General features: G+C 48.4%; 68 protein-coding genes (2 of these 68 cut by a window edge). 16 read left to right on the top strand and 52 right to left on the bottom strand.

What is annotated here, in order from left to right; genetic code table 11:
• Positions 1 to 164, bottom strand: partial view of a TSUP family transporter gene (locus tag ACO6VG_RS09505; protein ID WP_422473638.1) — the start only. 541 nt of this gene lie to the left of the window's left edge; the window shows 164 of its 705 coding nt (coding positions 1-164); the start codon lies at positions 162 to 164; the stop codon falls past the left edge of the window.
• A gap of 228 nt (positions 165 to 392) precedes the next feature.
• Here ACO6VG_RS09505 and ACO6VG_RS09500 point away from each other — a divergent pair, with 228 nt between their 5' ends.
• Positions 393 to 1,706, top strand: coding sequence for an aspartate aminotransferase family protein (locus tag ACO6VG_RS09500; protein WP_422473636.1), 1,314 nt, complete (start codon positions 393 to 395; stop codon positions 1,704 to 1,706).
• A 72-nt stretch (positions 1,707 to 1,778) separates the two neighbouring features.
• Here ACO6VG_RS09500 and ACO6VG_RS09495 read toward each other — a convergent pair whose 3' ends face one another.
• Positions 1,779 to 3,299: a PLP-dependent aminotransferase family protein gene (locus ACO6VG_RS09495; protein ID WP_422136707.1), complete on the bottom strand. Its 1,521-nt coding sequence runs from the start codon at positions 3,297 to 3,299 to the stop codon at positions 1,779 to 1,781.
• Positions 3,300 to 3,464: 165 nt separating this feature from the next.
• On the opposite strand from ACO6VG_RS09495, the gene ACO6VG_RS09490 reads away from it, so the two are divergent.
• The 4 genes from ACO6VG_RS09490 to ACO6VG_RS09475 all read left to right on the top strand — a co-directional run bounded on the left by ACO6VG_RS09490 (position 3,465) and on the right by ACO6VG_RS09475 (position 6,619).
• Positions 3,465 to 4,328 carry a transporter substrate-binding domain-containing protein gene (locus ACO6VG_RS09490; RefSeq protein ID WP_422136706.1) on the top strand — a complete coding sequence of 288 codons (864 nt, stop codon included), beginning with the start codon at positions 3,465 to 3,467 and terminating at the stop codon, positions 4,326 to 4,328.
• 109 nt (positions 4,329 to 4,437) lie between these two features.
• Entirely contained in the window at positions 4,438 to 5,079 is a 642-nt protein-coding gene (locus tag ACO6VG_RS09485; RefSeq protein ID WP_422473634.1) for an amino acid ABC transporter permease, read from the top strand.
• 15 nt (positions 5,080 to 5,094) lie between these two features.
• Entirely contained in the window at positions 5,095 to 5,760 is a 666-nt protein-coding gene (locus tag ACO6VG_RS09480; protein ID WP_422136704.1) for an amino acid ABC transporter permease, read from the top strand.
• Positions 5,753 to 6,619: an amino acid ABC transporter ATP-binding protein gene (locus tag ACO6VG_RS09475; protein ID WP_422136703.1), complete on the top strand. Its 867-nt coding sequence runs from the start codon at positions 5,753 to 5,755 to the stop codon at positions 6,617 to 6,619. The genes ACO6VG_RS09480 and ACO6VG_RS09475 overlap by 8 nt, the downstream gene beginning before the upstream one ends.
• A gap of 109 nt (positions 6,620 to 6,728) precedes the next feature.
• On the opposite strand, the gene ACO6VG_RS09470 is transcribed toward ACO6VG_RS09475, so the two are convergent.
• Positions 6,729 to 7,448, bottom strand: coding sequence for a riboflavin synthase subunit alpha (locus tag ACO6VG_RS09470; protein ID WP_422136702.1), 720 nt, complete (start codon positions 7,446 to 7,448; stop codon positions 6,729 to 6,731).
• A gap of 277 nt (positions 7,449 to 7,725) precedes the next feature.
• On the opposite strand from ACO6VG_RS09470, the gene uvrA reads away from it, so the two are divergent.
• Together uvrA and ACO6VG_RS09460 are read left to right on the top strand one after the other, a co-directional pair.
• The gene (gene uvrA, locus ACO6VG_RS09465) at positions 7,726 to 10,560 is read left to right on the top strand and encodes an excinuclease ABC subunit UvrA (protein ID WP_422136701.1); all 2,835 of its coding nucleotides are present in this window, start codon (positions 7,726 to 7,728) and stop codon (positions 10,558 to 10,560) included.
• Positions 10,561 to 10,796: 236 nt separating this feature from the next.
• On the top strand, positions 10,797 to 11,240 hold the full coding sequence (locus tag ACO6VG_RS09460; RefSeq protein ID WP_422136700.1) for a bactofilin family protein: 444 nt from the start codon (positions 10,797 to 10,799) through the stop codon (positions 11,238 to 11,240).
• A 136-nt stretch (positions 11,241 to 11,376) separates the two neighbouring features.
• Here the strand turns inward: ACO6VG_RS09460 and ACO6VG_RS09455 are convergent, their stop codons facing one another.
• From ACO6VG_RS09455 to rpsL, 42 genes are all read right to left on the bottom strand, one after another.
• Entirely contained in the window at positions 11,377 to 12,480 is a 1,104-nt protein-coding gene (locus ACO6VG_RS09455) for an RNA-guided endonuclease TnpB family protein (protein ID WP_422476269.1), read from the bottom strand.
• 22 nt (positions 12,481 to 12,502) lie between these two features.
• Positions 12,503 to 13,078, bottom strand: a complete 576-nt coding sequence (locus ACO6VG_RS09450) for an IS607 family transposase (protein ID WP_422136697.1) — start codon at positions 13,076 to 13,078, stop codon at positions 12,503 to 12,505.
• A gap of 369 nt (positions 13,079 to 13,447) precedes the next feature.
• Complete coding sequence (locus ACO6VG_RS09445) at positions 13,448 to 14,746, bottom strand: amino acid permease (protein WP_422473632.1); 1,299 nt, start codon at positions 14,744 to 14,746, stop codon at positions 13,448 to 13,450.
• Between the two features lie 166 nt (positions 14,747 to 14,912).
• Entirely contained in the window at positions 14,913 to 15,299 is a 387-nt protein-coding gene (rplQ, locus tag ACO6VG_RS09440) for a 50S ribosomal protein L17 (RefSeq protein ID WP_317143661.1), read from the bottom strand.
• Between the two features lie 73 nt (positions 15,300 to 15,372).
• The gene (locus ACO6VG_RS09435) at positions 15,373 to 16,374 is read right to left on the bottom strand and encodes a DNA-directed RNA polymerase subunit alpha (RefSeq protein WP_422136694.1); all 1,002 of its coding nucleotides are present in this window, start codon (positions 16,372 to 16,374) and stop codon (positions 15,373 to 15,375) included.
• A gap of 31 nt (positions 16,375 to 16,405) precedes the next feature.
• Positions 16,406 to 17,026, bottom strand: coding sequence for a 30S ribosomal protein S4 (gene rpsD / locus ACO6VG_RS09430; RefSeq protein ID WP_257254923.1), 621 nt, complete (start codon positions 17,024 to 17,026; stop codon positions 16,406 to 16,408).
• A gap of 16 nt (positions 17,027 to 17,042) precedes the next feature.
• On the bottom strand, positions 17,043 to 17,432 hold the full coding sequence (gene rpsK / locus ACO6VG_RS09425) for a 30S ribosomal protein S11 (RefSeq protein ID WP_034841784.1): 390 nt from the start codon (positions 17,430 to 17,432) through the stop codon (positions 17,043 to 17,045).
• Positions 17,433 to 17,484: 52 nt separating this feature from the next.
• A complete protein-coding gene (rpsM, locus tag ACO6VG_RS09420) occupies positions 17,485 to 17,841 on the bottom strand; it encodes a 30S ribosomal protein S13 (RefSeq protein WP_422136693.1) in 357 nt (118 codons plus the stop codon).
• A 381-nt stretch (positions 17,842 to 18,222) separates the two neighbouring features.
• Complete coding sequence (gene rpmJ / locus ACO6VG_RS09415) at positions 18,223 to 18,336, bottom strand: 50S ribosomal protein L36 (RefSeq protein ID WP_079253874.1); 114 nt, start codon at positions 18,334 to 18,336, stop codon at positions 18,223 to 18,225.
• Between the two features lie 49 nt (positions 18,337 to 18,385).
• On the bottom strand, positions 18,386 to 19,711 hold the full coding sequence (gene secY / locus ACO6VG_RS09410) for a preprotein translocase subunit SecY (RefSeq protein ID WP_317143664.1): 1,326 nt from the start codon (positions 19,709 to 19,711) through the stop codon (positions 18,386 to 18,388).
• Positions 19,712 to 20,146, bottom strand: a complete 435-nt coding sequence (gene rplO, locus ACO6VG_RS09405) for a 50S ribosomal protein L15 (protein ID WP_317143665.1) — start codon at positions 20,144 to 20,146, stop codon at positions 19,712 to 19,714.
• A gap of 1 nt (position 20,147) precedes the next feature.
• Positions 20,148 to 20,330, bottom strand: coding sequence for a 50S ribosomal protein L30 (gene rpmD / locus ACO6VG_RS09400; RefSeq protein ID WP_252177315.1), 183 nt, complete (start codon positions 20,328 to 20,330; stop codon positions 20,148 to 20,150).
• 3 nt (positions 20,331 to 20,333) lie between these two features.
• Positions 20,334 to 20,846, bottom strand: coding sequence for a 30S ribosomal protein S5 (rpsE, locus tag ACO6VG_RS09395; protein WP_252177316.1), 513 nt, complete (start codon positions 20,844 to 20,846; stop codon positions 20,334 to 20,336).
• 11 nt (positions 20,847 to 20,857) lie between these two features.
• Positions 20,858 to 21,208: a 50S ribosomal protein L18 gene (gene rplR / locus ACO6VG_RS09390; protein WP_257253596.1), complete on the bottom strand. Its 351-nt coding sequence runs from the start codon at positions 21,206 to 21,208 to the stop codon at positions 20,858 to 20,860.
• Positions 21,209 to 21,220: 12 nt separating this feature from the next.
• Positions 21,221 to 21,754: a 50S ribosomal protein L6 gene (gene rplF, locus ACO6VG_RS09385; protein ID WP_422136692.1), complete on the bottom strand. Its 534-nt coding sequence runs from the start codon at positions 21,752 to 21,754 to the stop codon at positions 21,221 to 21,223.
• Positions 21,755 to 21,766: 12 nt separating this feature from the next.
• Positions 21,767 to 22,159 (bottom strand): 30S ribosomal protein S8, encoded by a 393-nt coding sequence (rpsH, locus tag ACO6VG_RS09380; RefSeq protein ID WP_422136691.1) that lies wholly within the window; start codon positions 22,157 to 22,159, stop codon positions 21,767 to 21,769.
• Between the two features lie 29 nt (positions 22,160 to 22,188).
• Entirely contained in the window at positions 22,189 to 22,494 is a 306-nt protein-coding gene (rpsN, locus tag ACO6VG_RS09375) for a 30S ribosomal protein S14 (RefSeq protein WP_422136690.1), read from the bottom strand.
• A 15-nt stretch (positions 22,495 to 22,509) separates the two neighbouring features.
• Positions 22,510 to 23,049, bottom strand: coding sequence for a 50S ribosomal protein L5 (gene rplE / locus ACO6VG_RS09370; RefSeq protein WP_257253585.1), 540 nt, complete (start codon positions 23,047 to 23,049; stop codon positions 22,510 to 22,512).
• A gap of 11 nt (positions 23,050 to 23,060) precedes the next feature.
• Entirely contained in the window at positions 23,061 to 23,378 is a 318-nt protein-coding gene (gene rplX / locus ACO6VG_RS09365) for a 50S ribosomal protein L24 (RefSeq protein WP_257253580.1), read from the bottom strand.
• Between the two features lie 11 nt (positions 23,379 to 23,389).
• Positions 23,390 to 23,758 (bottom strand): 50S ribosomal protein L14, encoded by a 369-nt coding sequence (rplN, locus tag ACO6VG_RS09360; protein ID WP_062268071.1) that lies wholly within the window; start codon positions 23,756 to 23,758, stop codon positions 23,390 to 23,392.
• 104 nt (positions 23,759 to 23,862) lie between these two features.
• On the bottom strand, positions 23,863 to 24,126 hold the full coding sequence (rpsQ, locus tag ACO6VG_RS09355) for a 30S ribosomal protein S17 (RefSeq protein WP_422136689.1): 264 nt from the start codon (positions 24,124 to 24,126) through the stop codon (positions 23,863 to 23,865).
• Positions 24,127 to 24,128: 2 nt separating this feature from the next.
• Positions 24,129 to 24,320, bottom strand: coding sequence for a 50S ribosomal protein L29 (gene rpmC / locus ACO6VG_RS09350; protein WP_252177324.1), 192 nt, complete (start codon positions 24,318 to 24,320; stop codon positions 24,129 to 24,131).
• The gene (gene rplP / locus ACO6VG_RS09345; RefSeq protein WP_034841748.1) at positions 24,320 to 24,733 is read right to left on the bottom strand and encodes a 50S ribosomal protein L16; all 414 of its coding nucleotides are present in this window, start codon (positions 24,731 to 24,733) and stop codon (positions 24,320 to 24,322) included. Before rplP ends, rpmC begins: the two co-directional genes overlap by 1 nt.
• An 11-nt stretch (positions 24,734 to 24,744) precedes the next feature.
• Positions 24,745 to 25,446, bottom strand: coding sequence for a 30S ribosomal protein S3 (gene rpsC, locus ACO6VG_RS09340; RefSeq protein WP_422136688.1), 702 nt, complete (start codon positions 25,444 to 25,446; stop codon positions 24,745 to 24,747).
• 11 nt (positions 25,447 to 25,457) lie between these two features.
• Positions 25,458 to 25,793, bottom strand: coding sequence for a 50S ribosomal protein L22 (rplV, locus tag ACO6VG_RS09335; RefSeq protein WP_317143670.1), 336 nt, complete (start codon positions 25,791 to 25,793; stop codon positions 25,458 to 25,460).
• Positions 25,794 to 25,804: 11 nt separating this feature from the next.
• Complete coding sequence (gene rpsS / locus ACO6VG_RS09330; RefSeq protein WP_252177327.1) at positions 25,805 to 26,083, bottom strand: 30S ribosomal protein S19; 279 nt, start codon at positions 26,081 to 26,083, stop codon at positions 25,805 to 25,807.
• A gap of 21 nt (positions 26,084 to 26,104) precedes the next feature.
• The gene (gene rplB, locus ACO6VG_RS09325) at positions 26,105 to 26,932 is read right to left on the bottom strand and encodes a 50S ribosomal protein L2 (protein WP_252177328.1); all 828 of its coding nucleotides are present in this window, start codon (positions 26,930 to 26,932) and stop codon (positions 26,105 to 26,107) included.
• Between the two features lie 11 nt (positions 26,933 to 26,943).
• Positions 26,944 to 27,240 (bottom strand): 50S ribosomal protein L23, encoded by a 297-nt coding sequence (gene rplW / locus ACO6VG_RS09320; protein WP_422136686.1) that lies wholly within the window; start codon positions 27,238 to 27,240, stop codon positions 26,944 to 26,946.
• Complete coding sequence (gene rplD / locus ACO6VG_RS09315; protein ID WP_252177330.1) at positions 27,237 to 27,839, bottom strand: 50S ribosomal protein L4; 603 nt, start codon at positions 27,837 to 27,839, stop codon at positions 27,237 to 27,239. The genes rplW and rplD overlap by 4 nt, the downstream gene beginning before the upstream one ends.
• A 12-nt stretch (positions 27,840 to 27,851) precedes the next feature.
• Complete coding sequence (rplC, locus tag ACO6VG_RS09310; protein ID WP_422136685.1) at positions 27,852 to 28,490, bottom strand: 50S ribosomal protein L3; 639 nt, start codon at positions 28,488 to 28,490, stop codon at positions 27,852 to 27,854.
• 101 nt (positions 28,491 to 28,591) lie between these two features.
• Positions 28,592 to 28,906, bottom strand: coding sequence for a 30S ribosomal protein S10 (gene rpsJ / locus ACO6VG_RS09305; RefSeq protein WP_034841731.1), 315 nt, complete (start codon positions 28,904 to 28,906; stop codon positions 28,592 to 28,594).
• A 553-nt stretch (positions 28,907 to 29,459) separates the two neighbouring features.
• A complete protein-coding gene (locus tag ACO6VG_RS09300; protein ID WP_422139774.1) occupies positions 29,460 to 29,996 on the bottom strand; it encodes a hypothetical protein in 537 nt (178 codons plus the stop codon).
• Positions 29,997 to 30,595: 599 nt separating this feature from the next.
• Complete coding sequence (locus ACO6VG_RS09295; protein ID WP_422136683.1) at positions 30,596 to 31,174, bottom strand: HD domain-containing protein; 579 nt, start codon at positions 31,172 to 31,174, stop codon at positions 30,596 to 30,598.
• Positions 31,175 to 31,196: 22 nt separating this feature from the next.
• Positions 31,197 to 32,255 (bottom strand): TauD/TfdA family dioxygenase, encoded by a 1,059-nt coding sequence (locus ACO6VG_RS09290; RefSeq protein WP_422139772.1) that lies wholly within the window; start codon positions 32,253 to 32,255, stop codon positions 31,197 to 31,199.
• A 57-nt stretch (positions 32,256 to 32,312) separates the two neighbouring features.
• Entirely contained in the window at positions 32,313 to 32,591 is a 279-nt protein-coding gene (locus ACO6VG_RS09285; protein WP_422473629.1) for a hypothetical protein, read from the bottom strand.
• Positions 32,592 to 32,599: 8 nt separating this feature from the next.
• Complete coding sequence (locus tag ACO6VG_RS09280) at positions 32,600 to 33,316, bottom strand: extracellular solute-binding protein (RefSeq protein WP_422473627.1); 717 nt, start codon at positions 33,314 to 33,316, stop codon at positions 32,600 to 32,602.
• A gap of 251 nt (positions 33,317 to 33,567) precedes the next feature.
• Entirely contained in the window at positions 33,568 to 33,858 is a 291-nt protein-coding gene (locus tag ACO6VG_RS09275; RefSeq protein WP_422136680.1) for a helix-turn-helix domain-containing protein, read from the bottom strand.
• A complete protein-coding gene (locus ACO6VG_RS09270; protein WP_422136679.1) occupies positions 33,839 to 34,186 on the bottom strand; it encodes a type II toxin-antitoxin system RelE/ParE family toxin in 348 nt (115 codons plus the stop codon). The genes ACO6VG_RS09275 and ACO6VG_RS09270 overlap by 20 nt, the downstream gene beginning before the upstream one ends.
• A gap of 240 nt (positions 34,187 to 34,426) precedes the next feature.
• Entirely contained in the window at positions 34,427 to 35,620 is a 1,194-nt protein-coding gene (gene tuf, locus ACO6VG_RS09265) for an elongation factor Tu (RefSeq protein ID WP_257254328.1), read from the bottom strand.
• Between the two features lie 100 nt (positions 35,621 to 35,720).
• On the bottom strand, positions 35,721 to 37,823 hold the full coding sequence (fusA, locus tag ACO6VG_RS09260; protein WP_422136678.1) for an elongation factor G: 2,103 nt from the start codon (positions 37,821 to 37,823) through the stop codon (positions 35,721 to 35,723).
• Positions 37,824 to 37,841: 18 nt separating this feature from the next.
• Positions 37,842 to 38,312, bottom strand: a complete 471-nt coding sequence (rpsG, locus tag ACO6VG_RS09255; protein WP_252177337.1) for a 30S ribosomal protein S7 — start codon at positions 38,310 to 38,312, stop codon at positions 37,842 to 37,844.
• Positions 38,313 to 38,448: 136 nt separating this feature from the next.
• Positions 38,449 to 38,823, bottom strand: a complete 375-nt coding sequence (gene rpsL / locus ACO6VG_RS09250; protein ID WP_034841716.1) for a 30S ribosomal protein S12 — start codon at positions 38,821 to 38,823, stop codon at positions 38,449 to 38,451.
• 308 nt (positions 38,824 to 39,131) lie between these two features.
• On the opposite strand from rpsL, the gene glpX reads away from it, so the two are divergent.
• Positions 39,132 to 40,142, top strand: coding sequence for a class II fructose-bisphosphatase (glpX, locus tag ACO6VG_RS09245; RefSeq protein ID WP_422473625.1), 1,011 nt, complete (start codon positions 39,132 to 39,134; stop codon positions 40,140 to 40,142).
• 148 nt (positions 40,143 to 40,290) lie between these two features.
• On the opposite strand, the gene ACO6VG_RS09240 is transcribed toward glpX, so the two are convergent.
• A complete protein-coding gene (locus tag ACO6VG_RS09240; protein WP_422139770.1) occupies positions 40,291 to 40,875 on the bottom strand; it encodes an RING finger domain-containing protein in 585 nt (194 codons plus the stop codon).
• Between the two features lie 183 nt (positions 40,876 to 41,058).
• Here ACO6VG_RS09240 and ACO6VG_RS09235 point away from each other — a divergent pair, with 183 nt between their 5' ends.
• Positions 41,059 to 41,244: a fructose-bisphosphatase class II gene (locus ACO6VG_RS09235; protein ID WP_422137064.1), complete on the top strand. Its 186-nt coding sequence runs from the start codon at positions 41,059 to 41,061 to the stop codon at positions 41,242 to 41,244.
• A gap of 146 nt (positions 41,245 to 41,390) precedes the next feature.
• Here the strand turns inward: ACO6VG_RS09235 and ACO6VG_RS09230 are convergent, their stop codons facing one another.
• Positions 41,391 to 41,969 carry an RING finger domain-containing protein gene (locus ACO6VG_RS09230; RefSeq protein WP_422473623.1) on the bottom strand — a complete coding sequence of 193 codons (579 nt, stop codon included), beginning with the start codon at positions 41,967 to 41,969 and terminating at the stop codon, positions 41,391 to 41,393.
• A gap of 144 nt (positions 41,970 to 42,113) precedes the next feature.
• Here ACO6VG_RS09230 and ACO6VG_RS09225 point away from each other — a divergent pair, with 144 nt between their 5' ends.
• A complete protein-coding gene (locus tag ACO6VG_RS09225; RefSeq protein ID WP_422410007.1) occupies positions 42,114 to 42,338 on the top strand; it encodes a fructose-bisphosphatase class II in 225 nt (74 codons plus the stop codon).
• Positions 42,339 to 42,483: 145 nt separating this feature from the next.
• Here ACO6VG_RS09225 and ACO6VG_RS09220 read toward each other — a convergent pair whose 3' ends face one another.
• A complete protein-coding gene (locus ACO6VG_RS09220) occupies positions 42,484 to 43,059 on the bottom strand; it encodes a hypothetical protein (RefSeq protein WP_422473621.1) in 576 nt (191 codons plus the stop codon).
• Positions 43,060 to 43,189: 130 nt separating this feature from the next.
• Between ACO6VG_RS09220 and ACO6VG_RS09215 the strand changes: the two genes are divergently transcribed.
• Positions 43,190 to 43,432 carry a fructose-bisphosphatase class II gene (locus ACO6VG_RS09215; RefSeq protein WP_422473619.1) on the top strand — a complete coding sequence of 81 codons (243 nt, stop codon included), beginning with the start codon at positions 43,190 to 43,192 and terminating at the stop codon, positions 43,430 to 43,432.
• Positions 43,433 to 43,560: 128 nt separating this feature from the next.
• On the opposite strand, the gene ACO6VG_RS09210 is transcribed toward ACO6VG_RS09215, so the two are convergent.
• Entirely contained in the window at positions 43,561 to 44,148 is a 588-nt protein-coding gene (locus ACO6VG_RS09210) for an RING finger domain-containing protein (protein WP_422136674.1), read from the bottom strand.
• 171 nt (positions 44,149 to 44,319) lie between these two features.
• Here ACO6VG_RS09210 and ACO6VG_RS09205 point away from each other — a divergent pair, with 171 nt between their 5' ends.
• Together ACO6VG_RS09205 and ACO6VG_RS09200 are read left to right on the top strand one after the other, a co-directional pair.
• Positions 44,320 to 44,733 (top strand): hypothetical protein, encoded by a 414-nt coding sequence (locus ACO6VG_RS09205; protein WP_422410003.1) that lies wholly within the window; start codon positions 44,320 to 44,322, stop codon positions 44,731 to 44,733.
• A 129-nt stretch (positions 44,734 to 44,862) separates the two neighbouring features.
• Positions 44,863 to 45,219, top strand: a complete 357-nt coding sequence (locus tag ACO6VG_RS09200; RefSeq protein ID WP_422139768.1) for a YgiW/YdeI family stress tolerance OB fold protein — start codon at positions 44,863 to 44,865, stop codon at positions 45,217 to 45,219.
• A 99-nt stretch (positions 45,220 to 45,318) separates the two neighbouring features.
• Here ACO6VG_RS09200 and ACO6VG_RS09195 read toward each other — a convergent pair whose 3' ends face one another.
• Positions 45,319 to 47,031 (bottom strand): choice-of-anchor I family protein, encoded by a 1,713-nt coding sequence (locus ACO6VG_RS09195; RefSeq protein ID WP_422136671.1) that lies wholly within the window; start codon positions 47,029 to 47,031, stop codon positions 45,319 to 45,321.
• Between the two features lie 312 nt (positions 47,032 to 47,343).
• Here ACO6VG_RS09195 and ACO6VG_RS09190 point away from each other — a divergent pair, with 312 nt between their 5' ends.
• Positions 47,344 to 47,658, top strand: coding sequence for a helix-turn-helix domain-containing protein (locus tag ACO6VG_RS09190; protein ID WP_422136670.1), 315 nt, complete (start codon positions 47,344 to 47,346; stop codon positions 47,656 to 47,658).
• Between the two features lie 109 nt (positions 47,659 to 47,767).
• Here the strand turns inward: ACO6VG_RS09190 and nhaA are convergent, their stop codons facing one another.
• Positions 47,768 to 49,171, bottom strand: coding sequence for a Na+/H+ antiporter NhaA (gene nhaA, locus ACO6VG_RS09185; protein WP_422136669.1), 1,404 nt, complete (start codon positions 49,169 to 49,171; stop codon positions 47,768 to 47,770).
• A 422-nt stretch (positions 49,172 to 49,593) separates the two neighbouring features.
• Between nhaA and ACO6VG_RS09180 the strand changes: the two genes are divergently transcribed.
• Both ACO6VG_RS09180 and ACO6VG_RS09175 read left to right on the top strand, forming a co-directional pair.
• Positions 49,594 to 50,121, top strand: a complete 528-nt coding sequence (locus ACO6VG_RS09180; RefSeq protein WP_422136668.1) for a hypothetical protein — start codon at positions 49,594 to 49,596, stop codon at positions 50,119 to 50,121.
• 116 nt (positions 50,122 to 50,237) lie between these two features.
• Positions 50,238 to 51,605 carry a Fic family protein gene (locus ACO6VG_RS09175; protein WP_422473617.1) on the top strand — a complete coding sequence of 456 codons (1,368 nt, stop codon included), beginning with the start codon at positions 50,238 to 50,240 and terminating at the stop codon, positions 51,603 to 51,605.
• Between the two features lie 228 nt (positions 51,606 to 51,833).
• On the opposite strand, the gene rpoC is transcribed toward ACO6VG_RS09175, so the two are convergent.
• Positions 51,834 to 55,670 carry the 3' portion of a DNA-directed RNA polymerase subunit beta' gene (gene rpoC / locus ACO6VG_RS09170; RefSeq protein ID WP_422136666.1) on the bottom strand. Its footprint extends 375 nt past the window's final position, so only the last 3,837 of its 4,212 coding nucleotides appear in the window; its start codon lies off the right edge, out of view; the stop codon is at positions 51,834 to 51,836.

Raw genomic sequence — 55,670 nt, 5'->3', positions numbered from 1 at the left:
AACAGACACAGACTACTGAGCAGATCGAGTGTCAGAGCAATAGCAATGGCATCAAAGGGGGAATAGACAAGACTCAGGCACAGGGCAGCAATAATGGCAAATCCAAAGCCACTGTAACCCCTTACCAACCCGGCAAACAAAACAAATACCGTTGCTAAGCCCATCATCAATTCCGTTAAACATTACACATTGCTTCTGAAGGCCATCAATGTAATCAGCCCACGACCTATCCTATAGAGCCAGTTTTTCAGATTGTCTGAGTCAGTAGCGCCAACAGCCGCCCTGACACAAGGCTTTTTTTAAACTGTCCCTACATCCTTTTTTATGTTTCTCGCCAAGATAACTGCAAATCACAAACAAAGACTCAATCCTTACCCCACTGGAGAATTAAAATGGATGTATTGGGATCAGATGTATCAAATCATCATGTCCTGGAATTGGATAAACATGTATTCCACTCTTGGTCGGTACAAGAGTCAGCAACACCGGTAGCCATTGCCGGTGCACAGGGATCTAGCCTTTGGGATTTCGAAGGAAAGCAGTATCTGGATTTTAGTAGCCAGTTGGTGAACACCAATATTGGGCATCAGCACCCAAAGGTGATTGATGCCATCAAGGCCCAGGCTGAATCTCTGGTGACCATAGCTCCGGCAACAGCAAACCTTGCCCGGGGTGAAGCAGCCAGGCGCATACTGGATAGAGCACCGGCTAAGTTCAATAAGGTGTTTTTTACCAACGCTGGTGCTGATGCCAATGAAAATGCGATTCGCATGGCAAGACAATTTACCGGTCGTGACAAGGTGCTTTCTGCCTACCGCTCATACCATGGCAATACCGGCTCAGCGATCGCTGCCACAGGTGATTTTCGTCGTGTACCCAATGAATACAGCCGCGGGCATGTACACTTTTTTAACCCTTATCTTTATCGCACCGAGTTCAATGCAAAGACGCAAGAACAGGAATGTGAGCGAGCTCTGCAGCACCTGAAACGAGTGATTGAATGCGAAGGACCAGATTCCATTGCCGCCATTCTTCTGGAGACAATCCCGGGCACAGCAGGCTTTCTTTTACCACCGGAAGGCTATCTACAAGGGGTTAGAGATCTGGCCACCGAACATGGTATACAACTGATCTTTGACGAAGTGATGGTGGGATTTGGTCGCACCGGCCGCTGGTTTGCTTTTGAGCACTTTAACGTTATTCCGGATCTGATCACCTTTGCCAAAGGGGTTAACTCAGGCTACGTTCCTGCTGGCGGCGTTGTTGTAAGCGAGCCAATATCCGAATATTTCAAGAGCCACTTCTTTATGGGCGGCCTCACCTATTCTGGCCACCCACTGGCCATGTCCGCCATTGTCGCAACTCTGGATGCAATGGAAGAGGAAGGCATTGTTCGCTATGCCGATGAGGTAGGAAACACGGTTTTGGGACCCGCATTAATCGACCTGATGGAAAAACACAACAGCATTGGCGACATTCGTGGCAAGGGCATGTTCTGGGCTCTGGAGCTGGTCGAAGACAGGACAACACGAGAGCCTTTAAGCAATGAGAAAATGGCCTCCATTAAAGCCAGATTAACCGACAAGGGCCTACTTTCTTTTATAGTGAACAACCGTATTCACGTAGCGCCGCCTCTTATCATTAAACCCAATGAGATTGCCCAGGGTGTGGCCATTATTAGCCAGGTACTCTCGGACTTTGATTAAAACCTGAACAAAAAACGCCAGGACAATGGTCTTGGCGTTGACACCTCCAAAAGGAAAAAATCTATATAAAGCCTAACCTTCCAGGGCGCTTGCCAGTTGTTCAACCCCGGGGGTAATGAGCGCCTTATCGATGGCATGAAAGCCAAGCCTGAAAAAACTATTGGTTTCAGGGTTAGCTTGTTCCTGCCCCATGAAATGCGAATATCCTGTTTCTATCAGAACCCCCCGTTGAGATGCTCTGGACGCCAGTCGCTGACTGCTTATTCGGTCGGGTGTTTCTAACCACAGCGCATTGCAATAGTTACCCTTGGCCAATCGCTTACAATCGGGAAGATAGCGCTGAACCGCTTCATTAATCTCGTGCCAGCGCTGGCGTGTATTGTCTTTGAAACGTCGCAGGAAGCTATCGTAATAACCCTGTGAGATAAAATGCGCCATTTCCATTTGCACCCGGCTTGGCGGGTGGCGATACATTAAACGACGCAGTGTTCGTAACTCATAGATCAACTCTTCCGGAGCAACGATATAACCAAGGCGTAGACCAGGTGCCAATGTCTTGGAAAAACTACTGACGTAGACAACACGGTTGTCTTTATCCAATGCCTTTAGTGCAGGCAAGGGGTTCCATTCGGAGTTGCTGTCTGAGTCGTAATCATCTTCTATAATGATGGCGTCACTCTTTTGCGCTAATTGCAAAAGGTCATGTCGGCGTTGCTTACTCATGGTCACACCCGTTGGAGCCTGATGACTCGGTGTAACGTAGAAATAATCACACTTGGATGACAGCTCGTTAAGCACCAGCCCGCTCTGGTCAACAGTATGCGGATGAAGCTGTGCCCGGGCCAAACTAAAAATATTGTTAGCTTCTTTATAGCCAGGGTTTTCCACCCCTACTCGAGTGTGTTTATCCATTAACATCCTGGATAGCAAATAGAGCGCGTTCTGTGAGCCAACGGTAATGAGAATCTCATCGCTCCTGGCGTGAATGCCTCGCTGTGGGAGTACCCGGGTTCGGATCTGCTCTACCAATAACTCTACATCCTTATCAACTTTGTCACACAGCCAGCTATGATCTTTCGGGTCTGCTATCACCTTACGAGTGGATTCTCGCCACTGCGCCAGAGGAAAATCTTGAATGCTTGGTTGCCCATAGATAAAGGGATATTGATAACAGCTCCAGTGGGAGGGTTTAACTATACGGGGGAAAGCATCTGTAGAAACCTTGAATCGACGGCTCCAGTTTGCGGCATTGGCAGGGTTGTCTGCCTCAAAATGGTTCAACTCCTGTTCCACCTCTTCAAGTCTGGTGGAATATTTTTCCGACAGGTAATAACCGCTTCTTGGCTTACTTATCAGGTAACCGTCATCTGACAGTGCTTCGTAGACCAGTGACACAGTATTGCGTGACACCTTCAATTGACTTGAAAGCTTACGGCAGGAAGGCAGCGCCTCATCGGCAGAGAACACACCTTCGAGTATTGCTTTAACAAGATACTCTCTTACCTGCTCCTGCAAACTTCTCTTCGAATCAAACTCAATGAAACAGCTGTAATTTATCCCCATGGAGTCAACCTTTTGGATATTTTTATTCATTGCATTCGATTCACCACAGCAAAAAGCAAGCCAATATACTTAATTAGTCGTATTTATCTTATATTCTAACCACTGTCCCAATCAGCACGGAAAATTGGCTCTAACCCAACTATCTATCTCATCTCTAAAGTGAAGGCGTTCACAAATCACAGCAAGTAACAAATTATGAGACATGGAATAAAACTTAGAAAATGGGTAGCCGTTGCCGCAGCAACGATGACTATAGGCATGTCCAGTATGGTTGTTGCCGATGAGTCGCCATCTTTTGCCAGCAAGGGAATAAAGGTTGCGACAGAGGATAACTACTCTCCGTTCAACTTTATCGATAAAGGCAAGCCAACCGGGATAAATAAAGATCTTCTGGATGAACTGCGCGACTACTCCGACTTTAAAGTAAAGCAGGAGATTCTGCCCTGGACAGGTCTTCTGGCATCCGTTTCCGCAGGTCAGTATGACCTTGCCCTTACCGGTGCAATCATTACTGACGCTCGCCTCAAAGCATTCGATTTCACCCCACCCATCGCCTCCGCACAGCACTATTTCGTCGCCCGGGCAAAAGACGACAGCGTAAACACGATTGCAGATCTGGATGGAAAAACAGTTGGCTTGCAGGCAGGCAGCGCACTACTGGAAAGGCTTCCCGAATTGAAAACCATGCTTGAAGCCCAGGATAAGAAACTAGGAAAAGTGGTTGAGTATCAATCATACCCTGAAGCCTACGCCGACCTGGCAAATGGTCGCATCGATTACGTGATCAACAGTATCGTCAATATAAATGAGTTGGTAAAAACCAAGCCCAAGGTATTCAAGAAAGGTGAAGCTGTATCCGGCCCCGGCTTTGTAAGCTGGCCTGTACCCAAAGACAACCCTGAACTGCTGGCCTATCTGACCGACTTCTTTGCACACTTAAAAGAGACAGGTCGTATGGCTGAGTTGCAGGAAAAATGGTTCGGTGAATCCTTTGATGAACTGCCAACCAACGCCATCGTTTCAGTTGAACAGTACCATAAATTGACTGCAGTCCGGTAAACCACTCCTCACAGTTCAGTAATGACCAGGGCTTAAAAACGACTACTCCTATCGCCCTGGTCTTACTTAAAAAATCAACGTTAATACTGCTGCAGACAGGTAGGTATTTATGGATCACTACGGATGGATGCAATTGCTTCAGGGGGCATGGACCACGGCATGGATATCAATGGTATCCATCGCCCTGGGGGTGGTTTTCGGGCTCGTGATAGCGCTTATTCGTATGGCGAAACTGCCAATTGTCGATCAGATATTAGGTGTCTATGTCAGCTGGGCAAGAGCCACACCACTGGTGACATTAGCCTTGTTCATCTTCCTCTCTTTTCCGTCTTTTGGCATCAATCTCGATAAACACTTCTCGGCCATCTTGTGTTTAACCCTGAATACCTCTGCCTTTAATGCCGAGATCTGGAGAAATGCATTCCTTAACTTCTCCAGTGGGCAGAAAGAGGCCGCTGAAGCTCTGGGTATGCGACGACTGACCTATTTTAGGCGCATCATGTTCCCTCAAATGGTGGTCATGAGCCTGCCCGCACTGGTCAACGAGATGTCTTTCTTAATCAAAGGCAGCCCGGCGATTGCCGTGATTGGCGTTGTTGATCTGACTCGTGTTACCAACCGAATCGCAGCCGTCACCTATGAACCTCTACTTCCTATTCTGTGTGCTGGCATTCTCTATATGTGCATCATAGGTGTGCTAATCAAATTACAACAAATGGCCGAGAAAAAGGCTAACTACCTGGCTGGCTGATAATAAGGAGTAATCATGGCTGAATGGGAAATAATCTGGCAGCAAAGAGACATCTTTATTTCAGGTTTTGGTAATACTTTTATACTGTTTTTGGCGGGATCAATCGCAAGTTTCATCCTGGGTGTGACCCTTCTCTACACCTTGGAAAATGGCTCAAAAGGTGTTAAAGGCAGCGTAATCCTGATCATCAATATGATGCGCACCCTGCCCTTCCTGATTTTGGCTTATCTGCTGTATTACGGGTTGCCAGAGGTCGGAATCCGCATGGATGCCTTTACTGCGGGGCTGATCTCTTTATGCCTTTATCATGGCACCTATTTCTGCGAGATCTTCAGAGGTATTCGCAAAGGACTGGATTCAGGCTTGACGGAAGCAGCCCAGGCTTGTGGCTTCTCCAGATTCAAGACCTTTACCCGCATTATCATGCCCAATGTGCTGTTTCGATCCGTGCCGCTCATTGCCAATCAGCTGATCATCTGCCTGAAAGACACCGCCTTTCTGTGCATTATTACCGTTGGTGAGATCACAGCGGCCGCTAACAGTATTCAATCAACCTACTTTATTCCGCTTAACGCATTTATTGTGGCTATTGCCCTGTACTGGATTATCAGTATCGCCATCGAACAGGTCAGCAAAATCACACTTAATAAAGTTCAGGATAGAGGGCTAAGCCATGCTTAATGAAAAGATTCTCACCAAGCCAGTTGAAACCCCGAAAACCGCTCAGGAAAGCGCACCTGTGGTAGAACTGCCTGTCCAGTACCCAAAAACCGAATCTAATGCCCGGGATATTGTAAGGGTGGTGAACCTGTCCAAACAGTTTGATGGCATCGAGGTGCTGAGAGACATTAACCTCACCATCAAAAAGGGCGACGTTGTCAGTATTCTGGGTTCTTCCGGTTCAGGTAAGTCGACCCTGCTTCGTTGTATGAACTGGCTTGAACAACCGGAACGAGGCAGCATCCATTTGGGTGATGAGCGCATAGGTATCAATCCTGTTACCAGGAAACCGCTCAAATACAAAGAGCTCGCCAGGATTCGCGAGCGTATCGGTATGGTGTTTCAAAGCTTCAATCTCTGGCCTCATCTTACTGTGCTCAAGAATGTCATGGAAGCCCTGTTACATGTTAAGAAAATGCCAAAAGCGGAGGCGGAAAAAATCGCCAGAGTGCAGTTAGAAAAAGTTGGTATGTCCCATAAACTCGACAGCTATCCAAATATGCTATCGGGCGGTCAAAAACAGAGGGTCGCTATCGCCCGTGCACTGGCTATGGAACCAGAGGTATTGCTGTTTGATGAACCCACCTCAGCCCTTGATCCTGAATTGGTTGATGAGGTTCTGACCGTGATGCAGGCGTTATCGAAAGAGGGTTACACCATGGTGGTGGTCACACACGAAATGGAGTTTGCCAGAAACGTTTCAAGCCAGGTGGTGTTCCTGGAGAAAGGTATTCTGATTGAAAAATGTCCGCCAGAGAAGTTCTTTACCAATCCGGATTCACCTCGGGTAAGACAGTTTTTGAAGCTCGATGGCGCCTGACTCAACTTCAGCACTGAGAACAGAAAGCCCTGGATTGCAGGGCTCTCTTGCTGCTGCAAATCACTGGCTCCTCTGTTTTCAGGCCCTTTCCGGGTAGAAGTGAGCTGAATCAGCGCCGGACGTGATCTGTTTGCGCAAGGCTCGTGGTCAGTGACTCTGTTAAGTTAATATTTTTTTCTTCCATTAATGCTTCCAGTAAAGGATAAAGAGCGCCCAGTTGCTTTTCGAGCGTGTCTTTAATGGTGTCGACGATCACCTGCGTACCACGCTCAATTTCAATGTTGACCCAATCATCTGCTTTTTTAGCATTGAATGTTGTGACTCTTCGGGTCTCAGGAATCAGCCAGACTTCAAAACAGTCTTTCTTCTTGTCGACATCGGATAAGGTTAGGCTGCATCCATTAATCGCTATATACCCTTTAGGGAAAATGTATTGCCCCCATTCATTGCTGTATGCAAACCGCATACGGCAGTTTCCCTCGATCTCTTCAACTTCAAGAATCTGAGCCCGAAAGTCGATGTGTCCAGAAAGAGGGTGTCCGCCAATTTCCGCCCCATCCATTGCTGCTCGCTCGACATTCACGGCCTGACCAGTGACATGATCTCCTAATGTCGTTACACGTAGGCTTTGCAAAATAACATCAAATCTGGCCAGAGTCGGACTGATAATTTCTGTTACCGTAAGACAAACGCCGTCCACCGCAACACTGGCCCCTACATTCAGCCCCTGGCAAAAGCCTTCCGGGAACTCAATGTCAAAGGTTCGGATGCCATCGTGGTCATCCACACGGCCAATTTTGGCCATGCCTTGAACAATGCCTGTAAACATTCAAATTGCTCCATTACTTTCGAATTAGTGTCAGGGTATACGTGTAAGGACTGTCAGCAGGATCTTCAACGATGTTTCTTCAGGCGAACAATATAATATCTGAAGCCAAAATATCACACGATTTTAGCTTAAAGTGCTCTGGTTTAAACTCGTAAGGATAGAAAAAGCCACCGTCCAGACAGGTGAAACCAGCTAGCCATTTACTTAACATGGGTTTGCGCAAGCAAAGCCTATATAATTGCTCCTTTGCCTGACAGATGGTACTGAGGGACTGGCTTTGGACACAATCACCGTAAGGGGTGCAAGAACCCATAACCTGAAGAACATCGATCTCGATATGCCCCGGGACAGCCTGATTGTCATTACCGGTCTTTCCGGATCAGGAAAGTCGTCCCTGGCCTTCGATACCCTTTATGCCGAGGGTCAGCGTCGCTATGTGGAATCTCTGTCTGCCTATGCACGACAGTTTCTCTCGATGATGGAAAAGCCGGATGTCGATCACATCGAGGGTTTGTCTCCTGCCATTTCCATTGAGCAGAAGTCCACCAGCCATAACCCTCGTTCGACAGTCGGCACCATTACTGAAATATACGACTATCTTCGTTTGCTTTTTGCCAGAACCGGTACACCCCGCTGCCCTGAGCATCACTTACCCCTGGAAGCCCAGACCGTCAGCCAGATGGTGGATCAGGTACTGGCATTGCCAAAAGGTACCAAACTGATGTTGCTGGCACCTGTGGTCAGGGATCGAAAAGGTGAACACCTCCATGTCTTCAGCGAACTGAGAGCCCAGGGTTTTATTCGAGCCCGCATTGATGGCATTGTCACCGACCTCGATAACCCACCTGAGCTGGACAAAAAGAAGAAGCACACTATCGAAGTGGTGGTTGATCGCTTCAAGGTAAGAGAAGATCTGCAGTTGCGTCTGGCAGAATCTTTCGAAACAGCTCTCGAACTGACCGACGGGCTGGCAGCAGTCAGCTTTATGGACGCGGAGGAGCAGGACATTGTGTATTCAGCCCGCTTTGCCTGCCCGTCTTGCGGCTACAGCATCAATGAACTGGAGCCCCGCATGTTCTCGTTCAATAACCCGGCGGGGGCCTGCACCACCTGTGATGGTCTGGGGGTCAAGCAGTTTTTTGATGAAGACCGTATTGTCCAGCACCCGGAATTAACCCTGGCGGAAGGCGCCATTCGTGGTTGGGATCGCCGCAGCGTCTATTACTTTCACCTCTTAAAGTCACTGGCTGCACACTTCGGCTTTGATATTGATACCGCTTTTGATGATCTTACTGCTGAGCAACAGACGATTATTCTTCATGGCTCCGGCGAAGAGCAGATTGATTTCAGTTACGTCAACGATCGGGGCGATGTTTATAAAAAGCGCCATCGTTTTGAAGGCATTATCCCCAACTTTGAACGCCGTTTCCGTGAGACAGAATCCCAGTCTGTGCGTGAAGAGCTTTCCAAGTATTTGAGTACCCAGCACTGCCCAAGCTGTAAAGGCACTCGTCTCCGTCAGGAATCAAGACACGTCTTTATCGAAGATGAAACACTGCCCGATCTGGTGAAACTACCGGTAGAACGTGCGCTTGCTTATTTCGAACAACTCAGCCTGCCCGGCCAGAAAGGTGAGATTGCAGAAAAAATTCTGAAAGAGATCTGTGATCGTCTGAGCTTCCTGGTGAACGTGGGTCTTAACTACCTGACACTAGATCGCAGTGCGGATACCCTCTCAGGAGGTGAAGCCCAGCGCATTCGACTGGCCAGTCAGATTGGTGCTGGCCTGGTTGGCGTTATGTATATTCTGGACGAGCCCAGTATTGGTTTGCACCAGCGAGATAACGAACGTCTACTGAATACACTGACCCGTCTCCGCGACCTGGGTAATACAGTGATTGTTGTAGAACATGACGAGGACGCCATTCGCACTGCCGACCACGTGATTGATATCGGTCCGGGTGCCGGAGTTCATGGCGGTGAAATTATTGCCCAGGGCACACCTGCCCAGATTATGGACAACGAAAAATCGGTCACAGGCCAATATTTGACTGGCACTAAAAAAATCGCGATACCTGAACAGCGTACACCAGCGGATAAAAAGAAACGACTTAAACTCACGGGCTGCACCGGCAACAACCTGAAAAATGTCACCCTGGAAATCCCGGTGGGGCTGATGACTTGTGTAACAGGCGTTTCCGGCTCAGGAAAGTCCACCCTCATCAACAGTACTCTTTATCCTATTGCTGCCCAGGTCTTGAATGCTGCCACTACTTTAACGGCATCAAAGCACAGGAAAATCAGCGGTCTGGACCACTTCGATAAATGCATCGACATTGACCAAAGCCCTATTGGTCGGACTCCAAGGTCCAACCCAGCTACCTACACAGGCATTTTTACCGCAATTCGTGAACTGTTTGCCGGAACCCAGGAAGCCCGTTCCCGTGGCTACAAGCCCGGACGTTTCAGCTTTAACGTTAAAGGGGGTCGCTGTGAAGCCTGTCAGGGCGACGGTGTCATAAAGGTAGAGATGCATTTCCTGCCTGACATTTATGTGCCCTGTGACGTCTGTAAGGGCAAACGATACAACCGTGAAACGCTGGACGTTAAATACAAAGGCAAGAATATTCATGAAGTTCTGGAAATGACCGTCGAGGAAGCTCTGGAATACTTTGAACCGATTCCTGCCGTTAAACGTAAACTGCAAACTCTGATGGATGTTGGTTTGTCGTATATTCATCTGGGACAAAATGCTACCACACTCTCCGGCGGTGAGGCACAGCGGGTGAAACTGGCCAAGGAACTTTCCAAAAGGGATACCGGCAAGACCCTGTACATTCTTGATGAGCCAACTACAGGCCTGCACTTTCACGATATTGAACAGTTACTGGCAGTGTTGCACAGGCTAAGAGATCGCGGGAATACCGTGGTAGTGATTGAGCACAATCTCGATGTCATCAAAACAGCAGACTGGATCGTCGATCTGGGACCCGAGGGAGGTGATGGTGGAGGTCAGATCATTGCCGAGGGCACGCCTGAAGTTGTGGCTGACAACGAATTTTCCCATACCGGTCGCTTCCTGAAGCTGATGCTAAAGTCACCTGATCAATAACAGAGAACCAATATCAGCCCTGACGGGCTAATGGAATTCACTCCCGCCGGATTCGACGGGAGCACTCTTTCGGATATCGATAGCGTTTACAGATTGAAGCTGAAGGCGCAATGAAGGATGATTCTCCCCTTAAAGTTTTGCCTTGAAAAAGGGTCTTCCGTTTTCAGTCAGCTGGACGCATACCACTTTTTCTTTCGTTTCGGGCATCTCGGGTTAAGCACTCTAAGGAGTTCACTATGTGGGGCAAGAACAGCTCAGAAAACAGTTTGGTCAGCAGCACCAGAAATGATGACACCATCACTCTGATAGCTGCAGGCACAGAAGTTGAAGGAGACATCCGTTTCCGTGGCATCGTTCATGTTGAAGGTAAGATCAAGGGCAATGTCAGCTCCAACGATGGCAAACTTCAACTGATTGCCGGCAGTCGTGTAGAGGGTAATATTACTGCCGCCCAAATAGTCATCAATGGTCGTGTAACTGGTGACGTTTATGCTACTGAAAAGCTTGAGCTATCAGCCGAGGCCCATGTGGAAGGCAACGTATATTACGATGTGATGGAAATCGCGGCCGGAGCTGCCATAAATGGCAAGATGGAACGTATGCACAAAAGTGGCGAACTGTTGCCCAACCCCTCTGAAGAAGAAAATGAAGTCAAGGTCAAGAAACTTGGATCTACCTGATCCTCCGAGAGGAAAGAAGACACTCTTTCCTCTTTATGAATAACCGGTGATCAACTCATCCGTTATTGCAATGAATACCACCTCTTGATTAAAACCGCAACGAGCGCAACGCTCGCTGTTATGGCTAAGGTTCAAGCTACCTTGTCAAACACTTAAGAAAGACATTTCTGGCACCGTTGATATCACGATCAACGGTGAAGCCCTCACCCTTAATAATTTTGGAAGAACCTAATTTTTCGTCAATGGTACCGTTCCATGATTGAGTCTTGGATGTATAGGCTTCGTTGCAATCAACTACATGCTTTCCATACTTTTTTGCGTACCACTTAAGCCGCTTTTTGAATTGGTAGTGATTGAGGTCAAGCATCTGGCGGCAGGTGTTACGGCGAATGGTGCGAACCTCCTTATCTTTGCGTGTGACCATACCTCTTGTCTCAAAGGTTGGCAAAAATACAACATCGTAGTTCGACACCAGCTCGAACGCCAGCCGGTTATGCAGATCAAGAACAATGTCATCCTTTTTGCATTTCAGCCGGTCAATTTCCCTGTTGAAATGAATAATCCGATCTCTTGCCCACTGGGGCATATCGGGGAACTCAACGCCCTTCTGAGTGTTCAGGATTTTTTGCTTTTGACTGATCAAGCTGTCCACTTGCTTCATCAGTGGGAACAGCTTTGTTTTTGCAACGTTATCACCCGCTATCAACGCCTCTTTTTCGCTGTAGCAAGTGGCAAAGGTGCGAACTCCGGGGTCAACTCCAACGCATCTAACCTTCCCTTGGATTTTGGGATTTAGCTCAATATGTTGTTGAACCTGAATGAACCAGCGACCTTTGTCGTAGGTTACGACACAAGATTTACCAATCGCTTCTGCTGGCACATCTTCTGTCAGGTGAATCTTGCCAAGAGCCTGTACGCAGGGATTTAATCCCTTTGGCAAACGGTCAATAGAGAATGAGTGCCTGCTACCTTTGCGGCTTTTGAAACTGATTTCTGCAAAGCCCTCTTTAGCTCCCTTGAGCTTCTTGTTGTGCTTGCAGACCGCTTTGAATGTAGCCGCTGCCGCCAGTGTTCCATTATCAGAAACAATCGAGTTATAAGCCCTGCCACTTTCTTTTTGCTCTTGCTTCACTTGAGCTTTAATGGCAGGTCGCATGTTGATGAATTTTCCGCTGGCATCTTTATAGTCATCGTTGCGGAAACGCTCAACAGCAAGGTTGTACGACCTGCGATAGAGTATCAGGGCATCGTGATAGGCTTGCTTATTCTCTGGGTAAAACCTGATCTTTTTTGACGCTACTATCTTTGCGTCCTTTGCGTCTTTTAGCAGATCGCTTCCCGTAGTGGCTATTGCAGAATGAGGTAATGAAACCGATAAGCTCTTGGGTGTCGAATGACTTACTGGCGTTATCCGGGTCATCCAAAACCTCGATGTGTCCTCCCGATAATTCAACAAGCCATTTGATGAGTCCAAACCCTGATCGGGCAAGGCGATCTTTTGTGGCAACCACAATATGGGTTGGATTTCCGCACACCGCTGATTCCAGAATGGTTTGCAGTCCTTTTCGCTTAAAGTTGAAAGCACTGGCAATGTCGCTGATAAATTCTGCATCAGGGTGCTCTTTGAGTAAGATACGCTTTTGCGTGTCAATGCTGGATTTTTGCTTTCCAGAACTCACTCTTGTATAGCATATCTTCCTCTGCTGGTTAATGAATATGCGGAAGTGACCACCACTGGTTTGCTTCACTTTTTCGTAGTGACCGCTTTCGATCTTGCGCCTCATAGTTTGACTGGTTACGCCTTCAATCTTGGCTAGCTTTGTAGTTGAACCCCACAAGATAAATTCACCTTTTGACGATTTATCTTGTGTCTGGCGTAATTGATTTTGCGATTGTTGCAATTTTATTTGACTGTTTATTTCGCAGCCTTTTAGGGACTGATAAAGCTTGCCGTGTCGAAGCTTAAATTCGCAGTACGAACCAATTTTTTATGGAAAAACACCTACCTGAAAAGAAAAGTATTGATCCAGATCAATTCTCTTGTAAGCGTTAATACGTATAGTACGAACCATAGGAGCAAGGGCAAACACACAATAAGAACGATTTCACAATAAGAAAAAATAATACAAGGGACCAAGTATAAAAATCATAACACTTGATATAGCCTGTTAGTATATAAAGCCAAGTTTGAGAGAACCTGGTTTTTTTTATTTTATTAGCTGTGAAACCAGAAATCCTGCCACAACAATCACACCAAAAATCACCACAAAAAAATCGTTCAAAGGCTTGCGATATCGTTTCAGAGCAGCAGACCTGTAGAGCCCTATGACCGGAATAAAGAACAGGATAATCGCCATTATGGGGGCTACTATGGCATCCATGATCATAAGAATACTCCAATCACCAACACCTGCAATCCAGCATCCCAGGGCCACCAGAAAAATACTCAAGCGTCTGGGTCTGGCAGAAGGGGTTGTTAACTCACCCGGCCTGAACCGTTCCAGCCCCACACCAATAAAGCCATTGATCACTTCAATAGTGCCGAGAAAAAAACCATAGTAAGAAGTTAAAATCGCCACAAAAGCGATAACAGGTGCCAGACTGGAAAATAAACGATTACCGGGTTGATTAGCCAGGATGGAAAGAATTGGTAGGTTTTGAGCTTTCGCAAGCTCAATCTGTTCTGGCGCCAGAGCCAATACACACGAAAGCACGAAGAACAATGTGATAAGCAGTAAAACCAGAGAGCTTCTGAAGTGAATCTGGTCGGTCTTGGCGATGCACTGATGAAGCTCAGGCATTTGACGCCGGTACGATCGGGCAAAGGATGGACAAACAGCCGCATGGTAGAAAGAAAATACCAGCACGGGTAACGTCAGAAGAAAGGTTTTAACGATATCCACCATGGGCACTTCCTGACGGAGAAAATCCATTCGCCATTGAGGTATCAAATACAGACTTACGCACAGAAGCACCACAGTCAGAGGAAAAACCAGACTGCTGATCAGCTTCAACATTTTCTGCTCTGAGCCACTAAACAGCGCGATCATGCCCGTGACAAGCAAAAAAACAAGCAAAGGTCTGTTTATTAGGCCTTCCCATTTGAGCTGATTTATCAGAAAACTCTCACTAACATTCGCAATGCCAATGGTATAAAGCAGCAGGACAGGAAACATCGACAAAAAACAGAGCAGCATCAACCACTGACCGACTTTATCACCAAAGTTCTCTCTAACAATACTGCTGATATCCCCATCAGGTTTCCGGGAAGACAAACAGAAACGGGTTAACCCTCTATGGGTGAGAAATATGATGGGACCACTGACCAGGGCCATGAAGAAAAGAGGCCATATACCACCACTACCGGCGACTATGGGGAGGTAAAGCAGCCCTGCACCTATGCCTGTACCTATGTGACTGAACATCCAACCTGTGTCCCTGGCGATCCATTCTGATTTGGCGTATTTTTCTATGGAACGTTTTGCTTCAATACCCTGATTTGACATAGACTCCCCCATTCGCAAAACTGCAATGCCTTTACAATTTAGACAATGAAAAGATGGCCTGGTTCCCCTGTGATTTTCTGCTGAATCGATTCAAAGTTGGCTTGTCATTAGGAGCCTCAAAAAAAACCGGACACAAGGTCCGGTTTTTTTTGAAAGAGTAAAAATCTTACTCTTCAGTAGCTTCCGCTTCAGCAGCTGGACGATCCAGCAGCTCGACGATAGCCATAGGTGCATTGTCACCCTTACGGAATCCGCACTTCAGGATGCGGATATAGCCGCCTGGACGCTCTTTGAAGCGAGGGCCCAGTTCGGAGAACAGCTTGCCAACAGTCTCTTTGTTACGGAGACGATCAAACGCCAGACGACGGTTGGCTACGCTGTCTTCCTTAGCCAGGGTGATCAGCGGTTCTGCAACACGGCGCAGCTCTTTAGCCTTAGGCAGTGTTGTTTTGATTACTTCGTGCTCTACCAGGGAAGCAGTCATGTTCTTGAACATCGCCTTGCGATGTGAACTGTTCCGGTTGAGCTTGCGGCCACTCTTACGATGACGCATGGCACAAACTTCCTCATTCTACCATTTGCCTTACACCCACTCTTTTGGAGTGAGTGAAAAAGCCAATGGCTGCTTAAGCAGAAATCTTGTCGTCGCCCTTCAGGCTGGCCGGTGGCCAGTTGTCGAGACGCATACCCAGGCTCAAACCACGAGAGGCCAGAACGTCCTTGATCTCGGTCAGGGACTTCTTACCCAGGTTCGGGGTCTTGAGCAGTTCAACCTCAGTGCGCTGAATCAGGTCACCGATGTAGTAGATGTTTTCTGCCTTCAGACAGTTAGCACTACGAACAGTCAGTTCGAGGTCATCCACAGGGCGCAGCAGGATAGGATCAACTTCATCCTCTTCCTTAACTGGCTCTGGCTCTGGCTCACCTTCCAGATCAACAAATACAGCCAGCTGCTGCTGCAGAATGGTTGCAGCACGACGGATGGCTTCATCCGGGTCCAGAGTACCGTCGGTTTCCAGATCAAGAACCAGCTTGTCCAGGTCGGTACGCTGCTCGACACGAGCACTTTCAACGACATAGGAGACGCGGTAAACAGGGCTATAGGTGGCATCCAGTTGCAGACGGCCAATAGCACGGGTCTCATCTTCATCCTGATGACGGCTGTCAGCAGACTCATAACCGCGGCCACGAGCTATCCTCAGCTGCATGTTCAGGTCGCCTTTCTCATTCAGATTGGCGATCACATGATCCGGGTTAACGATTTCAACATCGTGGTCCAACTGGATATCCGCAGCAGTCACAGGGCCAGCACCTTTCTTGGTCAGACTCAGTGTTGCTTCGTCACGGCCGGTCATGCGAATGGCAAGACCTTTGAGGTTCAGCAGGATGTCAATAACATCTTCCTGAACACCTTCAATCGCACTGTATTCATGCTGTACGCCGTCAATCTCAACTTCTGTCACGGCACAGCCGGGCATGGAAGAGAGAAGGATACGACGCAGAGCATTGCCCAAGGTATGTCCAAAACCACGCTCAAGCGGTTCCAGAGTTACCTTAGCGCGCGTCAGGCTAATTTCCTCGACATCAATGTGTCTAGGAGTAAGAAATTCAGTAACCGAATTCTGCATGGATGTTACACCCCACCTAACTGTCTATCCCTTACTTGGAGTACAGCTCGACGATCAAGTTTTCGTTGATGTCAGCTGACAGGTCACTCCGCTCGGGCAGCACCTTGAAGGTACCTTCCTTTTTGCTGGCATCAACCTCAACCCAGGTAGAAAACCCACGCTGAGCGGCCAGTTCAAGGGCTGCGTTGATACGCAGCTGGTTTTTAGCCTTTTCGCGGATGGCGACAACATCGCCAGGCTGAACCTGGTAGGAAGGAATGTTTACAGTCTTTCCATTCACCAGGATGGCTTTGTGGCTTACCAGCTGACGTGCTTCGGCACGGGTGGAACCGAATCCCATGCGGTAAACTACATTATCAAGGCGAGACTCAAGCAGTTGCAAGAGGTTTGCACCCGTTGCACCTTTCTTGCGATCAGCGGCCTTGTAGTAGTTACGGAACTGCTTCTCCAGTACGCCGTAGATACGACGAACTTTCTGCTTTTCACGAAGCTGTACACCGTAGTCAGAAAGACGGCCACGACGCTGACCGTGCTGACCTGGAGCAATTTCTGCTTTGCACTTTGACTCGAGTGCACGAACACCACTCTTCAGAAAGAGATCAGTGCCTTCACGACGAGACAGTTTGCACTTTGGACCAATATATCTAGCCATTTATACCGACTCCTGCTTATACACGACGCTTTTTAGGCGGACGACAACCGTTGTGGGGGATCGGAGTAACATCAGTGATGTTAGTGATCTTGTAACCACAAGCGTTCAGTGCGCGTACAGCGGATTCGCGGCCAGGACCAGGTCCTTTCACGCAGACATCCAGATTCTTCAGACCGTATTCAGCAGCAGCCTGACCTGCACGCTCAGCAGCAACCTGCGCTGCAAACGGCGTGCTCTTACGAGAACCACGAAAACCGGAACCGCCGGCTGTGGCCCAGGCCAGAGCGTTGCCCTGACGATCGGTAATGGTCACGATAGTGTTGTTAAAAGAAGCGTGGATGTGAGCAACACCGTCAACAACCTGCTTTTTAACCTTCTTACGTGAACGAGTACCTGGCTTTGCCATATCAGAATAAATCCTGTTTCATAAGAACGGTATAACCATTCTTAATTGATACTTACTTACGAATAGGCTTGCGAGGACCCTTACGGGTGCGAGCATTCGTCTTGGAACGCTGACCACGAACCGGCAGACTGCGACGGTGGCGGATACCACGGTAGCAACCCAGGTCCATGAGGCGTTTGATGTTCATACTGATTTCACGACGCAGATCACCTTCAACGTCCAGCTTGGCGATTTCACCACGCAAGGACTCAAGTTGCTCTTCGCTCAGATCAGCGATTTTGGCTTCTGGCTTAACGCCAGTGGTCTCACACAGCTTTTTAGCTGTGGTCTTGCCGATGCCGAATATGTAGGTCAACGAGATAACAGCATGTTTGTTATCCGGAATGTTGACGCCAGCAATACGGGCCATTCAATCGTCTCCGTTTGTTTTCTCCGTGAGTTCATCCTTGCCTGTACAGACAGGGACATTTTGAGTTCACGGTTATTTTCGCCTGTAGACTTATCAACCAACTTTGCAGCCAGTCATGCGATGTTTATCTACTTCGCCATCTATAGGCAGATAACACGGACCGGATCAGTACCTGAAGATACTGTCGGGAATGCTATAAAGCATGCCCTCCCAATCCATTGTTAGATGCTTACACAACTAACAGGTCGAAAAGCGGAAATTTTAATCCCACCAACGACAAAATACAACCGCTCATGATGCTCATGAACGGTTGTATTTATCTGTAGCCTTATGAGGTCAAGCCATAACGGCCCGGGACAACCCGAAAGACCTCATGCACAATCAACCTTGGCGTTGCTTGTGACGTGGCTCAACGCAGATGACACGAACAGTGCCCTTGCGCTTGATAATCTTGCAGTTGCGGCAGATTTTCTTAACCGATGCACGTACTTTCATTATTCACTCCACCATTTCAGAGCTAGTGGCATTCGATGCAGAACCGGTGTTAGCGGATCAGGCCACCACCACCGTAGCCCTTAAGATTGGATTTCTTCAGCAGTGACTCGTACTGATGTGACATCAGGTGTGACTGCACCTGAGCCATCGTATCCATGACGACCACCACTACGATCAGCAGACTGGTACCACCCAGATAGAAAGGCACGTTAGCCGAAACTACCAGGAACTGTGGCAGCAGACATACTGCTGTCATATAGATAGCGCCAAACATGGTCAAACGAGTCAGGACACCATCAATGTAACGGGCAGACTGCTCACCAGGACGAATACCCGGGATGAATGCCCCTGACTTCTTCAGGTTGTCTGCAACATCCTTCGGATTGAAGACCAGCGCAGTGTAGAAGAAGCAGAAAAAGATGATACCTGCAGAGAACAAGACTATGTTCAGCGGCTGACCCGGACCCAGTGCCAGTGCGATATCCTGGAGCCATTCCCAGCCCTCGCCCTGACCAAACCATTGTGCAATGGATGCAGGGAAGAGCAGAAGGCTGGAAGCAAAAATGGCTGGAATAACACCAGCCATATTTACTTTCAGGGGCAAATGGCTGCTCTGTGCCGCAAACACTTTACGACCTTGCTGACGCTTGGCGTAATTGACAGTTATACGGCGCTGACCGCGTTCGATGAATACTACGAATGCAATAATTGCAATGGCCAGCAGAGCAATTGCGAGCAATGCCAGAATATTGATGTCACCCTGACGGGCGGACTCGAATGACCGCCCGATCGCACTGGGAAGGCCAGCGACAATACCTGCAAAGATCAGGATAGAGATGCCGTTACCAATCCCGCGTTCAGTCACCTGCTCACCCAGCCACATCATAAAGACGGCACCGGTTACGAAGGTGACTACAGCTACTACATAAAAGCTGATATCAGGATTGAACGCCACGCCCTGGTTAGCAAGACCTACGGTCATGCCAGTACCCTGGACGAACGCCAGCAACACTGTCAGGTAGCGGGTATACTGACTGATCTTGCGTCGACCCGATTCACCTTCCTTCTTGAGCTGTTCCAACTGGGGGCTGACCACGGTCATCAACTGAATGATGATGGACGCCGAAATGTAGGGCATGATTCCCAGTGCCAGCACCGACATACGCTCCAATGCACCACCGGAGAACATGTTGAACAGGCCAAGAATGGTCCCTTCATTTTGTTGAAACATCCGAGCCAGGGCATCAGGGTTGATGCCAGGCACAGGAATATGAGCACCGATCCGATATACCAGGATCGCCAGAAATACGAATTTGAGGCGAGAAATTAACTCGCCCAAACCGCTTTGATTCCCAACAGGTAGTGTCTTAGCCATTTAGTCCTCGATCTTACCACCAGCAGCTTCGATCGCGGCGCGAGCGCCTTTGGTAGCTGCCAGACCTTTTAGTGTTACGGCCTTGTTCAGTTCGCCGGACAGTATCACTTTCGCTCGCAGGATGCTACCGTTGATGAGGTCTGCAGCCTTCAGAGCCGCCAGATCGATCACTTCGGATTCAACCTTGGCCAACTCATGCAGACGAATTTCAGCAGTGAAACGCGCCTTGCGGGAAGTAAAACCATACTTGGGCAGACGGCGTTGCAGTGGCTGCTGGCCGCCTTCAAAACCTGGTCTTACAGAACCACCGGAACGTGACTTCTGACCTTTGTGACCACGACCACCAGTCTTACCCAGACCGGAACCGATACCACGGCCAACGCGCTTGCGCTCTTTACGACTGCCTTCGGCAGGACTCAGAGTATTCAGACGCATGTTATTCTCCTTCGACCTTAACGAGGTAAGATACCTTGTTGATCATGCCGCGAACGGAAGGAGTATCTTCCACTTCAACCGTGTGGTTGATGCGACGCAGACCCAGGCCACGGACGCAAGCCTTGTGGCTTTCGAGGCGACCGTTAGTGCTCTTTACGAGCGTCACTTTGATCTTCTCAGCCATGACTTACCCCAGAATGTCTTCAACAGACTTGCCACGCTTGGCAGCAATGTCATCAGGAGAACGCATGTCGCGCAGACCCTTGAAGGTTGCGTTAACAACGTTCACAGGGTTGGTGGAACCGTAGCACTTGGCCAGTACGTTGTGTACGCCAGCCACTTCCAGAACAGCACGCATTGCACCACCGGCAATAACACCGGTACCTGCAGAAGCAGGCTGCATATAGACCTTGGAAGCACCGTGACGGGCTTTTACAGGGTACTGCAGGGTATCACCGTTCAGGTCTACCTGGATCATGTTGCGACGGGCAGCTTCCATAGCCTTCTGAATAGCGACAGGCACTTCACGCGCCTTGCCACGACCGAAGCCTACTTTACCTTTACCATCACCAACAACGGTCAGGGCTGTGAAACCGAAGATACGGCCACCTTTCACCACTTTGGCTACACGGTTAACCTGCACCAGTTTTTCGATCAGGCCTTCGTCATTGTTTTGCGGTTTACGCTCATCTTTCGCCATGATGCCTACCCTCAGAATTCCAGACCGGCTTCACGGGCTGCATCGGCGAGAGCCTTAACACGACCGTGATACTTAAAACCGGAGCGGTCGAAAGCGACCTTGGCAACACCAGCAGCTTTAGCTCGCTCAGCAATCAGAGCGCCCACTTTTTTAGCAGCTTCAACGTTACCGGTAGCTTCGCCACGCAGCTCCTTCTCAACGGTGGAGGCAGAGGCCAGCACCTTGTCACCCTCAGGGGCAACCACCTGCGCATAGATATGACGCGGTGTGCGATGAACGCTCAGACGGTTAGCGCCCAATTCACGCATCTTCATCCGTGCACGTCGGGCACGACGCAGGCGAGCAGAATTTTTATCAATCATGATCACCTTACCTTACTTTTTCTTGGCTTCTTTACGACGAACATGTTCGTCGGCGTAGCGGACACCCTTGCCTTTGTATGGCTCTGGGCGACGGAATTCGCGGATTTCCGCTGCAACCTGTCCAACCAGCTGCTTGTCGATACCCTTGATCAGGATCTCTGTCTGGCTTGGAGTTTCCGCAGTGACGCCTTCCGGCAAACTGTAGTCAACCGGATGAGAGAAGCCAAGGTTCAGATTCAGGCTCTTGCCCTTGGCCTGCGCACGATAACCTACACCCACCAGCTGCAGTTTCTTTTCGAAACCAGCGGTCACACCGGTCACCATGTTGTTAACCAGCGCACGGGTAGTACCAGCCAATGCACGAGAGTGCTTGGCACCGTCACGGGCTTCGAAAGTCAGGACGTTTTCTTCCTGCTTTACTTCAACGTTGGAGTGAATGCTCAGCTCCAGTTGACCTTTACCACCCTTGATGGAGATATGCTGACCATTCAACTTGATCTCAACACCGGCAGGGACTTCTACAGGGCTTTTTGCTACTCGAGACATCTGACCCCTCCCTTAGAATACGGTGCAAAGAATTTCGCCACCAACACCGGCTGCACGGGCAGCACGATCGGTCATTACACCTTTGTTGGTAGAAACAATGGCAATACCAAGACCGCCTTTCACTTTGGGCAGACCTTCTTTGCCTGCGTAAGAACGAAGACCCGGACGGCTTGCGCGCTTCAGGTTTTCAATAACAGGTTTGCCTTCATAGTATTTCAGGTCGATGATCAGAGTTTTCTGAACTTCGCCTTCTACACGTGCATCGGTTATATAACCTTCTTCCTTCAGTACTTTGGCTACAGCAGCCTTTACCTTGGAAGATGGCATTTCGACAGATGCATGTTCTGCCATTTGGGCATTACGGATACGAGTTAGCATATCTGCTAACGGGTCCTGCATACTCATTATCTATCTCTCCAGAAGATCAATCGCGCTTACCAGCTGGCCTTAACCAGACCTGGAACATCACCACGCATGGCCGCTTCACGCAGCTTGATGCGGCTCAGGCCGAATTTACGCAGGTAGCCGTGAGGGCGACCTGTTACACGACAGCGATTACGCAGACGAGATGAGCTGGCATCACGTGGCTGCTTCTGCAGTGCTACCTGAGCGTCCCACTTCTCATCTTCTGAGCTGTCAGGACTGATGATGATCGCTTTCAGCGCAGCGCGCTTCTCTGCATACTTGGCAACGGTGCGCTGACGCTTCAACTCCCGCTGCTTCATGGATACTTTTGCCATGGGCTCGTACCTTAATCAGTTACGGAACGGGAAGTTGAAGGCTTTCAGCAGTGCACGGCCTTCGTCGTCAGTCTTAGCTGTGGTAGTCAGGGTAATATCCAGACCACGCAGAGCGTCGACTTTATCGTAATCGATTTCCGGGAAAATGATCTGCTCTTTGACACCCATGCTGTAGTTGCCACGGCCGTCGAAAGACTTCGGGCTGATACCACGGAAGTCACGAACACGAGGCAGAGCAATGTCAACCAGACGCTCCAGGAATTCGTACATACGTTCGTCACGCAGGGTCACTTTAACACCGATTGGCCAGCCTTCACGAACCTTGAAGCCTGCAACGGATTTACGTGCCTTGGTAACGACTGCTTTCTGACCGGCGATTTTTTCCATGTCAGCAACAGCGTTCTCGATGACTTTCTTGTCACCGATCGCCTCACCCACACCCATGTTCAGGGTGATTTTAGTGATACGAGGAACTTCGTGAACGTTGCTCACGCCCAGCTCTTCTCTGAGCTTGGGCAGGATCTCTTCACGATATTTAGTCTTGAAGTTTGCCATTATGCCACCCCTTACGCGTCAACCGGTTGACCGGTAGACTTGAACACGCGCTGTTTCTTGCCATCTTCAGAGATAGCAATGCCAACACGGTCAGCCTTGTCGGTTTCTGTGTTCAGGATTGCAACGTTGGAAGCCTGAATTGGAGCTTCTTTTTCAACGATGCCACCAGGGGTGCCCAGTGTCGGGTTAGGCTTCTGATGCTTCTTGATCATGTTGATACCAGAAACAATCAGTTTGCCATCGGCACGAACGGTCTGCACTTTGCCGCGCTTACCTTTGTCCTTGCCAGCAATGACAATTACTTCGTCGTCACGACGGATCTTTTTCATTTCCTGCTCCCTTACAGTACTTCTGGTGCCAGGGAAATGATCTTCATAAACTGCTCACCACGCAGTTCACGAGTCACTGGCCCAAAGATACGGGTACCGATTGGCTGATTGCTTGCGTTCAGCAGAACGGCAGCATTGCCATCGAAGCGGATTACGGAACCGTCTGGACGACGAACGCCTTTTTTGGTACGCACAACAACGGCGTTCATCACCTGGCCTTTTTTGACCTTACCGCGTGGAATCGCTTCCTTAACGGTGACTTTGATGATGTCGCCAATGTGGGCGTAGCGGCGGTGGGATCCACCCAACACCTTGATACACTGTACTCGACGAGCGCCGGAGTTATCGGCTACTTCGAGTTGAGATTCTGTCTGGATCATGCTTATTCTCCAAGCCCAAACTGCAGACGGGTACCCGCCGGTCGTTGTACAACTGGCCGACCACAAGGCCAGCCACTTCCACTCAGACCCAGGGCACCGTGGCCTTATATTTGAGTAGCACGCTCATCAATGGAAACCAGTTCAAATGTCTTGGACTTAGACAAAGGACGTGTTTGCTTGATTGTGACAATGTCGCCCATACGGCAATCATTGTTTTCGTCGTGAGCGTGCAACTTGGTGGACCGCTTAACGATCTTACCGTAGAGCGGATGTTTAACACGGCGCTCAATAAGAACGGTGACGGTCTTGTCCATCTTGTCACTCACAACCTTACCGGTCAGAGTACGGACTTTCTTGTCTTCAGCCATTGTTAAATACCTGCCTTCTCATTCAACGCCGTCTTAATACGGGCGATGTCGCGTCGGGTCTGCTTCAGCAGATGAGTCTGACTCAGCTGACCCGTCGCTTTCTGCATGCGGTAGTTAAACTGGTCCCGCAGCAGTGTGACCAGCTCTTCGTTGAGCTGTTCAACCGTTTTTTCACGCAATTCAGCAGCTTTCATCACATCACGCTCCGCTTAACGAAGGCAGTTTCCACTGGCAGCTTGGCTGCAGCCAGGGCAAATGCCTCGCGAGCCAGCTCTTCGGACACACCTTCCATTTCGTACAGGACACGACCCGGCTGGATCTGTGCTACCCAGTACTCGACACTACCCTTACCTTTACCCATACGAACCTCGAGAGGTTTCTTGGAGATCGGCTTGTCAGGGAAGACGCGAATCCAGATTTTACCACCACGCTTGATATGACGGGTCATGGCACGACGTGCTGCTTCGATCTGACGAGCAGTTATGCGTCCACGGCCTGTTGCTTTCAATGCGTATTCACCGAAGCTAACAGTGGAGCCGCGGTGTGCCAGGCCGCGATTGCGACCCTTTTGCTGCTTACGAAATTTCGTACGCTTTGGCTGTAACATTACCGCGCTCCTTACTTCTTAGCCTGTCTCTTCTTAGGACGTTTGGCTGGCTCTTTAGGCTGCTTTTCAGCTTCAGCTGCCATTCCGCCAATCACTTCGCCTTTGAAGATCCATACTTTAACGCCCAGGATACCGTAGGTAGTCAGGGCTTCATAAGTTGCGTAATCGATGTCTGCACGCAGAGTGTGCAGAGGTACGCGACCCTCACGGTACCATTCGGTACGGGCAATCTCGGCGCCGCCGAGACGACCACTGATTTGCACCTTGATGCCCTTCGCGCCCAGACGCATAGCATTCTGTACAGAACGCTTCATGGCACGACGGAACATTACACGACGCTCCAGCTGACCAGCGATGGACTGTGCAACCAGCATTGCGTCCAGTTCGGGCTTGCGAACTTCTTCAATGTTGATGTGAACAGGTACGCCCATCATATTGGTAACAGCCTGGCGCAGCTTCTCAACGTCTTCGCCTTTTTTACCAATTACGATGCCTGGACGGGCAGTGTAGATGGTAACGCGAGCGCTCTGTGCTGGACGCTGGATGTCGATGCGGCTTACAGAAGCATTTTTCAGCTTCTTCTGCAGGAAATCACGAACTTCCAGATCCGTAATCAGCTTGTCAGCGTATTGCTGACCTTCAGCAAACCATACAGATCTGTGGGGCTTTACGATGCCCAGTCGGATCCCATTTGGATGTACTTTCTGACCCATGTGATCGCTCCTTAGACCTCTGCAACCTTAACCGTGATATGGCAAGACCGCTTAAGAATGCGATCAGCACGGCCCTTGGCACGTGGACGAATGCGCTTCATGGTCATACCTTCGTCAACGAAGATAGTAGACACTGTCAGCTCATCGATATCCATGCCTTCGTTGTGCTCTGCGTTAGCAATCGCAGATTCCAACACTTTCTTGACCAGCTCTGCAGCCTTTTTAGGGCTGAATGCCAGCAGGTCCAGGGCTTCACCAACAGCTTTGCCTCGGATCTGGTCAGCAACCAGGCGCGCTTTCTGGGCGGAAATGCGAGCGCCTTTGTGTATAGCAGCTACTTCTTTCATTTCTTACCCTCTTAGCGCTTCTTGGCCTTTTTGTCTGCAGCGTGACCGCGGTAGGTGCGGGTAGCAGCAAACTCGCCCAGCTTGAGGCCTACCATGTCTTCGCTAACGAAAACAGGCACATGCTGGCGACCGTTATGAACGGCGATAGTCAGACCCACCATGTTTGGCAGGATCATTGAGCGGCGTGACCAGGTCTTGATCGGACGCTTGTTGCCGCTTTCAACCGCATCTTCGACTTTCTTCAGCAGGTGAAGGTCGATAAATGGGCCTTTCTTCAAAGAACGTGGCACTGTCGTATCCTCTCTCTAGGCTTACTTCGCGCTGCGACGACGTACGATCATTTTATCCGTACGCTTGTTGGAACGAGTCTTACGACCCTTGGTCGGAACACCCCATGGTGTCACTGGGTGACGACCACCGGAGGTACGACCTTCACCACCACCGTGTGGGTGATCAACCGGGTTCATGGCAACACCACGAACGGTCGGACGCACGCCTCTCCAACGCTTGGCACCCGCCTTACCCAGAGAGCGCAGGTTGTGCTCGCTGTTAGAGGCTTCACCCAGAGTTGCACGACAGTCAGCCAGTACTTTACGCATTTCACCGGAACGCAGACGCAGGGTTACGTAAGCACCATCACGCGCTACGACCTGAGCGGAAGTACCGGCACTGCGCATCATCTGCGCACCTTTACCTGGCTTGAGCTCAACACAGTGAACTACAGAACCCTGCGGAATATTACGCAGAGGCAGTGTGTTGCCTGGCTTGATAGGAGCATCAACACCAGAGTAAAGCTCGTCACCGGCTTTCACACCTTTAGGTGCGATAATGTAACGACGCTCACCGTCCATGTACTTCAGCAGGGCGATATGAGCGGTACGATTTGGATCGTATTCCAGACGCTCAACGATAGCCGGGATGCCATCCTTGTTGCGACGAAAGTCTACGATACGGTAGTGCTGCTTGTGACCACCACCACGATGACGGGTAGTGATGCGACCAGCGTTGTTACGACCACCAGACTTGCTCTTCTTTTCCACCAGAGGCGCGTGTGGGCGACCCTTGTGAAGGTCAGGGTTTACAACCTTGACAACAAAGCGACGACCCGGAGAAGTCGGCTTGCACTTAATTACGGCCATCCTGTAACTCCTTATTCCGCGTCGGCAAAGTCAATCTCTTGACCCTGCGCCAGACTGACGTACGCTTTTTTCCAGTCTGAGCGCTTGCCCATACCGAAACGAGTACGTTTGGTCTTACCTTTAACAACCACTGTACGAACAGCATCAACGCTGACTTCGAACAGTTGCTCTACCGCTTTTTTGATTTCAAGCTTGGTTGCGTCCTTGGCTACCTTGAAGACGTACTGGCCATGCTCTTCAGCCACCACTGTCGCCTTCTCGGAAATGTGCGGACCAAGCAGAACTTTATAAATACGTTCCTGGTTCATCCCAGCATCTCCTCGAATTTCTTGATGGCTGCAACAGTCATCACGACTTTCTCATGAGCGATCAGGCTGACGGGGTCAACGCCTTGTACGTCACGTGTATCCACATGGGGAATGTTGCGAGTCGCCAGATACAGGTTCTGATCTACTTCATCAGAAACAATCAGACCCCTCTCGACATTCAGCTCCTTCAGCCTGGCTACCATCAGCTTGGTCTTTGGCGTTTCGGCACCAAGGCTTTCAACCACCACCAGACGTTCCTGACGAACCAGCTCAGACAAGATAGAACGCAGAGCACCACGATACATTTTCTTGTTCAGCTTTTGAGCGTGATCCTGTGGTTTAGCAGCAAAAGATTTACCGCCCCCGCGCCACAGTGGGCTACGGATTGTACCGGCGCGTGCACGGCCAGTACCTTTTTGACGCCAGGGTTTGCGTCCACCGCCGCTTACTTCGCTGCGGGTTTTCTGAGCACGGGTACCTTGACGAGCACCGGCCATGAAAGCAACGACAGTCTGGTGAACCAGGCTTTCGTTGAATTCAGTACCGAAGGTCACGTCAGAGACTTGAACCGTACCAGCACCTGTTACATTCAATTCCATCGTCTAATCCCCTCAGGCGCGCGCTTTAACTGCAGCTTTAACGATAACGTCAGCACCAGTAGCACCAGGTACTGCACCCTTTACCAGCAGCAGGTTACGTTCAGCATCAACGCGAACGATTTCCAGGGACTGAACAGTCACTTTCTCAGCACCCATATGCCCAGCCATCTTCTTACCCTTGAAGACACGACCCGGGGTCTGACACTGACCGATGGAACCAGGAGCACGGTGAGACAGAGAGTTACCGTGTGTAGCGTCCTGCATATGGAAGTTCCAACGCTTTACGCCACCCTGGAAGCCCTTACCTTTGGACTGACCAGTTACGTCTACTTTCTGACCCTGCTCGAACAGGTCAACTCCGATCAACTGACCCAGCTCGTAAGAAGCAGAATCGTCAACACGGAATTCCCAAAGACCATGGCCAGCCTCTACTTTTGCTTTCGCAAAGTGGCCAGCCTCTGGCTTGCGAACACGGCTGCTTTTTTTAGTACCCGTAGTCACCTGAACTGCGCTGTAACCATCAACATCCAGGCTTTTAACCTGAGTGATGCGGTTAGGATCAACCTCAATTACAGTGACTGGTACAGAAGCACCGTCTTCTGTGAAGATACGGGTCATACCGCACTTCTTACCGACTAATCCAATAGTCATTTCAACCTCTCTCGTGTACGGGGCTTTCACCCACTATGGCCGCTCATTCCAGAGCGTTACACAAAAGTTTTGTGCACACTGAATGGCTGCCCGTGCCGCTATTAACCGAGACTGATTTGCACTTCAACGCCAGCTGCCAGGTCTAGCTTCATCAGTGCGTCAACGGTCTTTTCGGTGGGCTCAATAATGTCGAGAAGACGTTTATGAGTACGAATCTCATACTGATCACGCGCATCTTTGTTTACGTGTGGAGAGATCAGAACCGTAAAACGTTCTTTTCGGGTTGGCAGAGGGATTGGACCACGCACCTGAGCACCAGTTCGCTTCGCAGTATCAACAATTTCCTGCGTGGACTGGTCAATCAGACGATGATCAAAAGCCTTCAAACGAATGCGAATCTGCTGAGCTTGACTCATCTTGTTGTAACCATCTATCAATAAAGAACTAAGTCCGGTGAACAATGCCACCCAGACAAAAGAGGACGCGGAATTCTACTAAGCACAAAACTTAAAGTCAACACAAGTGCCTGACGAAAAATAATTCGACACTTGTTTCAGCCACCTCACGCGTAGTTAAGACGGCATGATAACCTAATAGAACGAGTAATGAGATAAGGAAAACTGCTAAGGAGTGTTGAGCAAGTTGCCCACCTGGCCTTTACGATCACGCTAAAAATATGTACGACAGCACTAAAGTGCTAAGGCTATATCGGACGTTAGAACTTAACTTAGCTAGCTGCCCAATTGACTGACATCTACTATTCTGCCCTCTGGAAGTGCCAGGTTCATATTTTTATTGGTTACTTTTGATCCTGGGCACAACCCATCAGTGTTTCGAAATCAGGCTCAAACAAAACTGATTTAGTTAATTAAGTGTACCCGGCAAGAGAAAACTGGAAAAACGGCGGATAAAAAAATCACTGCGGGGATCGCAGTGATTTTTGGTTTATTGTTTAGGATCGCATCAGGCTTATGCCTTTGATGTTGAAGCTTCCCCCTCATAATAAGCCACAACCCTGTCAGCAAGCTTTGATCGTTCAAAGCCATTGCCATTCGTTACATCCAGGACCGCATTGTAAACCTTTGCCATCAAATAGGGGGTAAAAAAGGCTGTCACGCTTAATCCTATAAAAGATCCAACAGTGACACCAGCAACAGCACCGGCAAACAGACCTTGTGGCCCCGCTAACGCTCCAACCGCCGCACCAATGGAACCCGCTGTGAAAGCCCCAACGGACGTGGCAGTTGGCATAACGTGTAACACTGATGCAACGCCCAGCGCCAGCGCTGACAATGCGGCCAGAGCACGATTGGTTTTTCTGGCTTGCAATGGCTGACCCTCATATCCCTTATCCCCTACAGGCACATGAGAACCCTCATTAAAGGGTGCTACGATAGCTACTTTCTTACCAGAAAGACTTGCTTCATTTTTGTCTGTTAAAGTGGCTTGATATGGCGCTTGATACTGACCCGTTACATCAGAATAATCGATTTGACCTAAATGCATATTACACCTCCATTTGTATAGATTTATGAGTATTTATTCCTTAATAGTTCTTTCCTCAATGAACTTGTACTGAATGATATTGGTCTGTAGCAATCTACTCAATTACATAAATGTTAGGATTACTAACATCTTAAGGGTGCAATATGGAATTAGGCTGAAACAAAACCGCTTTAGTTAATAAAGAGTACCAAGCAAAAGAGAATCAGAAGAATGAGGCACAAAAAGCAACCGTTAAAGCCAAGGGCATTCACCCCAACTTGTCGAGACCGGATTTTAACGGACTCGACTCGAATTTCTCTTTCCAGGGTCACGGGATCAGCTCTCGAATATCTCGAGCTGATTGAAAAATGAAAAATGATGCGCTGAAGGACATCGATGAAGTACTGAGATGAATCACTACCTGTAAGAAGAAAACTGACAATTACGTCTAGAACACAGTATCATTACCCCCTTCCCTCTTCTGTCCAGCAAAAAAACCAGTTCTTTCTCCGCGCTGGGACACAGCGAAGGCTACACGTCAGATGCTTGGCCCTCCGTTGGCGGTATTCCTTTTTTCTTCACCTTGCAGCTCGGCTTTACGAATTTCGTCTTCGACTTTATTATATGCTCAATGAGTTATCGGGAGCAGGCATCTCAGTCATCACCAAACACTCTTCAGTCAGCTTCAGGTAGTAATCCAGATCAGGATGTTCCAGCTCGGCTTGCTTGCCCATATCATCATAAACCCGAACTCGCATAGCTTCTTTGTAATAAGGTTCCGCTTCAAAGGCAGTGACCTCCTGATCACTCATCAGACCACCTTGTACAGCAAGTGACTCCCGCGAAGCCTCGGTAAGCTTGTCGTAATAGGCAGGCTTGAGTGTGCACATGTATCGCTTTGCCTGAACATGAAGTCGAATACAGTCTGTGACCAGTGTTGGCAGATAACCTTTTAAACAACGCTCACCAATATCTTCATGAAAGCCATCAATGCCATGATCGGAAATATCTTCCGGGAGACCATGCAACAAATGACCAATATCATGAAGGAAAGCAGCAACGACTACTTCCTTTGAGCTGCCACTCTGTTCAGCGTAAAAGGCTGACTGCAACATATGATTGGCCATTGAGATATGCTCACCATAAGCAACATGACCATTCTCGATATATTGTGTGCGGATAAAATCAATAACTCTCATTTCAATAATCTTTTCTTCTGGATCAATTCATTCGCTTAAGTTCACTGCGCAGGGAATCAATATCCGCATAAGCACCCTGAAGATGTCGTTTACCCCGGGCTGGCATTTCACGACCATGCAGAACCCGCTGATTGTTGAACATCATCAATTCGCCCGGAGCCAGCTTACAGGTATATTTACAGGCTTCACTGTGAAGAAGATTCATAAAACACTGATAGGCTTCGTAGAAGTCTCTGGCTTTTTCAAATGGCAGGCGCACCGGCTGGACCGAACGGTTGTTAATACGAATACCGATGATTTCACCCTCGCAACCCAACTCAATCACCGGGCCACTGCTCGACAAACTGGTGCTATCACTACTGAAGTTGTAATGCAGGGTAATTGTCGAAAGCAGAGCGAAGTATTCAGGGTGCTGCTGTCTCAGCAACTGTGCCGCATAAAAACCATCCGCCAGAGCAGTGATGCCACCCTCCGGCGCAGCCTCAAGGCAATGCAGCAATTGCAGTGTTGGCACTGGATGACGGTAAGGATTATCCGTATGAAGGCTCAGCGGCCTGGGCGTAAAGGCGAGATTTTCCGGCTCTTCTTTGCTTATTACTTCAAAATAACGGCCATAGTTGGTTTCACGGACGTAGCCAAAATGATCGACAACCTTGAGCACCTGCCCTGCCTGAGCTGGCACATTGTAGAGAAATGACAGACCGTGGGTTTCAATGGCTTGCATCCACTGTCGTTTAATCTCAGGATCGTCTATGGCGTTGTAGTCAAAACGAATACTGTCAGCCTGCAAAGCCCCTCCCCACAAACTTGGTGTTTCAGGGACAAACGCCTCAGCGATAAGCAGACTTGCTGGATAGATTGACCGGTGACCATCCTGCCAGAGAATCTGCAAGCTTTTATCAACACCAATATCAACGACAGCTGCCGCTTCTGGCCTGATATTCATAGGCACGTCCATGACCTCAATCAGCCTTTGCCCCGACTCATGTCGGCATTGATCACAAGGACAGTTATCGCGAAGCCAGAAGTAATGAAATGGCTTATCGTGGAAAAACAGGTGATCGTTGAACAGCTCAAGCATGGCATCCCCTTAAAACCACAGCCTTACTTTTATTAAGTGTTTTGGCGATGGGTATTATTATTCTGACTTAAACTCAAACTTAGCGGACCATTCTTTAAGAACGGCATCGCGCTCATTGGCCATACGACCAAAATCAACGTCAGCCATGACAGCTTCAACATCGGGGTAATTTTTGACTTCGCCTTTCACATCCTTGTGAGCGACAACCGGGTAAACCGTGTTGTAAAGCTCATTGGCTTCTTCAGATACCGACCAGTCAGCCAGTGCTTTTGCTGCATCGGAGCTTGTATTGACCAGACCAACTGCCTCTAGATCCCAGCCAACACCCTGAGGCATCACAAGATCTATTGGTGCGCCCTGAGTTTCAATTTAGCGCCACGCAGAGCAAATGAAATACCAATCACCGTTTCTCCCTGGGCTGCTTCAACACAAGGCTTGGAACCAGAGTGAGTGTATTTGGCAATATTTTTATCCAGAGCCTCCATGTACGCCCAGCCCTTTTCTTCACCCATGGTTTGCAGCCAGGCAGCCACCTGAGTGTAACCCGTGCCGGAAGAGGCTGGATTAGGCATGATAATATGCCCTTTGTAAACCGGGTTCAGAAGGTCATCCCATTTTTCAGGTTTTGGCAGACCCAGTTTTTCTGCCTCTACGCTGTTGAAACAGATCGCATTAAAAAAAGCATCATGTCCGTACCAGGCTTTATCGCTTTCCGGATCCACCATGCCGGATTTAAGCTCGGAGACACCTTCCGGAGTATAGGCTTTAATAATGCCCTGATTTTTCAGAAGAGCCTGAGACGAAGCAGCCAGCCCCCATACCACATCAGCAGGAGTTCCTTTGCCTTCTGCCAGTATTCTGGCAGTGATTACTCCGGTAGAATCACGAACCCAGTTGATTGTGATATTCGGATGCTCTTTCTCAAAAGCCTCTTCGAATGTTGATAGCAGATCTGTTTCAAAGGCCGTGTAAACAGTCAACTCCTCAGGAGAATTAGCCAAAGAAGTGTTACTAACAACAGATACTGACGCCAGAGCCAGACCAGTCATCCATTTTTTCATAAGGTCATCTCCAACTAGAATCGACCTGAACCAACGACATTTTCTGGCATCACCTTACTCCGGATATGTTTCAATCAAATGAAACCTTTTTATCCATGCCTTAGTTATTACTCTCGAGGTTGGAAAAACGCAAGAAAGGAAGATCACAAGGAGTACCTGTGACTGAAAACGACAAAAAAACCAGATAAATGGACACCTGAAAACCAGTTGGCTGTCATCATTAAAACGACAGCATTAAACCAAGGGAAGTGTCACAAAGGAGAAAAAGTGATGTTGAGCTTGTGTCCGGTGGCTTGTGCATATTTTTTCAGCATACCCAGACTCGGGAGCGTTTTACTGTTGGCACTTTCGAGACGGCAGATACTGGTTTTCTGTGTACCTATCGCCCGGGCAATGTCTTCCTGAGTCATTCCAGCTTCCTGCCGCATTCGAATCAGTTCACGGCGGAGTGCAAAGAACTCTGCTTTTTCTTCCATCGCAGCTTGAACATCTTCGCGCTCAAGCGCCTTCTTGCGAAATGCTTTATAACTTAAGTTTGCCATGCTGCACCTCCTTCATCCGCTTATATCCAAGATCTAAGTCTCTTTTAGATGTTTTTTGAGTTTTTTTCTGAAACACATGCAAAATAACAACATGGTTTCCTTTCACACTGCAAAAAAGACCCCTGCCTATTCCTTCAGATCCATTAGCCCTAAGTTCATATAACCCACGCCCCATTGGTTTGGTATGAGGTTCACCAAGGTTTGGACCGTGAACTTCAACCTGATCAAGAAGATCAATGAAATCAGCCAGTATCCCGGCAGGCAGCTTATCCATGTCCTTGGCGACTCGATCACTGTAGAAATGGATGTGCCAAGTTAATTTTTTCATAAGGTGAGGTTAGCAATATTGTTAACCTTGTCAAGTTCAACCATTGGCAGGGACGGTCGGCAAATCGAGATAAACTAGAGGCCCGGTTGAGTTTTTTCTTCAGACAGGTGGGCCATGGTTTCGCAATTCGTTGAGATGGTTTTCACCCATCCACCAGGAAAGCCAGCGGCTTAAAGACAAAAAAACCCCGGACAAGTCCGGGGTTTTTATAGGGTGGTCTAGATTACCAGCGATTCAATATCACTCGATGATCTTGGCAACAACACCAGCACCTACAGTACGACCACCTTCACGGATAGCGAAGCGCAGACCGTCTTCCATCGCTACTGGAGCGATCAGGGTAGCTACGAAGTTAATGTTGTCACCAGGCATTACCATTTCAACGCCTTCTGGCAGTTCTACAGCACCGGTCACGTCAGTGGTACGGAAGTAAAACTGAGGACGGTAGCCCTTGAAGAATGGAGTGTGACGACCACCTTCGTCCTTGGACAGAATGTAAACTTCTGCTTCGAACTTGGTGTGAGGCGTTACAGTTCCTGGCTTGATCAGACACTGACCACGCTCAACTTCTTCACGCTTGGTACCACGCAGCAGCGCACCAATGTTCTCACCTGCACGACCTTCGTCCAGCAGCTTACGGAACATTTCAACACCGGTAACAGTAGTCTTGGTAGTCTCTTTGATACCAATGATTTCTACTTCTTCACCAACGGTGATGATACCACGCTCAACACGGCCAGTTACTACGGTACCACGACCAGCGATGGAGAATACGTCCTCGATAGGCATCAGGAACGGCTGATCGATAGCACGCTCTGGCTCAGGGATGTACTCGTCCAGGGTTTCAACCAGCTTCTTAACAGCGGAAGTACCCATTTCGTTGTCGTCTTTACCTTCCAGAGCCATCAGGGCAGAACCAGTGATGATTGGCGTGTCGTCACCCGGGAACTCGTAAGTGTCCAGCAGTTCACGAACTTCCATTTCAACCAGTTCCAGCAGCTCTTCGTCGTCTACCATGTCAGCTTTGTTCAGGAATACCACGATGTAAGGTACGCCAACCTGACGAGACAGCAGGATGTGCTCACGAGTCTGAGGCATGGGGCCGTCAGCAGCGGAACATACCAGGATAGCGCCGTCCATCTGAGCAGCACCGGTGATCATGTTCTTAACGTAGTCGGCGTGTCCTGGGCAGTCTACGTGAGCGTAGTGACGGCTAGGAGAGTCGTACTCTACGTGAGCAGTAGAGATGGTGATACCACGCTCACGCTCTTCAGGAGCGTTATCGATCTGAGAGAAGTCTTTAGCTTCGCCACCCCATACTTCTGCACATACGCGAGTCAGTGCAGCCGTCAGAGTAGTTTTACCGTGGTCAACGTGACCGATGGTGCCGACGTTTACGTGCGGCTTCGAACGTTCAAATTTTTCCTTAGCCATTTCTCTTGACCCTTAGATAAATATCAATGGTTCGGGGTAGTGATTCTCGTGCAGCATTCTAACAGCCCTTTATGCCTGTTAGAACACCGCAGATACACTATTAACCCTGATTTTTAATGACCGCTTCAGCAATGCTGGCGGGAGCTTCGGCATACTCGCTGAATTCCATCGAGTATGTAGCACGCCCCTGAGTTGCTGAACGCAGATCTGTGGCGTAGCCGAACATTTCACCCAGTGGCACCTGAGCGTTAATAACCTTACCGGAAGGTGTATCTTCCATACCCTGAACAATACCACGACGACGATTCAGGTCACCCATAACGTCACCCATGTAGTCTTCAGGTGTTACCACCTCAACCTTCATCATGGGCTCCATCAGAACAGGGTTAGCCTGTGGCGCGTATTTCTTCAGACATTGAGAAGCAGCGATTTTAAACGCCATTTCGTTGGAGTCAACATCGTGGTAAGAACCATCGTACAGACGAGCTTTCAGACCCAGCAGAGGGTAGCCGGCAATAACACCGTTCTGCATCTGCTCTTCCAGACCCTTCTGAACAGCCGGGATGTATTCTTTCGGAATAACACCACCAACAATCTCGTTGACGAACTGAAGACCTTCTTCACCTTCTTCAGCCGGAGAGAACTCAATCACAACGTGACCGTACTGACCACGACCACCAGACTGCTTGGCAAACTTGTGGTTAGCATCAACGGTAGCTTTCAGCTTCTCACGATAAGCAACCTGTGGCTTACCAATGTTCGCTTCAACCTTGAACTCGCGACGCATACGGTCAACGATGATGTCCAGATGCAGCTCACCCATACCGGAGATGATGGTCTGACCGCTCTCTTCGTCGGTATGAACACGGAAAGAAGGATCTTCCTGGGCCAGTTTACCCAGAGCGATACCCATCTTCTCCTGGTCGGCCTTGGTCTTTGGCTCAACCGCAACAGAGATTACAGGCTCCGGGAATTCCATACGCTCAAGAGTAATAACGCTGTTCATGGCGCACAGAGTGTCGCCAGTGGTCACGTCCTTCATACCGATCAGAGCAACGATATCACCCGCCAGACACTCTTTGAGTTCTTCACGGTTGTTAGAGTGCATCTGAACCATACGACCTACACGCTCACGCTTGCCCTTAACAGGGTTGTAAACGGTGTCGCCGGAATTCAGGGTACCGGAGTAACTACGGATGAAGGTCAGGGTACCCACGAATGGGTCGGTAGCAATTTTGAACGCCAGCGCAGCAAACGGAGCATTGTCGTCAGCTTCACGGGTTTCTACCGTGTCTTTACCGTCGTCCAGAATACCTTCAATGGCCTTAACTTCTTTCGGAGAAGGCATGTATTCGATAACAGCATCCAGAACGGCCTGTACGCCCTTGTTCTTGAATGCGGAGCCACCGAATACCGGAATAATTTCGTTAGCCAGGGTGCGAGCACGGATACCGGCCTTGATTTCTTCCTCAGAGAGTTCACCTTCTTCAAGGTACTTCTCCATCAGCTCTTCAGTGGACTCGGCAGCTGCTTCAACCATGTATTCGTGCATTTCTGCACAGACATCGGCCATCTCGGCAGGAATGTCTTCATAGTTGAAGGTCATACCCTGGTCAGCTTCGTTCCAGATGATCGCCTTCATCTTAACCAGATCGACAACACCTTTGAACTCGTCTTCAGAGCCAATCGTCATCTGCATCGGAACAGCATTTGCGTTCAGACGATCGCGCAGCTGATCGACTACCATCTGGTAATTAGCACCGGTACGGTCCATCTTGTTGACGAAGACCATACGAGGTACTTCATACTTGTCAGCCTGACGCCATACGGTCTCAGTCTGAGGCTGAACACCAGAGGAACCACACAGAACAACGACAGCTCCGTCCAGTACACGCAGGGAACGCTCAACCTCAATGGTGAAGTCAACGTGTCCGGGAGTATCGATAATGTTTACACGATGCTCATCAAACTGAGCATCCATACCACGCCAGAAACATGTAGTAGCAGCAGAAGTAATGGTAATACCACGCTCCTGCTCCTGCTCCATCCAGTCCATAGTAGCTGCACCGTCGTGCACCTCACCAATTTTGTGGCTCAGACCGGTGTAGAACAATACACGTTCAGTGGTCGTTGTCTTACCCGCGTCAACATGGGCACAAATACCAATATTGCGATAGCGGTCAATAGGGGTTTTACGGGCCACGACTCAATCCTCTGATACTTAGAAACGGTAGTGAGAGAACGCTTTGTTAGCTTCAGCCATGCGATGCACGTCTTCACGCTTCTTGACAGCGGCACCCTTGTTCTCGGCAGCATCCATCAGTTCGCCGGCCAGGCGAAGATCCATAGACTTCTCGCCACGCTTACGCGCAGCGTCAACCAGCCAGCGCATAGCCAGTGCTGTGCGACGGCTTGGACGAACTTCTACAGGTACCTGGTAGGTAGCACCACCGACGCGGCGGGACTTTACCTCTACCACAGGAGCGATGGACTCGAGCGCTTTTTCAAACTGCTCCAGAGGGTCCTTGCTGGTACGCTCCTGAACTTTGTCCAGTGCGCCATAGACGATTTTCTCGGCAACAGATTTTTTACCGGAAACCATCACATGGTTAATGAATTTTGCCAGAGTCTTGTTATGAAACTTTGGATCTGGCAGTACTTCGCGCTTGGCGACTACGCGTCTTCTTGGCATTGATAAGCCCTCTTTTCGGCCTTCAGGTAGCTCAGGAAAAAACTCCTGACCTTACTCTTATCAACCTACTGTTAAATTCTTGCTCTACTGAGCGTTCTCAAGTCTAGTCTCTGGACACTGGTTTCAAGCAACCAGTTCAAGACTTAGGCTTTTTGGTACCGTACTTGGAACGGCCCTGCTTACGGTCGTTAACACCCTGAGTATCCAGGCTACCGCGAACGGTGTGGTAACGAACACCGGGCAAGTCTTTTACACGACCGCCACGGATCAGAACAACACTGTGCTCCTGCAGGTTGTGACCTTCACCACCAATGTAGGAAGTCACTTCGAAGCCGTTGGTCAGACGCACACGACAAACTTTACGCAGCGCAGAGTTTGGCTTCTTGGGGGTAGTAGTGTAAACACGGGTGCATACACCGCGACGCTGTGGGCAGGCCTGCAGCGCAGGAACGTCGGTCTTTTTGACCTTACGCTTGCGAGGCTTGCGAACCAGCTGGTTAATTGTTGCCATTGGCGAACTCCAGTCGTTTCTAAGTAAGTAAGAATCAGCTGCGTCAGAGGAGTGCGCAGAAGATTCTTTGCTTCAACGGCAAAAGCCGGCGTAAAAACCGGCATCTACCAACCCCTTTCAAATACAGCTAGGGGCAATATAAAGCGGCGAAATTTTACGGAATGCTGGGAATTGCGTCAAGTCTGTGGATAACACAAATCGTGTAAAAGTGAAGCTCGCGGAGTAAAATCCCGATTATTGCGATTCACTCCGGATGTCAGAGTTGTGATAAAGTCCCGCCCATACCCTAGATCACCCTCAGGATTACCATGAAACGCGAACTGGCGATTGAATTCTCACGTGTGACCGAAGCGGCAGCCCTGGCTGGTTATAAGTGGCTTGGCAGAGGCGATAAGAATGCGGCTGACGGTGCAGCAGTTGAAGCCATGAGAGCCATGCTCAACAAAGTTCAGATGGATGGCGAGATTATCATTGGTGAAGGCGAAATCGACGAAGCCCCCATGCTCTACATCGGAGAAAAAGTCGGCAAGGGTCAGGGCGAGAGTATTGATATTGCCGTTGATCCTATTGAAGGTACCCGCATGACTGCAATGGGTCAGAACAATGCTGTGGCCGTTCTGGCTGCTGGCGATAAAGGTTCCTTCCTGAAAGCGCCCGACATGTATATGGAAAAGCTGGTTGCCGGTCCTGGCGCGAAAAACGCCATCGACCTGAACCTTAGCCTTGAAGAGAACATCCATAATGTCGCCAAAGCACTGCACAAGCCCATAGAAAATCTGACCGTTATCACACTGGCCAAGCCTCGTCACGACAGCGCCATTGAGATGATGCAAAAAATGGGCGTAAAGGTTTTTGCCCTTCCTGATGGTGATGTAGCCGCCTCTATTCTGACCTGTATGCCCGACAGCGAAGTCGACATGATGTACTGCATCGGCGGTGCACCCGAAGGCGTAGTATCGGCAGCTGTGATTCGTGCATTGGGTGGCGATATGCAAGGTCGTCTGATGACCCGCGATCAAGCCAAAGGCGATACGCCTGAAAACAGGGCTGCCGGTGATGTTGAACGCAGCCGCTGTAAAGAAATGGGTATTGAGCCCGGCATTCTCTTGCGTCTGGATGATATGGCCAGTTCTGATAACGTGGTGTTCTCGGCAACCGGTATTACCAAGGGCGACCTGCTGGAAGGTGTTTCCCGCCAGGGTAACATCGCAGAAACCGAAACACTGGTGATTCGTGGTAAATCCCGTACGATCCGTCGTATCAAGTCTATCCACTATCTGGATCGTAAAGACGACGACATTAAGGGTGTCATCCTTTAACTTTGTTTTCCTCCGAGCCATTGTCTATTGAAAACAGAAATGGCTCCCCCTTCTTTCTATTCGCAACTGTTGTCAATTAAATCTGAGCAGCGGTGCTTGAGGGATCAGCCAGGAGAATATGCTTCAAAAAATATCTCAGCAAATCATTTTAATGATTTTTTACGAGATAATTGGCAGCAACCCCGACAACAGACACGGCAGCTAAACAGAAAACTCCAGGGATTCCCATAACGGCATAAGTAGCAACACCACTAGCAATACCGGTAGCAACACCAGTAGCAACATCGACAGTCTTTCCACGCAGCTGAGTAGCCAAGAAAGTGTTGATAGCACCACCAACCATGGCAGCGGCGAGTGCCCCGGAAGAACGGACGTCATCTGCAATTACTCCACCTGCAACTCCTACAGTCCCGCCAGCAGCCGAAATAAAAAACGAGGGAGTTGGGTGAGCAAACGTGTAACTAATCTTGCGAATAAATTTAAGAGTTCTTTTCGAAATAGTTACCATGCGTTCCTGCAATGGAATTTTTTTTATCTGTTTTATATCACTATCAGTTAATTTTTTTAGACAGATACGGCAGCTTTGTTGTTTATTCCTTTCCAACCATTGCTGCATGCATGATTTACCAAAAGCATGTCCGCATTCTAGTTTGATACTTTTGCAATTTGTTGTGTCAAAACATATTGTGCACTTAATCTCAATAATACCATTAACTCTGCAATCACCATCCATAGCAAACCCCCCTATTATACTTTTGGCTTATTACATTATTAGATACTTATATTTGGTTTTAGTTCCTTATAAATACTTGGATTTTTAACTCGTTCTGTCATCAAGGTGTTTTTTCTCTCCCGAAAGGCGATAGATAATCCCCTTTAGGGCGATGAGGCAGAACATCAACAGGATCTTGCTTCACTGGCTGACGACACCCCGGTCACCGGTATTACCAAGGGCGACCTGCTGGAAGGTGTTTCCCGCCAAGGTAATATCGCAGAAACCGAAACACTGGTGATTCGTGGTAAATCACGTACGATCCGTCGTATCAAGTCTATCCACTATCTGGATCGTAAAGACGACGACATTAAGGGTGTCATCCTTTAACTTTGTTTTCCTCGGAGCCATTGTCTATTGAAAAACAGAAATGGCTCCTTCCTTCTTTTGTTCATGGCTCTTGTCAATTAAATCTGGCACCAGTGACTGAGGGATCAGCCAGGAGAATATGCTTCAAAATAGCTCAGCAAATCATTTTAATGATTTCTTACAAGATAATTGGCAGCAAGCTTGACAACAGACACGGCAGCTAAACTGAAAGCTGCGGGCTTTCCCATAGAGACAAAAGTAGCAACACCAGTAGCAAAACCAGTAGCAAGTTCGACAGTCAATTGACGCTCCCATTCATGAATACTCACAAAACCGCCGATAGTACAACTAATAAAAATAGAAGCGCCAATCCCAGCATCGTTCTCATCTGCAACTACTGCAGCTAAAGTTGCGGTAGCCCCGCCAGCAATCCCAACAAGAAGCGAGGGATTTGGGTGAACAAACATGTCAACAGTCATGTCAACAGTCTCGCGAATAAATTTAATAGTTCTTTCCAAAATAACTACCATGCGTTCATGCAATGGAATTTTCCCTATCTTTTTTAAATCAATATCAGTTAATTCTTTTCGACAGAAGTGGCAGTTTTTTTGGTCATTCCTTGCCAACCATTTCTGCATGCATGATTTACCAAAAGCATGCCCGCATTTTAGTTCGATGCTGTCGCAATTTGCTGTGTCATAACATATTGCGCACTTAATATTATCAACTCTGCAATCACCATCCATAGCAAAACCCCCTATTATACTTTTGGCTTATTACATTATTAGATACTTATTTTTGGTTTTAGTTCCTTATAAATACTTGGATTTTTAACTCGTTCTGTCATCAAGGTGTTTTTTCTCTCCCGGAAGGCGATAGATAATCCCCTTTTGGGCGATGAGGCAGGACATCAACAGGATCTTGCTTTACTGGCTGACGACACCCCGGCCACCGGTATTACCAGGGGCGACCTGCTGGAAGGTGTTTCCCGCCAAGGTAATATCGCAGAAACCGAAACACTGGTGATTCGTGGTAAATCCCGTACGATCCATCGTATCAAGTCTATCCACTATCTGGATCGTAAAGATGACGACATCAAGGGTGTCATCCTTTAACTTTGTTTTCCTCCGAGCCATTGTCTATTGAAAACAGAAATGATTCCTTCCTTCTTTTGTTCATGGCTCTTGTCAATTAAATCTGGCACCAGTGACTGAGGGATGAGCCAGGAGAATATGCTTCAAAATTGCTCAGCAAATCATTTTAATGATTTCTTACGAGATAATTGGCAGCAACCTTGACAACAGACACGGTAGCTAAACAGACAGCTGCGGGCTTTCCCATAAAGACAGAAGTAGCAATACCAGAAGCAACACCAGTAGCAATACCAGTAGCAAGTTCGACAGTCAATTGACGCTCCCATTCAAGAATACTCACGGAAACGCCGGTAGTACAAGTAATAAACATAGAAGCGCCAATCCCACCATTGTACTCATCTGCAACTAATGCAGCTACAGCTGCGGTAGCCCCGCCAGCAATCCCAACAAGAAGCGAGGGAGTTGGGTGAGCAAACATGTCAACAGTCTCGCAAATAAATTTAGTAGTTCGTTCCAAAATAGTTACCATGCGTTTCTGCAATGGAATTTGTTCTATCTCTATATCATCACCAGATAATTGTTCTCGACAGAGATGGCAGTTTATTTGGTTACTTCTTTCCAGCCCTACCTGCGTGCATGATCTACCAGAAGCATGTCCACAATCTAGAGTGCTTGGAGTGTTGCTTTCACAATGTTTTGTATCTTGACATATTGTTCTTATATCACCGTTAAGACTATTCATATCAAAGACCTCCTATTATATTTTCAGTTGGTTTCAACATTATTAGATACTTAAATTTGGTTTTAGTTCCGTATGAATACTTGGATTTTTAACTCGTTCTGTCATCAAGGTGTTTTTCCTCTCTTGAAAGGTGGTAGATAATCCTCTTTGGGGCAATGAGGCAGGACATCAACAGGATCTTGCTTTACTGGCTGACGACACCCCGGCCACCGGTATTACCAGGGGCGACCTGCTGAAAGGTGTTTCCCTCAAGGGTAATATCGCAGAAACCGAAACACTGGTGATTCGTGGTAAATCCCGTACGATCCATCGTATCAAGTCTATCCACTATCTGGATCGTAAAGATGGCGACATCAAGGGTGTCATCCTTTAACCCTGTTTTCCTATGAGCCATTGACCATTGAGAATAGTCAGTAGCTCTCCTGCCTCATATGCTGCATCTGCCACGACAGTAGTAGAGGGAACAGCCATAGGAGTACGCGTCGAAATTGCTCTGCAACATTAAAAATCGTTTATTCCGAGATAATTACCAACATCACAGATAATAGTCGCGGCAGTACACCCGATAGCTAAGCCAGCACCCGCATAATTCCCGAAGACAATGCCGGTAGCAACACCGGTAACGATACCGGGAACGACACTGACATGCCTTTCAGGCTCACTAGCAGCCCAGACACACGCGATAAGAGACCCAGTCACGGCCGCAGCGGGAGGTACAACATCTACCCCGCCAACCCCGGCAAAAGCAGCTCCGGCAGCTCCGGCAGCCCCGACAGCAAGCCCGACAGCAGCCGAAGGAGATACTGGAAGAGATAATGCCACAATAGATTGGAACAAAAATTTAATCGTTTTTTCCGGAATAGTTACCACACGTTCCCACAACGAGGTTTTTTTTATCTCTTTTATCTGATCATCAGTTAATTGTTCTCTACAGAAAAGGCAGTTATATTGATTAGTCCTTTTCATCCATTGCTTTATGCATGATAAACCAAAAACATGTCCGCATTTTAGTTTGATGCTTTTGCACTCTACTGCGCCAAAACAAATTGAGCATTGAGTAGTATCATTAACACTGTGATTACTTTCCATACACCCCCCCTGTTATATTTTTTTCCCATTACATTCTTAGATATTTAAATTTGGTTTTAGTTCCTTATAAATACTTGGATTTTTAAATCGTTCTGTCATCAAGGTGCTTTTCCTCTCCCGGAAGGCGATAGATAATTCCCTTTGGGTCTTAAAGCATTGCACTGAGCAGCCGTGACAGGTAGCGTTAAAACATTGACTCAATGGATTGAGCACATGTTAACGACACTGCCGCGCCTCCTTACGATTTTTTTATCGCTTCTGCTTGTCAATCTGGCCTGGGCATCGGAACCCGAGCTCTGGTATCAGAAGGTCTGGTGCGAAGGTAGAGGCGGAGAAGTTGAAGCCAGACTCGACGACGGTAGACGTGTCGATTGCATAACTGACCTTCACGCCATCGAAATGGATTTTGCCAACAAATGGCCTGAAGCCATCGGCCAGTCTCTTGCCTATGGAATGCTGACCAAAAAACAGGCTGGGATTGTGTTGATTCTGAGAAAACCATCCGACCATGAATATTGGGAACGCTTACAACAGGTTCTGGAGCACTATAAACTGCCGGTTACTACCTGGAAGCTTGGCCCCTGAAGCCACAGTTTTTTCTTTTATGAAAAAAGTTTAATGATTCACTCATCTTCCGGTTAACTGCTTTCGATTAATCTAAGCCCACCTTTTACACAGATACCCATTTCGAAAGAAAAACCGGAGATTGAAACCATGAATAAGACACTATCTGCTTTCCTCGCTGCTTCAACGATCGCACTGACCACTGGCAACGCATTTGCTGAATACACCGGCCCCATCAGCACACCCAGGATCAATGATGTTGCTTCCATCATCGAAAACCCGGTTGATGACTCCCAGGTGGAACTTACCGGTTACCTGACCAACAAAATCGACGATGAAACCTACACCTTTTCAGATGGCAACGACAGCATTCAGGTAGAGATTGAATCCAGAGACATGCCTCAGGTGCAGATCAATGAAAAGACCAAAGTTAAGATTTTGGGCGAAGTAGAAAGCGGTGCTTTTGAAACAACCGAGATAGAAGTCGAAAAAATCACCGTCATCTGAACAGAGCTTCACTTTAAACAAGGGTTGCCGGAAATTCTCTGGCAACCCTCAACCCTTTGAAGACAAAAACGATAATAATCTACCGAAAGGCACGTCTAATCAATCTACCTGATATACCAGTGTAGAACCAGAGACTTCATGACCGATTATCAATAAAGGCTTTCCAGTTGGACTGTCAGTGGCTTCTACAAACTTCATACCCTCCGGAGAAACATCCCCCGCTTTTTCTGGTTCTTTCTCAGTATCAACTGAAAAATCACGGTTGTAGACATAGCTGACAAACTTGGCTTTTTCAGGATGAGTCACGTCGTACATCAGGACACCGCCGGTTCGTTCCAGACCAATAAACGCATATTGACGTCCATCAATCTCACCCACAGCCAATGCCTCTGGCTCAGGGCCTTTGTCGTCACTGCGGTTATCACCTTTGGTTTCTTCGTCATTATTGTTGAAGTGTTTACCCAGCACAGCAGCCGTCACTTCTTCAAAGTCGCTGCCTGAGTCATAGACCAGCTCACCTGTTTCGTTCCAGATAGAAAATGAGCGTGCTCCGTAGGAGTAAAGTTCTTCAAACTTGCCGTCGTTATCCGAATCACCCAGAGTGTTGGTAATTTTCAGACGAGCCAGCTTTTTCTGGTCTTTGGCTGCTTCAGCGTTAGGGTGCTCCAGGGCCACCTTAACCTTTTTGGTACGAACTTCTTCTGTGAACCCCAGGCAACCGTCTTCATCATCGTATTTCAGACCACCAGAAGCCAGACATTGAGCTTCAGAAGCAGCTTTGTACCAATAATCTCTGGCATCACCTTCGTTGGCTGTTACAACATAGGTTTTACCTTCTACGGAATAGGTAGCGATGGTATCTGGCTGATACATACCATAGACACCACTCCATTTTTGCAGATTCACACCACCGTCTTTATTGCTGGCATCCATCGCAAACTGACCATAATCCTTGTAACCAAGGGGAACAATAGAATCAATGCGAGCATTGGCAATATCAACCAATGCCAGGGCATTGTTTTCCTGCAGAGAGACGTACGCTGTTCTGGAATCATCAGAAACGGCTATGTACTCGGGCTCAAGATCCTGAGCCACAGAAGCATCACGACCAAAAACCCTGACATCCTCTGGCAGCTCACTGTTTCTGGAGTACCCCTTGTTGAAAGCAGTGAAAGTAGCATGACGTGGTTCTTCCAGTTTGCCTTCAGAGGTAACCTTGACGACACTGACTGAACCTTCCGGGTCAATTTTGTAATCCGATGAGGGTTCACCTTCGTTTGCTGTCAGCAGGTATTTTCCATCGGGCGTAAAGGTCACCATATCAGGCAGTGCACCTACAACCTTATAGTCACTGAATACAGCGCCACCTTCAGAATCGAGCTTATAAACAATGACAACGCCTTTCTTTTGTTTGTCACTATTTTCAACAGCAACAGCCAGCAGATCGCCATGAACAGAAACGCTGTTGGCGGTGCCCAGCTTCATGCCGTCAATACTGGATTCAAGATTGATCTTGCCAATTTTGAGTATATTGGAATCCATGGTCGGATCAGCCAGTGGCTGCCCCTTGAGTGATTTACCGCTGAGAATATCTACGGTTTTATCCAGGGCGTTGACAACATAGATAGATTGACTGGCTTTATGCCAGGCCACAATCTCTGCAGCCCCTTTATGGTAAGTGCCAGAAGCATATCGAGCGATCGGCTCCATGGTGGGATGGGAAACTTCAACGTTTTCCTGAACCATTGAACAGCCAGCCAAAATGAAGGGAGCTGCCAGAGTGATAGCGTTGCGAGCGAGTTTCAGTTCCATTGAGATTCCTGATTTTATTCAATTTGATCAGGGCTTTTTATAACGGTTACAAATGACTATTTAATGACATTGTTGACACAAAGACGACAAAAACTGGCTTTTCTCGTCCCACCACTGGAGAGGCTATAGCATAACAATAACAACTCAAACCTTTCAGCGTGCGGGGTACGCATTGCTGTCAAGGGTAAAGACAGGTGTGGCTATTTGCGGGTCTATTATCCGGGAGGCTGACCCTTTACAGCAAAAATGAAATGGCAAACCTGGCTACCAGGCGGAGGAAGCAGTTAAGACTATTTATGGAGGCATGGCGTAATGAGCAATCGTGATTTATTCTCGGAACTCAGCTCTGCTCTTGCTGAAGCCAGGGAGCACTCAGAAGGTAAGTTGACGCTGAGAAGCCATCAGGTAGACGATAAAGGCGAGTTGAGCATCTCACCAGATGAGATTGTCGGTATTCGTGAAACGTTTAATATGTCCAGAGGCGTGTTTGCACGCTTGCTGCATACCTCTGTCCGCACCCTGGAGAACTGGGAGCAAGGGCGCAGTGTACCCAATGGTCAGGTCGTTACCCTGCTTAGGCTGGTCCAGCGCCATCCAGAAACTCTTTCGTATATTGCGAGTCTTTGAACAACACTTTCAAGGAATTATGTTGCAATGGCGAGAGCCGTAACTATATCCCTAAAAAACAAACCCGGAGCCAACTCCGGGTTATTCGTTCTCAGATAATAGTCTGACTTCAAGCCTGCTCAGCAGTAGCCTTTTCATCAGCCTTTGGAGAAGCTTTAGTCAAACAGATAAAGCCTGCAATACCCGCGATCAGGGAGGCAATCAGAACCCCTGCTTTTGCCAGTACCAGATCATTGGGGCTGCCAGCAAATGCCAGCTCTGATATGAAGATAGACATGGTGAAACCAATTCCGCCCAGGAAGGCAACACCGACAATATGCAGGAAGTTACATTCGTGTGGCAAATCACCCCATCCCAGTTTCCAGCCTACCCAGGTAGCACCGGCAATACCAATTAACTTCCCTAATACCAGACCCAGAGTAACACCCAGAGTGACGTTATTGAAAATCTCGGTATCCCCGGAGAATACATTAAAGGGTATACCGGCGTTAGCCAAGGCAAAAATAGGAATGACGATATAGGTAACAGGCAGGTGCAGACCCGTTTCTATTTTCTGCAGTGGAGCTTCTGCAAGGCGGGCACCATTACCCAGAGCCCGAACGTAAGCCAGCACTTTTTCATTTCGCAGAACATCTTCACCAGGGCGGTAACTCCGGTCAAATCGTCGAATCAGATTTTTTACCTGAAAGCTGAATGCAACTGGATCGTATTTGGGTTTTGCCGGTATGGCAAAAGCGGTAATAACACCAGCCAATGTCGCATGAATACCTGCTTCGTAGAGCTGAAACCAGAGGCCCGCACCTATTAGCAGATAAGGCAATGGACTACGAATACCGGAAGCATTGAGAACCCATAATAATGCAGTAAATCCTGCAGCCCATAGCAAAGCAAGCTGATTGATTTCGTTGGTATAGAAGACGGCAATGATCATGATAGCGCCCAGGTCATCCACAATGGCCAGGGCCACCAGGAAGGTGATCAGGCTTTTAGGAACACGACCACCCAGCAGCGCACAAGTACCAACAGCAAAAGCAATATCCGTTGCCATTGGAATGCCCCAGCCGTCTGCAGCAACACCGCTCGGGTTGATACCGGCATAGATCAGTGCGGGCACCACCATACCACCAATCGCCGCCATGATAGGCAATACGGCATGCTTGAGGTCGGAAAGCTCACCGACAAGGAATTCACGCTTGAGTTCGAGACCAACATGGAAAAAGAAAAAAGCCATCAAGCCATCATTGACCCAATGGTGAACAGACATCTTCAGACCACCGTCGCCGAATGAGACTCCGGCGTAGGTTTTCAGGATCTGTTCATAGAGGGGGTACAGATTACTGTTCGCGATCACCAGAGCGATGACAGCGCAGATCATCAGAAGGATACCGCTGGTCGTTTGACGATGGATAAATTCTTCAAAAGGCGTGAGGATGCGGTCAAATGCCACCTCCCAGCGAGCGTTATAAACCTTGCCTTTTCGACCTATAAATTTTGTGAAATTATTTCCCGCCACAGCAACTCCTCAAGAGCATCAAGCTTGACACCGTAGACTACATCATGAGGTTGTTGATGTCTCGTGAATGTTCAGTGAGTCTTTTATTGCCTGTAGTCAGTCGTCTGTTGAAGGTTTTATCTCTAAACCTCTCAAGTTTAAAAAAGAGGGCTTTTCTCCTGAGCCGGTTGCTGTTTAACACAGACATAGCAAGCTGTTTCCATCAACTCGTTCCTCAAAAAAGCATTTCTTCATATTATTACCTTTCTCGATAATTGGTAGAAAAATATAATGCCTGCTTCAGCCGCCTTATACGATCGGCTGGGCGCAGCGAACGAGCAGATAGCATTTACTATGTGACTGCTTGAATAGTGTATTTGTGCTAATGTTGATTAACTGTGATCGAGGCCGAATCAAAGTAAAATTTTCAAGAGAGAATCACAGTGAAAAGATCAATGATAATATTTTTATTTATCTCGTTTATTTCTACTGCTGCTGAAATAAAAAAGATTTCTAACAATCAATTTGAATACAAAAACAATCAAGGTGATATAAGAAAAATTCTAATAGATAAGCCAATAGGAATGGTGAACTATATAGCTGTCATCAGGCAGGCTATATTCACAAGGTTTCTGATACGAACAAACGATGGGAACCACTATCTACACCATGAAGCCTTCGAAGTACCAGACTCTCCATTAGCTGCATATTATAAGCAGCTCAGTGACAATCAACGAACACCATTTGTTACCACGGAGGGATTATATAACCTCGCAAGTGCAGGAACATTTCTTAACTCACAACAGCCTGCAACAAAGCCCAGGCACGTAATGATCACAACCGCTCTTAGCGATGTGCAAAGAAGCAGTTCTGGCGATGAGTTATACATTCGTCCAATGCATGAAAATGACGCATTTGTCAGAGTGACGGGAGGCGTTTATTCCATTGTCTTTCAGGCTCATTTCAAATGAAATTTGCGGTCTAAGGTCAGTCTGCCTTTAAACGTCCCAGAATCTCCTTTATTTGTCCTTTACATGTCCTATAATTGTCCGAATAGGATTTTAAGGGACACATTTAAGAGACAATGATGACGTTAAGTATTGGCGATCAACTTCATGAAATCATTAAAGTTATAGAGCTGAATTCAAGAGGTCTGGCTCGAAAGGAGATCTCAGATCTACTTTCTTTTTCTATAAATAACAAGACATTACAGAGACGGTTAAACAGCCTTTGTGCTAACGGAGTTATTGCAAAAGAAGGAAACAAAAGAACAACAAAGTACTATCCGACTCATCTTTCCCGAACCGATAGTAAGAGACAAAATAAGGACAAATCGAGCTTAATTTTCAGCCCCAATAGCCAGAATGCTCTTTATTTGCTGGAAACACCGCTCCATGCCCGGACGAGAGTGTCCTATAACAGGGAATTTATCGAAGCTTATGTCCCTAACGAAACAAGTTATGTCCCTTATGACATTCGCAGACAACTATTCCTGAAAGGTAAACGCTTTGATCAACAGTTAGCCGCTGGCACCTATGCCCGTCAGATATGTCAGAGACTTCTGATTGACCTGTCTTACAACTCAAGTCGACTTGAGGGAAATACTTACTCAAAACTTGACACTCAGAAGCTGATTGAAAATGGCATTACGGCTGATGGAAAAATTCATGAAGAAACCGTGATGATTATGAATCACAAAGAAGCAATTCTGTTTCTCATTGAAAATGCAGAATTGATCAAACTCGACAGTTTTACTCTATTCAACCTGCACAACCTCCTCTCCCAGGACTTACTGGCAAATCCACAGAGTTGCGGTAACATCCGAACAGTAACCGTCGAAATAGGAAAATCAAGTTACACGCCTCTCGAAAACCCTCATATCCTTAGAGAAATGCTGGAACTGATACTGGTCAAAGCCAATAAAATAGAAGACCCATTCGAACAGAGCTTCTTTCTTCTGGTGCATCTTTCATACTTGCAGGCATTTGAAGATGTCAATAAGCGCACCTCTCGCCTGACTTGTAATATCCCATTTATCAAGCAGAATCTATGCCCTCTAAGCTTTACCGATGTCCCCCGCGATGACTATATTGCCGCACTGCTGGCAATTTATGAATTTAATGACATCAGCCCTATGCTGGATCTATTTGCCTGGGCTTATCTTCGCTCCTGCAATCAGTACGAAGTTGTCAAAAAGTCACTGGGTGAGATCGATGCCTTCCGAGTCCAACACCGACAGTTGAGAAAACAGGTCATGGGTCAGGTCATCCGTGATAATTTACACCGTCAAGATGCGGCTCAACTTATCGAACAATTCTGCCTGAACAATGGCATCGGAGATGTTGAGAGGTTTATGGCTATGACAATGACCGACCTTAACAATCTCCACGCTGGCGCTATCATTGGCCTTGGAATATCAGAAAGCCAATTTTATCTCTGGCTGGCTGGGAAATAAGCAGCAGCACTCGTTCAACCAACCTGCCATTGCTATTGGTTGTCACGAAATTGCGTTACATAGAAATAGCTTACCGTGTCTGCGTCAGAGCGTACCAAACTACAGGTAAATAAAAGCCATCGTTGAACATTTACGAGACAGCAACTGGCTCTGTGAAAATAAGAGAGGTCACCCGAAGGCAGCCTCTCTCATTTAGCTCACTGTATAAAAACAGGCGTCAGCCTATTTTTACACCTCGCCGAAGTTAAGAGCTTCAGACAGAGCCGCTTCAACTTCAGAAGCAGATACCTTGCTCGGTACTTCAAACTCAGGCTCTTCACGACCCTTACGACGTTCTTCGTGGTAAGTCAGACCTGTACCTGCAGGAATCAGACGACCCACGACTACGTTCTCCTTCAGACCACGCAGGTAGTCACGCTTACCGGTAACAGCTGCTTCGGTCAGAACTCTTGTGGTTTCCTGGAAGGAAGCCGCAGAGATGAAGGACTCAGTGGCCAGAGATGCCTTGGTGATACCTAGCAGAACCCTGTCGTACTTGGCAAGAATCTGATCCTGATCGCCCAGCTTCTCGTTTTCTTCCAGAACAGTGGTCAGTTCTAACTGGTCACCGCGGATCAGAGAAGAATCACCGGTGTCGGTCACTTCAACTTTACGCAGCATCTGACGCAGAATGGTTTCGATGTGCTTGTCGTTAATCTTAACGCCCTGCAGACGGTATACATCCTGGATTTCGTTAACGATGTAACGGGCCAGCTCACCAACGCCAAGTAGACGCAGAATGTCGTGGGGGTTCGTAGGACCGTCAGAAATAACTTCACCCTTGGTCACCTGTTCACCTTCGAACACGTTCAGGTGACGCCACTTCGGAATCAGCTCCTCATAAGGATCGCTGCCATCGTTCGGGGTGATGACCAGACGCTTCTTGCCCTTGGTCTCTTTACCAAAACCGATGGTACCAGTGATTTCCGCAAGGATAGAGTGCTCTTTGGGCTTACGGGCTTCAAACAGGTCGGCCACTCGTGGTAGACCACCGGTGATGTCCTTGTTACCGCCGGACTGCTGCGGAATACGGGCAACTACGTCACCAATTTCTACCGTCGCGCCGTCGGCCAGGTTCACCAGAGCGTTCGCAGGCAGGAAGTACTGTGCTGTTACATCAGTATTTGGCAGCTTCAGTTCTTTGCCATTAGCATCCAGCAACTGGATAGCAGGACGGATATCCTTTCCAGCAGAAGGACGATCCTTAGGATCCAGAACTTCGATGTTGGACAAACCGGTCAACTCATCCGTCTGAGTCTTGACGGTAATGCCTTCTTCCATGCCCAGAAACTTAACGGTACCGGACAGTTCGGTCACGATGGGGTGGGTGTGTGGGTCCCACTTGGCCACTATCTGACCGGCTTCTACTTCAATACCGTCCTTGACAGACAGAACCGCACCGTATGGCAGCTTGTAACGCTCACGCTCACGTCCGAATTCATCTGCGATAGCGAGCTGACCAGAACGGCTTACAGCAACTAGCGCACCGTCTTTACGTTCAACGTGCTTCAGGTTCAGCAGACGGGCGGTACCCTTGTTCTTAACAGAGATGTTGTCCTGTGCAGATGCACGGGATGCAGCACCACCGATGTGGAAGGTACGCATGGTCAGCTGGGTACCGGGCTCACCGATTGACTGGGCAGCGATAACGCCGACCGCTTCCCCTTTGTTAACCAGGTGTCCACGACCCAGGTCACGGCCATAACACTTGGAACAGATGCCGTAGCGGGTTTCACAGGTAATTGGAGAACGAACCCTGACTTCGTCAACGTTCATCAGCTCCAGGCGCTTAACCCAGGCCTCATCGATCAGGGTACCGGCAGGTACAGCGATTTCATTCTCTGCACCCGGCTTGAGTACGTCTTCAGCAACCACACGACCCAGGATACGTTCACCCAGAGGTTCTACGACTTCACCACCTTCGATGTGCGGAGTCATCTGCAGACCACGGACAGTGCCACAGTCGTCTTCAGTCACTACCAAATCCTGGGCAACGTCTACCAGACGACGGGTCAGGTAACCGGAGTTCGCTGTTTTCAGAGCGGTGTCTGCCAGACCTTTACGAGCACCGTGAGTAGAGATGAAGTACTGCAGTACGTTCAGACCTTCACGGAAGTTTGCGGTAATCGGCGTTTCGATGATGGAGCCATCCGGCTTGGCCATCAGACCACGCATACCGGCCAGCTGACGAATCTGTGCAGCACTACCACGAGCACCGGAGTCGGCCATCATGTAAACGCTGTTGAAGGATTCCTGTTCTTCCTCTTCACCCTGACGGTTGATCACGGTGTCGGACTTCAGGTTGTCCATCATGCGCTTGGCCAGCAATTCGTTGGCACGGGACCAGATGTCGATCACCTTGTTGTACTTCTCACCCTGTGTCACCAGACCGGAAGCAAACTGGTTTTCAATCTCACGCACTTCTTCGTTAGCGTCATCAATGATACGGCTCTTGTCGCCCGGGATAACAAAGTCGTTAACACCGATTGAGGAACCGGAAATCGTCGCATAATGGAAGCCCATATACAGCATCTGGTCAGCGAAGATAACGGTTTCCTTGAGACCCACGTTGCGATAACAGGTATTTAGCAGACGGGAGATCGCCTTCTTCTTCATGGTCTGGTTGACCAGTTCGAAAGGCAGACCTTCAGGTACGATTTCCCATAACAGGATACGACCAATAGTAGTATCTGCCAGGAAAGCGTTGCTGTGCTCTACGCCGTCGTCGTCTTTGTACTTTTCAGCAACACGTACCTTGATACGGGCATGGAGATCAGCATGACCGGTACGGTAGGCACGCAGGGCTTCGTTTACGTCAACGAAGGCCATGCCCTCACCCCTGGCGTTAATACGGTCACGGGTGATGTAATAAAGACCCAGTACTACGTCCTGGGAAGGTACGATAATAGGTTCGCCACTTGCTGGTGCCAGAATGTTGTTGGTAGACATCATCAGGGCACGGGCTTCCAGTTGAGCTTCCAGAGTCAGAGGTACGTGTACCGCCATCTGGTCACCATCAAAGTCAGCGTTATAAGCCGCACACACCAGCGGATGCAGTTGAATCGCCTTACCTTCGATCAGAACCGGTTCGAACGCCTGGATACCGAGACGGTGCAGTGTAGGTGCACGGTTCAGCATCACCGGGTGTTCTCGGATTACATCAGCCAGAACGTCCCAAACCTCAGGGGTTTCACGCTCTACCATCTTCTTGGCAGCTTTGATGGTGGTCGCCAGACCTTTGGCTTCCAACTTGCCGAAAATGAATGGCTTGAAGAGCTCCAGAGCCATTTTCTTGGGCAGACCACACTGATGCAGACGCAGGGTAGGACCTACGGTGATTACAGAACGGCCAGAGTAGTCAACACGCTTACCGAGCAGGTTCTGACGGAAACGGCCCTGTTTACCCTTGATCATGTCAGCCAGGGATTTCAGGGGACGCTTATTGGAACCGGTGATAGCACGACCGCGACGACCATTATCCAGCAGCGCGTCTACAGATTCCTGCAGCATACGCTTTTCATTGCGGACAATGATGTCTGGAGCATTAAGATCGAGCAGACGCTTCAGACGGTTGTTACGGTTGATTACACGACGGTAAAGGTCATTCAGGTCAGACGTCGCAAAGCGACCACCATCCAACGGCACCAGAGGACGCAGATCGGGTGGCAGAACCGGCAGAACAGTCAGAATCATCCACTCAGGGTTGTTACCTGATTTGTGGAAAGCTTCCAGCAGTTTCAGACGTTTGCTCAGTTTCTTCAGTTTGGTTTCGGAATTGGTCTGCGGAATTTCTTCACGCAGCATGTCAACTTCTTCACCCAGCTCGATGTCAGCCAACAGAGCTTTGATGGCTTCAGCACCCATACGGGCATCAAAGTCGTCACCAAACTCTTCCAGAGCCTCGTAGTACTGCTCATCGTTCAGCAGCTGGTTTTTCTCCAGGGTCGTCATACCCGGATCAATCACTACGTAAGACTCAAAGTACAGTACCCGCTCGATATCACGCAGGGTCATGTCCAATAACAG

Origin of the sequence: Endozoicomonas sp. ALB032, assembly GCF_049310125.1 — a bacterium.
In the GTDB taxonomy this organism is placed as follows: Bacteria; Pseudomonadota; Gammaproteobacteria; order Pseudomonadales; family Endozoicomonadaceae; genus Endozoicomonas_A.
Note: the sequence above shows the minus strand (reverse complement) of the source record. Positions and strands in the feature narration are given on the sequence as shown.

Coding starts and splice junctions, on each gene's coding strand:
- rplV (WP_317143670.1), bottom strand. CDS start 25,793: ATGAAAGAAGTAGCTGCTATACACAAAGGCGCTCGCATTTCCGCCCAG.
- rpsL (WP_034841716.1), bottom strand. CDS start 38,823: ATGGCAACAATTAACCAGCTGGTTCGCAAGCCTCGCAAGCGTAAGGTC.
- ACO6VG_RS09210 (WP_422136674.1), bottom strand. CDS start 44,148: ATGGAAAGTAATCACAGTGTTAATGATACTACTCAATGCTCAATTTGT.
- secY (WP_317143664.1), bottom strand. CDS start 19,711: ATGGCTAAGACACTACCTGTTGGGAATCAAAGCGGTTTGGGCGAGTTA.
- ACO6VG_RS09275 (WP_422136680.1), bottom strand. CDS start 33,858: ATGGCAAACTTAAGTTATAAAGCATTTCGCAAGAAGGCGCTTGAGCGC.
- rpsC (WP_422136688.1), bottom strand. CDS start 25,446: ATGGGTCAGAAAGTACATCCAAATGGGATCCGACTGGGCATCGTAAAG.
- rpmD (WP_252177315.1), bottom strand. CDS start 20,330: ATGGCTGAGAAGATCAAAGTGACGCTCGTAAAGAGCACTAACGGTCGC.
- rpmC (WP_252177324.1), bottom strand. CDS start 24,320: ATGAAAGCTGCTGAATTGCGTGAAAAAACGGTTGAACAGCTCAACGAA.
- rplB (WP_252177328.1), bottom strand. CDS start 26,932: ATGGCCGTAATTAAGTGCAAGCCGACTTCTCCGGGTCGTCGCTTTGTT.
- tuf (WP_257254328.1), bottom strand. CDS start 35,620: ATGGCTAAGGAAAAATTTGAACGTTCGAAGCCGCACGTAAACGTCGGC.
- rplX (WP_257253580.1), bottom strand. CDS start 23,378: ATGAAAAAGATCCGTCGTGACGACGAAGTAATTGTCATTGCTGGCAAG.
- ACO6VG_RS09495 (WP_422136707.1), bottom strand. CDS start 3,299: ATGAATAAAAATATCCAAAAGGTTGACTCCATGGGGATAAATTACAGC.
- rpsK (WP_034841784.1), bottom strand. CDS start 17,432: ATGGCAAAGCCAGGTACTCGTTCACGTAAGAAGGTTAAAAAGCAGGTT.
- rplC (WP_422136685.1), bottom strand. CDS start 28,490: ATGACTATTGGATTAGTCGGTAAGAAGTGCGGTATGACCCGTATCTTC.
- ACO6VG_RS09295 (WP_422136683.1), bottom strand. CDS start 31,174: ATGAGAGTTATTGATTTTATCCGCACACAATATATCGAGAATGGTCAT.
- ACO6VG_RS09435 (WP_422136694.1), bottom strand. CDS start 16,374: ATGCAGAATTCGGTTACTGAATTTCTTACTCCTAGACACATTGATGTC.
- glpX (WP_422473625.1), top strand. CDS start 39,132: ATGAAACGCGAACTGGCGATTGAATTCTCACGTGTGACCGAAGCGGCA.
- rpsM (WP_422136693.1), bottom strand. CDS start 17,841: ATGGCCCGTATTGCTGGCGTCAACATTCCGGATAACAAACATGCTGTT.
- ACO6VG_RS09485 (WP_422473634.1), top strand. CDS start 4,438: ATGGATCACTACGGATGGATGCAATTGCTTCAGGGGGCATGGACCACG.
- rplQ (WP_317143661.1), bottom strand. CDS start 15,299: ATGCGTCATCGTAAGAGTGGCCGCAAGCTCAACCGGAACAGTTCACAT.
- ACO6VG_RS09290 (WP_422139772.1), bottom strand. CDS start 32,255: ATGCTTGAGCTGTTCAACGATCACCTGTTTTTCCACGATAAGCCATTT.
- rplE (WP_257253585.1), bottom strand. CDS start 23,049: ATGGCAAACTTCAAGACTAAATATCGTGAAGAGATCCTGCCCAAGCTC.
- rplN (WP_062268071.1), bottom strand. CDS start 23,758: ATGATCCAGACAGAATCTCAACTCGAAGTAGCCGATAACTCCGGCGCT.
- ACO6VG_RS09285 (WP_422473629.1), bottom strand. CDS start 32,591: ATGCCTCAGGGTGTTGGCTGGGATCTAGAGGCAGTTGGTCTGGTCAAT.
- ACO6VG_RS09445 (WP_422473632.1), bottom strand. CDS start 14,746: ATGTCAAATCAGGGTATTGAAGCAAAACGTTCCATAGAAAAATACGCC.
- rplD (WP_252177330.1), bottom strand. CDS start 27,839: ATGGAATTGAATGTAACAGGTGCTGGTACGGTTCAAGTCTCTGACGTG.
- ACO6VG_RS09240 (WP_422139770.1), bottom strand. CDS start 40,875: ATGGATGGTGATTGCAGAGTTAATGGTATTATTGAGATTAAGTGCACA.
- ACO6VG_RS09460 (WP_422136700.1), top strand. CDS start 10,797: ATGTGGGGCAAGAACAGCTCAGAAAACAGTTTGGTCAGCAGCACCAGA.
- ACO6VG_RS09190 (WP_422136670.1), top strand. CDS start 47,344: ATGAGCAATCGTGATTTATTCTCGGAACTCAGCTCTGCTCTTGCTGAA.
- ACO6VG_RS09480 (WP_422136704.1), top strand. CDS start 5,095: ATGGCTGAATGGGAAATAATCTGGCAGCAAAGAGACATCTTTATTTCA.
- ACO6VG_RS09280 (WP_422473627.1), bottom strand. CDS start 33,316: ATGAAAAAATGGATGACTGGTCTGGCTCTGGCGTCAGTATCTGTTGTT.
- ACO6VG_RS09195 (WP_422136671.1), bottom strand. CDS start 47,031: ATGGAACTGAAACTCGCTCGCAACGCTATCACTCTGGCAGCTCCCTTC.
- ACO6VG_RS09230 (WP_422473623.1), bottom strand. CDS start 41,969: ATGGATGGTGATTGCAGAGTTGATAATATTAAGTGCGCAATATGTTAT.
- ACO6VG_RS09175 (WP_422473617.1), top strand. CDS start 50,238: ATGACGTTAAGTATTGGCGATCAACTTCATGAAATCATTAAAGTTATA.
- ACO6VG_RS09300 (WP_422139774.1), bottom strand. CDS start 29,996: ATGCATTTAGGTCAAATCGATTATTCTGATGTAACGGGTCAGTATCAA.
- rplR (WP_257253596.1), bottom strand. CDS start 21,208: ATGATTGATAAAAATTCTGCTCGCCTGCGTCGTGCCCGACGTGCACGG.
- ACO6VG_RS09500 (WP_422473636.1), top strand. CDS start 393: ATGGATGTATTGGGATCAGATGTATCAAATCATCATGTCCTGGAATTG.
- rplP (WP_034841748.1), bottom strand. CDS start 24,733: ATGTTACAGCCAAAGCGTACGAAATTTCGTAAGCAGCAAAAGGGTCGC.
- rpsH (WP_422136691.1), bottom strand. CDS start 22,159: ATGAGTATGCAGGACCCGTTAGCAGATATGCTAACTCGTATCCGTAAT.
- rpsN (WP_422136690.1), bottom strand. CDS start 22,494: ATGGCAAAAGTATCCATGAAGCAGCGGGAGTTGAAGCGTCAGCGCACC.
- rpsE (WP_252177316.1), bottom strand. CDS start 20,846: ATGGCGAAAGATGAGCGTAAACCGCAAAACAATGACGAAGGCCTGATC.
- rpsD (WP_257254923.1), bottom strand. CDS start 17,026: ATGGCTAGATATATTGGTCCAAAGTGCAAACTGTCTCGTCGTGAAGGC.
- rpsG (WP_252177337.1), bottom strand. CDS start 38,312: ATGCCAAGAAGACGCGTAGTCGCCAAGCGCGAAGTACTGCCAGATCCA.
- rplO (WP_317143665.1), bottom strand. CDS start 20,146: ATGCGTCTGAATACTCTGAGTCCTGCCGAAGGCAGTCGTAAAGAGCGC.
- rpsJ (WP_034841731.1), bottom strand. CDS start 28,906: ATGAGTCAAGCTCAGCAGATTCGCATTCGTTTGAAGGCTTTTGATCAT.
- ACO6VG_RS09490 (WP_422136706.1), top strand. CDS start 3,465: ATGAGACATGGAATAAAACTTAGAAAATGGGTAGCCGTTGCCGCAGCA.
- ACO6VG_RS09270 (WP_422136679.1), bottom strand. CDS start 34,186: ATGAAAAAATTAACTTGGCACATCCATTTCTACAGTGATCGAGTCGCC.
- rplW (WP_422136686.1), bottom strand. CDS start 27,240: ATGAACCAGGAACGTATTTATAAAGTTCTGCTTGGTCCGCACATTTCC.
- rplF (WP_422136692.1), bottom strand. CDS start 21,754: ATGTCTCGAGTAGCAAAAAGCCCTGTAGAAGTCCCTGCCGGTGTTGAG.
- rpmJ (WP_079253874.1), bottom strand. CDS start 18,336: ATGAAAGTACGTGCATCGGTTAAGAAAATCTGCCGCAACTGCAAGATT.
- ACO6VG_RS09475 (WP_422136703.1), top strand. CDS start 5,753: ATGCTTAATGAAAAGATTCTCACCAAGCCAGTTGAAACCCCGAAAACC.
- rpsQ (WP_422136689.1), bottom strand. CDS start 24,126: ATGGCTGAAGACAAGAAAGTCCGTACTCTGACCGGTAAGGTTGTGAGT.
- ACO6VG_RS09200 (WP_422139768.1), top strand. CDS start 44,863: ATGAATAAGACACTATCTGCTTTCCTCGCTGCTTCAACGATCGCACTG.
- ACO6VG_RS09220 (WP_422473621.1), bottom strand. CDS start 43,059: ATGAATAGTCTTAACGGTGATATAAGAACAATATGTCAAGATACAAAA.
- ACO6VG_RS09470 (WP_422136702.1), bottom strand. CDS start 7,448: ATGTTTACAGGCATTGTTCAAGGCATGGCCAAAATTGGCCGTGTGGAT.